Below are 57,671 nucleotides of genomic sequence, written 5' to 3'. Positions count from 1 at the left end.
CTCCGACTCGTCGGTCAGCCAGGCGACCTGGATCACGCGGCGCTCGCCCTCGTGCGGCAGATGGCCGTGGAACGAGTTGTCGGCGCGGCCGAACACCACGAAAGTGCCGTAGACCGGCCGCACTTCGGGTACGACCAGATCGTCGATGTCGTCGATGCGGTTCAGGAAGCGCAGGCAGCCCTCGCTGGTCGCCGGCCAGGAGCGGTTGAGATAAAGCAGGGCGGTCGCGATCTTCGAGCGGCTGTCGGTGTGGATCGTGCCGTGCCGGCGGTTGAGATGGCGGCAGATCGTGACCAGGCTGGGGCGGTGCCCGAGCCCTTCGATGCCGAGCGCGCGGCCGATCCGGTCGGCGAATTCGGGCGCGGTGAGCTCCTCGATCAGCCGGTTGACCGCCGGTCCGCAGTCGTCGGGCTCCCACGGGAAGAAGCCTGCCGACCGGTAGCGCGGGAAGTCCCGATCGAGCGCGTCGGCGGCAGCGGCCGGCAGCTGATCCTCGGCGATCAGAAACGCGAATGGCGCATGGCGGACGAGGACGTCGGGGCGGCGCAGCCGCTCGGCGTCGAGCAGCGGCGTCGCGTCGGGGAGAGCGGTCGCAGTCATCGGCGCATTGTACGCCGCGGTGCCCCCGCTTCGATGGACAGCCGGGCAGCTCGACTCTAAAATCGCTGTTCGCCTCGATCCCCTTTTCTTGTCCGCCCACGGACTGGTTGGCACCAGCCCGGGGTCGATGCCGCACCCGATGCTTCGATCTCGCGGTGCTGACTTCCCGCATTTCTTATCGACAGGCGAACGCATGACTACTCCTGCCATCCTCGCACTAGCCGACGGCAGCCTTTTTTACGGGCTGTCGGCGGGCGCTACCGGACGTACGGTAGGCGAGGTCGTGTTCAACACGGCGATGACCGGCTACCAGGAGATCCTCACCGATCCTTCCTATGCCCGGCAGATCGTGACGCTGACCTATCCGCATATCGGCAATACCGGGTGCAACGAGGTCGACGCGGAATCCGATCGCGCCCATGCGGCCGGTCTGGTGATCCGCGATCTTCCGCTGCTGGCCAGCAACTGGCGCTCGGAAGAAACGCTGCCGGATTATCTGGTGCGCAACGGCATCGTCGCGATCGCCGGCATCGACACGCGCCGGCTGACCCGGATTCTGCGCGACAAGGGCGCGCAGAACGGCTGCATTCTCGCCGGCGCGGACGTCGACGCGGATGCGGCGATCGCTGCGGCGCGCGCATTCGGCGGACTGGACGGCGCCGATCTGGCACGCGAGGTCAGCGTCGAGCGCTCCTACGTCTGGGACGAGGGCAGCTTCGATCTGGACCGCACGGCATTCGGGCGCCCGGCGCCGCGCTGGCGCGTGGTCGCCTACGATTTCGGCGCCAAGCGCAACATCCTGCGTCTGCTGGTCGACCGCGGCTGCGAAGTGACGGTGGTGCCGGCGACGACGCCGGCGGCCGAGGTGCTCGCGCTCGATCCGCACGGCGTCTTCCTGTCCAACGGTCCGGGCGACCCGGCCGCCTGTACCTACGCGATCGACGCGGCGCGCGAGTTTCTGCGCGCGCGCATTCCGCTGTTCGGCATCTGCCTCGGCCATCAGCTGCTCGGTCTGGCGGCCGGCGCGAAGACCGTCAAGATGAAGTTCGGCCATCACGGCGCCAATCATCCGGTCATCGATCTGGACAGCGGCCGCGTGATGATCTCGAGCCAGAACCATGGTTTCGCGGTCGACGAGGCGACACTGCCGGCGAACGTCAAGGCCACGCACCGCTCGCTGTTCGACGGATCGCTGCAGGGACTGGCGTTCGTCGACGCACCCGCGTTCGGCTTCCAGGGTCATCCGGAAGCCAGCCCCGGGCCGCACGACGTCGACGGTCTGTTCGATCGATTCATCCATCAGATGGAGGCGCACGCGGCTCTCGCGGCGTAGAAGCGTGATGACGACTTTCACCATGCGCAAACGGATCCGGCTGCTCGCCGCGGCGATGCTCGCAGTGGCGGTCCCGGCGGCGATCGCGGCACCGGCCGGCAAGACACCGGCACCGGCGGCCGCGGTCGAGTACACGACGCTGGAGGATCACGTCGGCGACACCGTCGTGATCCAGACCACGCTCAACACGACGCGCAGCGGCATCCTGCGCAAGTACACCTCGGTCGTGCTGACGATCGAACTGGACAGCGGCATCGAACTGAGCGTGCCGCGCGAGACGATCCGCTCGATCAGCCTGGCCGCTCCCGGCCGCTCCCAGAACACTCCTGCTGCAGGCGACGCCGGTGCCCAAAAGAACTGACATCCGTTCCATCCTCGTCATCGGGGCCGGCCCGATCGTCATCGGTCAGGCCTGCGAGTTCGACTACTCCGGCGCTCAGGCCTGCAAGGCGCTCAAGAGCGAGGGTTACCGCGTCATCCTGGTCAACTCCAATCCGGCTACGATCATGACCGACCCGGAGACGGCCGATGCGGTCTACATCGAACCGATCAACGCCTCCACGGTCGAGGCGATCATCGCCAAGGAGAAGCCCGACGTCCTGCTGCCGACGATGGGCGGCCAGACGGCGCTCAACTGCGCGCTGGATCTGGCCGACCGCGGCGTGCTCGACCGCTACGGCGTGGAACTGATCGGCGCCTCGCGCGAGGCGATCCGGATGGCCGAGGACCGCGAACTGTTCCGCGTCGCGATGGCCGAGATCGGCCTGGATTGCCCGAAGGCCGAAGTCGCCAAGACGTTCGAGCAGGCGCTGGAGGCACAGACCAAGGTCGGCTACCCGACGATCATCCGGCCGAGCTTCACGCTCGGCGGCTCCGGCGGCGGCATCGCCTACAACCGCGAGGAGTTCGAGGACATCGTCAAGCGCGGGCTCGACCTGTCGCCGGTCCACGAGGTGCTGATCGAAGAGTCGGTGCTCGGCTGGAAGGAGTTCGAGATGGAGGTGGTCCGCGACAAGGCGGACAACTGCATCATCGTGTGCTCGATCGAGAACCTCGATCCGATGGGCGTACACACCGGCGACTCGATCACCGTCGCCCCGGCGCAGACGCTGACCGACAAGGAGTATCAGCGTCTGCGCGATGCGTCGATCGCGGTGCTGCGCAAGATCGGCGTCGACACCGGCGGCTCGAACGTGCAGTTCGGCGTCAATGCCGAGAACGGCCGCGTCGTCGTGATCGAGATGAATCCGCGTGTGTCGCGGTCCTCGGCGCTCGCCTCCAAGGCGACCGGTTTCCCGATCGCCAAGATCGCCGCCAAGCTCGCGATCGGCTACACGCTCGACGAGCTGCGCAACGACATCACGGGCGGACGCACCCCGGCCTCGTTCGAGCCGACGATCGACTACGTCGTCACCAAGATTCCGCGTTTCGCGTTCGAGAAGTTCCCGGGCGCCGATGCGCGGCTGACCACGCAGATGAAATCGGTCGGCGAGGTCATGGCGATCGGACGCACGTTCCAGGAGTCGCTGCAGAAGGCGCTGCGCGGCCTGGAGACCGGCCGCAACGGCCTCAATCCGAGCCTGGTGCCCGCCAATGCCGACGACCTGGTCCGCCTCAAGCGCGAGCTCAAGGAGCCCGGTCCCGATCGCGTGTTCTACGTCGCCGACGCGTTCCGCGCCGGCCTCTCGCTGCAGGACGTGTTCGCGCTGACGCGCATCGACCCGTGGTTCCTGGTGCAGATCGAGGATCTGGTCGCGACCGAGGCGGCGGTCAAGGCCGGCGGACTCGCCGCGGTCGACGGCGCGCGCATGTTCGCGCTCAAGCGCAAGGGTTTCTCCGACGCGCGCCTCGCCGAGCTGCTCGATACCGACGAGAACGCGGTGCGCCATCTGCGGCGCGCGTTCAACGTGCGGCCGGTCTACAAGCGCGTCGATTCGTGCGCAGCCGAGTTCGCGACGACCACCGCGTATCTGTATTCCACCTACGAGGAAGAGTGCGAGGCCGAGCCGTCCGATCGCGAGAAGATCGTCGTGCTCGGCGGCGGTCCGAACCGCATCGGCCAGGGCATCGAGTTCGACTACTGTTGCGTGCACGCCGCTCTGGCGCTGCGCGAGGACGGTTACGAGACCATCATGGTCAACTGCAATCCGGAGACCGTCTCGACCGACTATGACACCTCCGACCGTCTCTACTTCGAGCCGCTGACGCTCGAGGACGTGCTCGAGATCATCGACAAGGAAAAGCCCAAGGGCGTCATCGTGCAGTACGGCGGCCAGACCCCGCTGAAGCTGGCGCGGGCACTGGAAGCCAACGGCGCGCCGGTGATCGGCACCTCGCCCGATTCGATCGACGCGGCCGAGGACCGCGAGCGCTTCCAGAAGATGATCGAGAAGCTCGGCCTCAAGCAGCCGCCGAACCGCACAGCGCGCAACGCCGACGAGGCGCAGGCGCTGGCGCGCGAGATCGGCTATCCGCTGGTGGTCAGGCCGAGCTACGTGCTCGGCGGCCGCGCGATGGAGATCGTCCACGACGACGCCGACCTCTCGCGCTACATCCGCGACGCGGTGCGCGTGTCCAACGATTCGCCGGTGCTGCTCGACCGCTTCCTCGACCATGCCGGCGAAGTCGACGTCGACATCATCGCCGACGCCGACGGCAACGTGCTGATCGGCGGCATCATGGAGCACATCGAGGAGGCCGGCGTGCATTCGGGCGATTCCTCGTGCTCGCTGCCGCCGTACTCGCTGAGCCCCGAGCTGCAGGAGCAGCTGCGCGACCAGGTCACGCGGATGGCGCGTGAACTCGGAGTCGTCGGCCTGATGAACACGCAGTTCGCCGTGCAGGGCGATACCGTCTACGTGCTCGAGGTCAATCCGCGCGCATCGCGCACGGTGCCGTTCGTATCCAAGGCGACCGGCGTGGCGCTGGCCAAGATCGCCGCGCGCTGCATGGTCGGCCGCTCGCTGGCCGCGCAGGGCGCGACGCGCGAGGTGGTGCCCGACTACTACTCGGTCAAGGAAGCGATCTTCCCGTTCCTGAAGTTCCAGAACGTCGATCCGATCCTCGGGCCCGAGATGCGTTCGACCGGCGAGGTCATGGGCGTGGGCCGCAACTTCGGCGCGGCGTTCGCGCGTGCGCACGAGGCCGCCAACATCCAGGCGCCCAAGCCCGGCAAGGCGTTCCTGTCGGTGCGCGATGCCGACAAGGAGCGCCTGCTGCCGATCGCCGGCGATCTGCTGCGGCGCGGCTTCACGCTGGTCGCGACCGGCGGCACGCACGCGTTCCTGGCCTCGCACGGGCTGGCCTGCGACCGCATCAACAAGGTCATCGAGGGCCGCCCGCACATCGTGGATCTGATCAAGAACGGCGAGATCGTCTTCATCGTCAACACCACCGAAGGCAAGCAGGCGATCTCCGATTCGTTCTCGATCCGGCGCGAGGCGCTGCAGCAGCGCGTGACCTATTCGACGACGCTGAGCGGCGCCAAGGCCCTGCTGCACTCGCTGGACTTCCGCGACAGCCGTGCGGTACACAGTCTGCAGGAACTGCACAAGGAACTGGCATGATCAAGCGTTCACCGATGACGGCCAAGGGCGCCGAGCGCCTGCGCGCCGAGCTCGAGCGCCTCAAGTCCGTCGAGCGCCCGGCGATCATCCAGGCGATCGCCGAGGCGCGCGCGCACGGCGATCTGAAGGAGAACGCCGAGTACGCCGCTGCACGCGAGCAGCAGGGCTTCGTCGAGGGCCGCATCCAGGAACTGGAAGCCGCGCTGTCGACTGCCGAGATCATCGACCTGTCGCGCCTGAAGGGGCCGCGCATCGTGTTCGGCGCCACGGTCGGTCTGGCCGACGAGGACAGCGGCGAGGAGGTGACGTACCAGATCGTCGGCGACCTCGAATCGGACATCAAGCAGCGCATGATCTCGGTCAGCTCGCCGTTCGCGCGCGCGCTGATCGGCAAGAGCCAGGGCGAGAGCTTCGAGTTCCAGGCGCCGAACGGCACGCGGCGATACGAGATCGTCTCGGTCGACTATCGCGACTGACGCCGGCGGAGCTGCGGCGTGCCGTCAATCAGACTGCTGCTGCCGGAACTGCGGCATTGCGCGGCCTCGGCCGAGGTCGCCGGCGGCGTGCTGGCCGGATGGATCGCGCGCGGCGACGTGCGCCCGGACGCCGAGGCGGGCACCGCCGCGGCGCTTCGCAGCCTGGTCGAATGGCCGGGCACGGCACTGCCGGCGGCTGCGCTGACGCGCAGCCTCGATGCCGCCGATGCCGCGCACGGTGCCTGGCTGCGTGCCGATCCGTGTTACGTGCGTCCCGATCTCACCACGGTGCGGCTGCTCGCCAGCGGCGATCTGGGGCAGACCGCTGCCGAGACGGCGGCCCTGCTGCAGGAACTCAAGCCGCTGTTCGGCGACAGCGGCGTCCCGATCGATGCGCCGACGCCGGCGCGCTGGTATCTGGCCGGGTCGCCCGGCACCGATTTTCCGGACTGCCCGCCGCCCGAGGAGATCCTCGGCGACGACATCAAGCTGCACTGGCCGCAGGGTGCGGCCGGCAAGCGCTGGCGCCTGCTGCTCAACGAAGCGCAGGTCGTGCTGCACAACCATCCGGTCAACGCCGCACGCATCGCGCGCGGCGCGGTGCCGATCAACAGCCTGTGGTTCTGGGGCGGCGGACGCCTGCCCGGCGGCGTAAGCAGCCGATGCGCCCGCGTCATCACCGCCGATCCGGTGCTGGTCGCGCTGACACGCCTGGCCGGCGGCGCCGAGGCACCGTTCGATCCGGCCGGTCTGGAGGATGCATCGCGCGCGGCCGGATCGCGCGATCTCGGCATCGACCTGCGCAGCGCGCGGGCGGGCGTGCTCGAGCGCGACTGGCTGCAGCCGCTCGACGCACGGCTGCGGCGCGGCGATTGCGAGGCGATCGAACTGGGCTTCGTCTCCGGCCAGCGCGTGACGGTCCGCGCCTCGCACCGCAGGCGTTTCTGGCGGCGTGTGCGGCCGCTGCCGCCGTGAGGCCGCTCACGATCCGCCATCGCGCGGTGGCGATTCCACAGCGGCTGGCCGCGCTGCATCCGGTGCTCGCACGGATCTATGCCGCCCGCGGCGTCGATGATCCAGGCCACGTCGAGTACCGGCTCGCCTCGCTTGCGCCGCCGCAGGCGCTCGGCGGCATCGACGCGGCCTGCGCGCTGCTCGCGCACGCGATCGCCGAGGACCGACGCATCTGCGTCGTCGGCGATTTCGACTGCGACGGCGCGACCGGCACGGCGGTGGCGGTGCGCGGCCTGCGCCTGCTCGGCGCGCGCCGCGTCGAGTACCGCGTGCCCAACCGGTTCGTTCACGGCTACGGGCTGACGCCGGCGCTGGTCGAGACCTTCGTCGATCCGCCGCCGGACCTGATCGTAACGGTCGACAACGGCATCGCCAGCCTCGCCGGGGTCGCGCTGGCCAGGGCGCGCGGCATCCGCGTGCTGGTCACCGACCACCATCTGCCCGGCGAGCGCTTGCCGGACGCCGATGCGATCGTCAATCCAAACTTGCCGGGCGATGCGTTTCCGAGCAAGGCGCTGGCCGGTGTCGGCGTCGTGTTCTATCTGCTGATCGCCTTGCGCGCCCATCTGCGCGCAAGCGGTGGCGTCGCCGGTGCGCGCGGCGGCGAGGCGGATCTGAGCGGCCTGCTCGATCTGGTCGCGCTCGGCACCGTGGCCGATCTGGTTCCGCTCGATTACAACAACCGCCTGCTCGTCGACGCCGGCTTGCGCCGGCTGCGTGCCGGCCGCGGCTGCGCCGGCGTCTTCGCATTGCTCGAATCGGCCGGACGCAGCGCCGCCATGCTGGTGCCGGCCGATCTCGGCTTCGCGGTCGCACCGCGCGTCAATGCGGCCGGCCGCCTCGACGACATGGGGCTCGGCATCGAGTGTCTGCTGACCGACGATGCGGCGGCCGCGCGGCAGATGGCCGCGCGCCTGACCGCGATCAATGCCGAGCGTCGCGACGTGCAGGCCGGCATGCTCGAGGAGGGCGAGGCGCTGGTCGAGCGCTGGATCGATGCGCACGGACACGACGGTCTGCCGCTCGGCCTGACGTTGTTCGAGGACCACTGGCATGCCGGCGTCGTCGGTCTGGTCGCATCCAAGCTCAAGGACCGTCTGCATCGTCCGGTGGTCGCCTGCGCGCCGGTCCAGGCCGGCAGCGAGGAGGTGCGCGGGTCGGCGCGTTCGATCCGCGGCGTGCACGTGCGCGACCTGCTCGCCGAGGTCGACGCACGGCATCCGGGTCTGATCGAGCGCTTCGGCGGTCATGCCATGGCTGCCGGCCTGTCGCTGGCGCGCGGGCATGTCGCCCGCTTCGCAGCGGCCTTCGATGCGATCGTGCGCGAGCGCGCATCGCCGGAACTCTTCGAGCCGGTCGCGCTGAGCGACGGCGAACTCGGTCCGCACGAATTCACCGCGGAGCTGGCGGCGTTGCTCCGCTATGCCGGACCCTGGGGCCAGGGTTTCGCCGAGCCGGCCTTCGACGGCGAGTTCGCGGTGGCGGCATGGCGCGTGGTGGCCGAGCGGCATCTGGGGCTCAGCCTGCGGCTGCACGGCCGCGCCGAGCCGCTCAATGCGATTCACTTCCAGGGCTGGAATGGGCAGCCGCCGCCCGGGCGCGTGCGCGCGCTGTACCGACTGGTGCCCGACGACTATCGCGGCGGCGAGGCGATCCAGCTGGTCGTGGAGCACCTGCAGCCGGCGTGAACGTGATCGCTCAGGGGCCGGCCAGGCCGGTGATCGTGCCCGCGATCACCGCCGAGCCCGGCGACTCGAGCACCTGGTCGGGCGTGTCCTCACCGGCGTCCTGGCCGCCCCAGAAGCCGGCCCAGGCATTGCGGCGGATCTTGGCCGCGTACAGGGCGCGATCGGCCAGACGGATCGCGTAGGGCCATGCCGCCGCTTCTCCGCTGCGGATGCCCGAGAAGAACGGAAACGGCGCGAAGCCGACCGAAACGGTCAGCATGCGCGGCTGCCCCGGCAGCAGCTCGAAGTCGCCCGCCAGCGCCTGGCGCAGCCGCTCGGCGACCGCCGCGGCCTGATCGCGATTGAGGTCGGCGCAGGCGACGAGAAACTCCTCGCCGCCCCAGCGCGCGACGATGTCGCTGGGGCGGCACGCGGCCTTGAGACGGCTCGACAGGTCCGCCAGCACGCCGTCGCCGGCATGATGGCCGTAGTTGTCGTTGATCCGCTTGAAGTGATCGATGTCGATCAGAAACAGCACGTGGCGCACGTCGGAACGTCCGCCGGGCGCGGACAGCGCGTTGAGCTGACTGGTCGCCGTGCGCCGGTTGGGCAGGCCGGTCAGCGGGTCGATCGCGCTGAGCTCGCGCAGCAGGCGGTGCCGGCGATATTGCATCAGGCCGAATGCGATCGCCGCGATCGCCAGCAGGCTTAGCATCGCGATCGTGAAATTGCGGGTCAGGCGTGCCTTGTCCAGGCTCAGCGACTGGATCTCGCTCTGATGGCGCAGGCGCTCGAGCTCGCGATTGGCCGATGCGTCCTGCAGGCGCGCCTGCAGATCCGCGAGAATCTCCAGGCGCTGCTCCTTGAGCGCGTTCATCTGCAGCGCGTGCAGCCGGCGGGTCGAGGCGAGCACCTCGTCGGTGCGGCCGAGCGCGGATTCGGCGGCGATCTTCGCCTCGAGGGCCTGCACCTTCTCCTTCTGCGAGGAGGTGCCTTCCAGCGCCTGGAGCGCTTCCTCGGCGGTGCGCAGCGCGGCCATCTTGTCGCCGGACAGGCGCTGCACGGCCGACAGCACGGCGCGGCTCGCGGCTTCGCCTTCCGGATCGGGCAAGGCGTGCTGAGTGGCCAGTGCCTCCTGCACCAGGTCGCGCGCTTCGGCGATCCGGCCGCGCTCGGCGAGGATGCCGCCGCGTGCCGCGCGCACGCGGGCGCCGATCAGCACGTTGTTGGTCTCCTCGGCCAGCCGTTCGGCGCGCAGCAGGGTGTCCAGCGCTTCGGGCCGTCCCATCCGGATCTGGTTGATCGCCAGGTTGTAGAGCAGCGTGGCGTCCTGGCGTCCGATGCCTTCGGCGAGTGCCAGCGCGCGGCGGTAGTGCTCGTCGGCGACCTCGGGCGAATCGAGATAGTCGGCGTGGATCAGGCCGATGTTGATCAGGGTCACGATCTGCGACACGATCGCGTCGTTGCCGCCCTGCCTGGCCGCGATCTCGTTGACGCGCGCGTAGAGCTGTTCGGCCTGGTAGGTGCGGCCCGCGCTGTGCAACGTTGCGCCGGCGTGTGAAAGCGCGCGCAGCACGAACGCGGGGGGGAGGTCGGGGTGGGTGTCGACGAGCGCCTGCACCTCGTTGGCGACATCGATCGCGCGCGCGATCTGGCCGACGATCCGGGTGGCGTCGCCGAGACAGGTCAGCATCTTGATGCGCGGCTCGATCGCAAGGTCTGGATCGGCCAGAACGCCGTCGGCGAGCGCGATCGCGGTCTGCGGTTCGCGGCGGCGAAGCGCCAGGCAGCGTTCGACGGCCGCCTCGGCGGTCTGCGCCGGCGCCTCGGCCGCGCCGGTCGACGCCATTGCGAGTGCGAGCGCGAGTGCCAGTGGAAGGACCGGCCGGCAGCGGCCTGCGCGTCGCAAGATGTCGATCATCGGTCTCTTCATTCGATGCCCGGGCCCCGACGTAGGGGCGAGTCGAGTCATGCATGTTACATGCCGACCTCCGGGGCGCCGCAAGACGCCGCCGGTCGGCCAGCCGTGACGCCGGAGGTAGCCACTCTGTTAAGCTTGAGGGTCTTTGACGCGCGATTTCACCAAGCCATGATCGAACTCAATCCCATCCGCCAGCGCATCGCCGATCTGCAGGATCGACTGCTTTCGCTACGGGGGTATCTTTGACTACGAAGTCAAGCGTGAACGCCTGGAGGAAGTGACCCGCGAGCTCGAAAATCCCGACGTCTGGGATGACCCGGAGCGCGCCCAGTCGCTCGGCCGCGAACGCTCGCTGCTCGACAAGACCGTCAACGGCATCCGCGCGCTCGACGAGGGATTGAGCGGTGCGGCCGAGCTGCTCGACCTGGCTGCTGCCGAGAACGACGAGGAGACCGCGCGCGCGGTGCTCGACGACGTCGAGCGCTGCGCGGCGGGCGTCGACCGGCTCGAGTTCCAGCGCATGTTCTCCGGCCAGATGGACTCGGCCAACGCCTTCGTCGACATCCAGGCCGGCGCCGGCGGCACCGAGGCGCAGGACTGGGCCGAGATGCTGCTGCGCATGTACCTGCGCTGGGCCGAGTCGCGCGGCTGGAAGACCGAGCTGCTGGAGGTTTCGGCCGGCGAGGTCGCCGGCATCAAGAGCGCCACGTTCAGGGTCGAGGGCGAATATGCCTACGGCTGGCTCAAGACCGAGATCGGCGTGCACCGCCTGGTGCGCAAATCGCCGTTCGATTCTGACAACCGCCGGCACACCTCGTTCACGTCGGTCTTCGTGGCGCCGGAAGTCGACGACGACATCGACATCGAGATCAACCCGGCCGACCTCAGGACCGACGTCTACCGTTCATCCGGCGCCGGCGGCCAGCACGTCAACAAGACCGAGTCGGCCGTGCGCATCACGCACGTGCCCAGCGGCGTGGTCGTGGCCTGCCAGACGGAGCGCTCGCAGCACGCCAATCGCGACCGCGCGATGAAGATGCTCAAGGCCAAGCTGTACGAGATCGAGATCCAGAAGCGCAACGCCGAGAAGGATGCGCTGGAAGCGTCCAAGTCCGACATCGGCTGGGGCAGCCAGATCCGCAACTACGTGCTCGACCAGTCGCGCATCAAGGATCTGCGCACCGGCATCGAACGCTCCGACACCCAGAAGGTGCTCGACGGCGACCTCGACGAGTTCATCGAGGGCAGCCTCAAGTCCGGCCTCGAGGCCGGTGCCAAACGCGTCGATGCGTGACGCGCAGGCGGGGCAGGCGGTCCGATCTTCATCAAGCGGTGCGAAACGACAATGAACATGAGTGAGCAGCAGCATCCGGCACGGCCGGACGTGCCGGCAGCGGGTGCCGGCGAGTCTCCGGAGGTCGCCGAGAATCGACTGGTCGCCGAACGGCGCGAGAAGCTGCGCGCGCTGCGTGCGGCCGGCGTGGCGTTTCCGAACGATTTCCGCGTCGACGCCCAGGCCGCCGATCTGCAGGCCGCCTACGCCGATCGCGAGGTTTGGACCGCCGAGGCGCTGGAGGCCGAGCCGCGTCGCGTGCGCGTCGCCGGCCGCGTGCTGTTGCGGCGGATCCAGGGCAAGGTCAGCTTCGTGCAACTGCAGGACGGCAGCGGCCGCATCCAGCTGTTCATCCACCAGGGCACGCTCGGAGAGGCCGCCTACGAGGCGTTCAAGGGCGGCGACGTCGGCGACATCGTCGGTGCCGCCGGTGTTCTGATGCGGACCAAGACCGGCGAACTGTCGATCAAGGTCGACGAGCTGCGCCTGCTGACCAAGTCGCTGCGTCCGCTGCCCGACAAGTGGCACGGCCTGGCCGACATCGAGCAGCGCTACCGGCAGCGCTACGTCGACCTGATCGTGACGCCCGAGGCGCGCGATGCGTTCCGGATCCGCGCCCGGCTGATCCGCTTCATCCGCGACTATCTCGAGGCGCCGGAGCGGCATTTCGTCGAGGTCGAGACGCCGATGATGCATGCGATTCCCGGCGGCGCCACGGCGCGCCCGTTCGTGACCCATCACAACGCGCTGGATCTGGACATGTATCTGCGCGTGGCGCCCGAGCTCTATCTGAAGCGCCTGGTCGTCGGCGGCTTCGACCGCGTCTACGAGATCAACCGCAATTTCCGCAACGAGGGCGTCTCGACCCGACACAATCCCGAGTTCACGATGCTCGAGCTGTACCAGGCCTACGCCACGTATCTGGAGATCATGGATCTGACCGAAGGCCTGATCCGCGACGGCGCGCGCGACGTGCTCGGCCGTACCCGGCTGACCTGGGAAGGCAACGAGCTCGACCTCGGCGCGCCGTTCCGGCGCTGGCGCATGGAAGATGCGGTCTGCGAACTCAACCCCGAGATCGCGCGCGAAGATCTGCGCGACCGCGCGCGGATGGCCGAGCATTGCCGCCGGCTCGGCATCGCGGTCAAGCCGGACTACGGCTGGGGCCGGCTGCTGCTCGAGATCTTCGAGAAGACCGTCGAGCCGACCCTGATCCAGCCGACCTTCATCACCGCCTATCCGACCGAGGTCTCGCCGCTGGCACGCCAGAGCGATGCCGACGCCGAGGTGACCGACCGCTTCGAGCTGTTCATCAATGCCAAGGAACTGGCGAACGGCTTTTCCGAGCTGAACGACCCGGAGGATCAGGCGGCGCGTTTCCTGGCCCAGGTCCAGGCCAAGGACGCCGGCGACGACGAAGCGATGCACTTCGACGCCGACTACATCCGCGCGCTCGAGTACGGCCTGCCACCGACCGGAGGACTGGGCGTCGGCATCGACCGGCTGGCGATGCTGTTCACGGACTCGGCGTCGATCCGCGACGTGCTGCTGTTCCCGTACATGCGGCCGGCGGGCTGATGCCATACGACACGGTACGGACCGGATTTCGTGTCGGGATCGACCTATGCTAGCCTCGATCGACTCGTACGGCGGGATGCCGCAGCGGTCGTCGTCCCGAGGCGGACGATGCCCATCAGGTGCGGCATCCGCCGGCCTGGGGTCGCGGGAGGTCGCGGAGAGCTCGAGTGAATGTACTGATAGTTGACGACCAGCCATCGGCCCGCACCATGCTCCGGCATGTCGTCGAGGCGATCGGCCCGGGCATCCGGGTGTCGGACTTCGGCAGTCCGGTCGACGCGCTGCGCTGGTCGGACGCCAACCCGGCGGACCTGCTGCTGCTCGACTATCGCATGCCCGAGATGGACGGCCTGGAGTTCGCGCGGCGGTTCCGCCGCCCGATGGCGCGGCGTGACGTGCCGATCGTGCTGATCAGCGTGGTCGGCGACGAGCCGATCCGCCAGGCTGCGCTCGACGCCGGCGTGATCGACTTCATGGTCAAGCCGATCCGGCCGCGCGAGCTGCGTTCGCGCTGCAAGAATCTGCTGCAGCTGCGCCGCCAGGGCGAGTCGGTCAAGGAGCGCGCGCGTTCGCTCGAGCAGCGCGTGCTGCAGAGCCTGAGCGAGGTCGAGCAGCGCGAGCGCGAGACGCTGTTCCGGCTTGCCAAGGCGATCGAATACCGCGACTTCGGCACTGGCATCCATCTGCTGCGCATGGCGCACTACTCGGAGCTGCTGGCCGAGGAGCTCGGCATGCCGGAGGAGGATGCGCGCATCCTGACCCTCGCGGCGCCGCTGCACGACATCGGCAAGATCGGCGTGCCCGACGCGATCCTGCTCAAGCGCGGCAGCCTCACGGAGGAGGAGATGGCGGTCATGCGCAAGCACCCGCTGATCGGCTACGAGATCCTCAAGGACAGCCAGAGCCGCTTCGTCCAGATGGGCGCGCTGATCGCGCTGCGTCACCACGAACGCTGGGACGGCAGCGGCTATCCGGACGGCCTGAAGGGCGAGGCGATTCCGCTGCCGGCGCGCATCGTGGCGCTGGCCGACGTCTACGATGCCCTGACCTCGGAGCGCCCGTACAAGGCGGCCTGGTCGTCCGAGGAAGCGTTCGACTATATCAAGGCCCATCGTGGCACGCTTTTTGATCCCTCCTGTGTGGACGTCCTGTTGGCCCATCGTTCGCGGATCGTCGACATCCAGCAGTCCAAGCTGGCGCCGCACAGTCTGGGACTTTGACCGCAGCGGCCGACCCGCTGCCGCGCTGAGCCAGGCGCGTAGCGCGCAGCGGGACGAAGAGCGTCGTGCTCTTGGATGATCGGGCAGAGCCAACTCATGCAGTCAGTGCTGGAAATCGTCAAGGAGCGTCTGTCCAACCGTCCCGACAGCGAGCACGGGCAGGCTCTGGTCCGCGTCTCGATCGTCGCGCTGTGCATGATGTACCTGTTCGGCGTCGGCGCCGTATCCGGCTACGGCGACCCGGCGCTGAAGGCGGTCATGCTGATCGGCGTGCTCGACGTGCTGGCGTCGATCCTGATCCTGGCCCACATCGTGTTCCGCCCGGCGCGGTCCAACGTCCGCCGCGTCATCGGCATGCTGGTCGACTACAGCGTCATCGGCGCCAACATGCACATCATGGGCACGCAGCTGTCGCTGCTGTACGTGCTCAACATGTGGGTGACGATCGGCAACGGTCTGCGCTACGGGCCGTGGTTCCTGCTGATTTCGGTCGCGATGGGCGCGGTATCGTTCCTCGCGGTCATCCTGACCACGCCGTTCTGGCAGGCCAACGAGATCCTCGCCTGGGGTCTCCTGATCGGCCTGATCGCGATTCCGGCCTATCTGACCTCGCTGCTGCGCGCGCTGACGCGCGCGACCGAGGAGGCGCGCCGCGCCAACGAGGCCAAGAGCAGCTTCCTGGCCAATATGAGCCACGAGTTCCGCACGCCGCTGAACGGCATCGTCGGCATGTCCGATCTGCTGCTGACGACGCGCCTCACCGGCGAGCAGCGCGAGTACGCCGACGTGCTGCAGGCCTCGGCGCGATCGCTGCTGACGCTGGTCGAGGACGTGCTCGACATCTCCGCGATCGAGGCCGGCAAGCTCAAGTACAACGCGGCCGACTTCCAGGTCGACGACGTCCTGCACAGCGTGCAGCTGATGATGCAGCCGCTGGCGGGCAACAAGGGACTGCAGTTCGAGCTCGCGGTCGCCGGCGACGTCCCGGCGGCCGTGCACGGCGATCCGGGTCATCTGCGCCAGGTGTTGATCAACCTGGTATCGAACGCGGTCAAGTTCACCGAAGAGGGGCGGGTCGATCTCAACGTCAGCCGCGTCCGCGAGCAGGGCGGTGCGATCGTCGTGCGCTTCGAGGTGCGCGACACCGGCATCGGCATCGCCGAGGAGGCGCAGGCGCGCATCTTCCAGGCGTTCGAACAGGCCGAGAGCGGCCATGCGCGCCGGTTCGGCGGCACCGGGCTGGGCACGACGATCGCCAAGGCGATGACCGAGCAGATGGGCGGCACGATCGGCTTCCGCAGCGAGGCCGGCCGCGGTTCGGTGTTCTGGGTCGAGATTCCGTTCCGCCTGCCGGCGCAGGCAGATCCCTCGGCGCCGCTGCCGGCCTCGGCCGCCACCAACGTGATCTCGTTCGACGATCCGTTCGTGCGCCATCGCGCACGCGCGCGGTCGATGCGCCTGCTGATCGCCGACGATCAGCCCGCCAACGTCTCGGTGCTGCGCAAGCTGCTCGAGAAGGCCGGCCATCAGATCCATGCCGTCGACAACGGCGAGGCGGTGCTCGACGCGATCGAGACGACCGTCTACGACGCGGTCATCATCGACCTGCACATGCCCGGCGTCAGCGGCATCGACGTGATCCGCCAGTCGCGCGTCATGCATGCCGGTCGCCAGCAGATTCCGTTCATCGTGCTCAGCGCCGACGTGACCGCGCGGACGATCGCCGAGACCGAGAGCGCCGGCGCCCACGTCTTTCTCGCCAAGCCGGTCGTGGTATCGCGGCTGCTCGACGTGCTGGCCGAGATCGCGTCGGGCGCGAAGCCCGAGGACGTGCCCAAGGCGGCCGGCGCACTGCCGGCGGCGAGCGACGAGACCGTCTCGCGCGAGGTGCTCAACGATCTGGAGGAACTGCACCTCGGCTCCGGATTCGTCAGCCTGTTCGTTGACGAGTGCATGCAGGACGCGCTCAAGTGCATCGTGCAGCTGGACGCGCTGGCCGAGGAAGCGCAGTGGGACGAATACCGCGACGTCTGCCATGCGCTCAAGGGCGTGGCCGGCAATGTCGGTGCGATGCGCCTGGCGCAGGCGGCGTCCGAGGCGATGCGGCTGGCCAACTGGCAGCTCGCACGCGAGTGGAAGATGCGCAATCAGGGCATCCGGCGCCAGCTCGAGCAGGCGCAGAACGCGTTCAAGAAGATTCTGCAGGAGCGCGGACCGGCTGGCGCAGCACGGGCGACGCCCGATCCGGTATTTCCGTGAGCGGCTCCCGGCGCAGTCCGGGAGCCGGCTCGGTTTGCATCGATCAGACCGCCTGCAGCGCGGGGCGTGCCGGCTCGGCGCGTTCGGCGGCGGCCTGCGGTCGGCGCTGCTGGACGCGCACCAGGCGCTCCATCGTTCGCAGCGACTTGTCGCCGAGCTGGATGGCCGTGTCGACCCAGATTTCGGTCACGCGCATCAGTTCGTCCAGCGTCACCGGATTGCAGGTCTGGCGGACGCGGTTCATCGCGACGCGGGCGTGCGGAATGCGCTGGTTGCGCCGGATCAGCTCGTGGACGGCCTGCACGCCTTCGCCCTTCGGAACCAGGACGTCGACCACGCCCATCTGGTGCAGCTCGTCGCTGGAGTAGATGTTGCCGCTCAGGATCATCTCCTCGGCGAGCTTGGCGCTGATGCGCTGACGCAGGAACGAATAGGCGCCCATGCCGGGGAACAGGTCGAACAGCACTTCCGGGAAGCCCATGCCGACGCCGCTCTCGGCGACGATGGTCTGACAGGCGAGCGCCAGTTCGAGACCGCCGCCGAGCGCATCGCCCTGCACCAGGGCGATCGAATGGATCTTGTTGGTGGCGGCCGCCGCGTAGACGCCGTGCACGCCCTCGACGCACAGTCGCGCATAGGCCAGCAGATGGTCGCGATTGCGCTCGCGGATCAGGCGTCCGAACAGCTCGAGGTCGCCGCCGAGGTTGAATACGTCAGCGTCGGAGCCGAGCACCAGATGGGCGAGCTTGCCGTCGACGTCGCCGCCGATCAGGGTTGAGCGCTCCACGCTCTGGCGCAGATACAGATGCAGCTCCTTGAGCAGTTGCACGGAGAAGCAGGCTCGATAACCCAGTTCGTGCTGGGGCTGGTGCTTGTGCATGAAGAACCACGAGGTATTGGTGGCCTCGTCTTGCTGGGTGCGGAGCAGTTGGTAGGCGTCGGTATTGCGCGTCGTGTCGGTCATATTCATGGCTTTTGTACCTTCGGGGTAGAGCGCTTGTCGGATCGCGATTCAAGCGTGGGCAGGCGTTTGCGCTGGTTTGCACAAGCGATCGAAGGCAGTTTAGCCCGCTGTCAAGTCTTTGAATACTGACGGAGTGCGCAAAATATACGCAAACAAATCAACCATTAAGCACTCAAAAATGCGCCGGAAAGCGCCGCGCCGGAAGCGGCGGCGAGAGGCGGTCAGGCCGGCGGCAATACCGCGAGCACGGTATCGATCGTCGCCACGCAGCGCGAATCGGCGAGGACGCGCACGTGCGCGAATTGGATGTTGCGCTTGCGGCGAATGGTCGCTTCGAGCTTCAGCCGCGGCACGTCCGGCTCGACCGGCAGCAGGAATTCGGCGCCGGCGCGGACCAGACGCGGCCGGCCGCGCTGTCCGGTCGACCATGCCCACAGCGCAGTCAGCTGGCCGGCTGCTTCGATGATCAGGGTGCCCGGGAAGATCGGGTCGTTCGGGAAATGCTGGCGGTAGACCCAGTGCGTCTCGCCGAGTTCGACCTCACCCTCGATATGGGCGCCGTCCAGTCGCGTGATGCGCGAGATCTGGCGCATCTGTTCGATCGGCAGGAAGGTGGCGTCGATGTCGATCAGCGAGGTCGAGTCGGGTTCTGGCATGGCGAAGCGGGCACGGACCGGGTCGGTCCCGACGGTACGCCCGGCGAGCGCCGGGCCGACGCGTCGGACGACGCATCTGGGCCGCGAAGAGTAGCAGAAGCCGCGTTCAGGATGCCGCGCTGTCGCGCAGTTCCCGACGCAGAATCTTGCCGACGTTGGTCTTGGGCAGGCTCGATCGGAACTCGATGCTGCGCGGACGCTTGTAGCCGGTCAGATTGGCGTGACAGAAATCGCGCAGCTGCGCTTCGGTCAGCGACGGATCCTTCTTGACGACGACCAGCTTGACCGCTTCGCCGGACTTCTCGTCGGGAATGCCGACGGCGGCGACTTCGAGCACGCCCGGGTGCTGGGCGACGACGTCCTCGACCTCGTTCGGATAGACGTTGAAGCCGGACACCAGGATCATGTCCTTCTTGCGGTCGACGATGTAGAAGAAGCCGTTCTCGTCCATGCGCGCGATGTCGCCGGTGCGCAGCCAGCCGTCGGCGGCCAGCACCTTGTCGGTCTCGTCGGGACGGTTCCAGTAGCCCTTCATGACCTGCGGTCCGCGGATGCACAGCTCGCCGGTCTCGCCGGTCGGCAGGTGGCGTCCGTCGTCGTCCTGGATCGACGCGTCGGTGGACGGCACCGGCAGGCCGATCGATCCGTTGTAGTCCTTGAGGTCGATCGGGTTCATGCACGCGGCGGGCGAGGTTTCGGTCAGGCCGTAGGCCTCGACCAGGGTCACGCCGGTGACCTGCTTCCAGCGCTCGGCGACGGCCTTCTGCACGGCCATGCCGCCGCCGAGCGTCATGCGCAGGTTCGAGAAATCGACCTGGTCGAAGCCGGGCGTGTTGAGCAGGCCGTTGAACAGCGTGTTGACGCCGGTGAAGGCCGTGAAGCGCAGGTTGCGGATCTCCTTCACGAAGCCCGGCATGTCGCGCGGATTGGTGATGAGGTGGTTGAGGCCGCCCATCTTGACGAAGACCAGGTAGTTCGCGGTCAGCGCGAAGATGTGATACAGCGGCAGCGCCGTGATGATGACTTCCTCGCCCTCGCGCAGGCGCGTGCTGATCCAGCTGTAGGCCTGCAGCATGTTGGCGACGATGTTGCGATGGGTCAGCATCGCGCCCTTGGCGATGCCGGTGGTGCCGCCGGTGTACTGCAGGAACGCGATGTGGTCCGACTCGATCCGGACCGGCGCCAGTGTGCTCGCCGCGCCGCGGCGCAGCGCGTCCTTGAAGCGGATCGCGCCGGGCAGGTCGTACGCCGGCACCAGCTTCTTGACGTACTTGACGACGAGATTGGTCAGCACCGACTTCGGGAACGAGAGCATGTCGCCGAGCGCGGTCGTGATGACCTGCCGGCAGGCCGGCGTGGCGCGGATGACGTCGGCCACGGTATGCGCGAAGTTGTCGAGCACGAGGATCGCGCTCGCGCCCGAATCGCTCAGCTGGTGCTTGAGTTCGCGCGGCGTGTACAGCGGATTGACGTTGACGACGGTGAGCCCGGCGCGCAGCACGCCGAAGATCGCGACCGCGTACTGCAGCGTGTTGGGCATCATGATCGCGACGCGATCGCCCTGCGCCAGGCCGAGGTCGTTGCGCAGATACGCCGCGAAGTCGGCGCTCAGGCGGTCGAGTTCGCCGTAGGTCAGATCGCTGCCCATGCTGCGGAACGCCGGGTTGGCGGCATAGCGCCGGCAGCTGTCCTCGAGGAGCTGGGTGACCGAGCTGTACTGGTCGGGATCGATCTCGGCCGGGACGCCTTCGGGATAGTGGGCGAGCCAGGGCTTCTCGGGAGCGTTGACCATCGATGAAGAGACCTCGAAATCCGCGGGAGGGGACGCCGGTGCGGGCGCGGGCGCTCCAGCTCGGAGACCGCACCATACGCGATCGGATCGTTGCGCACGATTGCAGCATAGAGGTCGAACGCGCGGCAAGCGGCAGCGCAGCGACGCTGGCCCGATCGGCGAAGATCGCTTACCTTGATCGATCTTTGCGATCGAGGTCGACGACGATGCGTAATCGTGGCTGGGGCCGGACACCGCTCCGCTGGTGCACCGCAGCGTGGCTGATCCTCGCGCTCGCGGCCTGCTCGCGCGGCGACGACGAGACGCGGCTGCGCCAGGCGCTCGAGCGCATCGAGACCGCGGTCGAGGAGCGCCGGCCGGGCGACTTCGTCGATGTCGTCTCCGAGGACTTCACCGGCGCCGACGGCACGCTCGACCGCGCCGGCCTGCACAACCTCTTGCGTGCGCAGGTCGTGCGGCACGCGAGCATCGACGTCGTACTCGCGGCGCCGGACATCGAGATCCAGGGCGATCGCGCCACGGTCGCGGTCACCGCGACCTTGAGCGGCGGCGCCGGCGGCTGGCTGCCCGAGCGCGGTGCGGTCTATGCGATCACCAGCGGCTGGCGCCGCGAAGACGGGCAGTGGCGCTGCATCAACGCGCAGTGGCGACAGGTGCTGTAGGCGCGCCGGTCCGCTGCCGAGACGCAACGGACCGGCGCGCCGCCCCGCTCACGCCTGCGGTTTGGCGGCCAGCTGGCGCAGCACGTACGGCAGGATGCCGCCGTGCCGGAAGAACTCGCGCTCCTTCGGCGTCAGCAGCAGCACGTGCACCTGGAACTGCTTGCGCGTGCCGTCCTCGGCGGTCGCGACGATCGTCGCTTCGCGCGAGGCTCCGTCGTCGAGTCCGATCACGTCGATGGTCTCGCGGCCGGTCAGGCCGAGCGTGCGCGCGTTCTCGCCTTCGCGGAACTGGCACGGCAGCACGCCCATGCCGACCAGGTTCGAGCGATGGATGCGTTCGAAGCTCTCGGCGATCACCGCCTTGACGCCGAGCAGCAGGGTGCCCTTGGCGGCCCAGTCGCGTGAGGAGCCGGTTCCGTACTCCTTGCCGGCGAACACCACCAGCGGCGTGCCCTCGTCTTTGTAGCGCATCGCCGCGTCGTAGATCGCCAGTTGTTCGCCGGACGGCACGTGCAGCGTATAGCCGCCCTCGACGCCGTCGAGCATCAGGTTGCGGATGCGGATGTTCGCGAACGTGCCGCGGACCATGACGTCGTCGTTGCCGCGGCGCGAGCCGTAGGAGTTGAAGTCGACCGGCTGCACGCCGCGCGAGATCAGGAAGCGGCCGGCCGGGGATTCCTTCTTGATCGAGCCGGCCGGCGAGATGTGGTCGGTCGTGATCGAGTCGCCGAACAGGCCGAGCACGCGCGCGCCGTGCACGTCCTCGATGCGGCCGACCTGCATCGTCATGCCGTCGAAATACGGCGGGTTCTTGATGTAGGTCGAGTCCGGATCCCAGGCGTAGAGCTCGCCGTCGGCCGAGGCGATCGCGTTCCAGCGTTCGTCGCCCTTGAACACGTCGGCATAGCTCTTGGCGAACATCGCCGGCGTGACCGCACCGGCCACGGTGTCGGAGATGTCCTTGTTCGACGGCCAGATGTCGGCCAGGTAGACCGGGCGTCCGTCGCTGCCGATGCCGAGCGGCTCGCGGGTCAGGTCGATGTCGAGCGTGCCGGCCAGCGCATAGGCCACCACCAGCGGCGGCGAGGCCAGATAGTTCATCTTGACCTCGGGATGGACGCGGCCTTCGAAGTTGCGGTTGCCCGACAGCACCGAGGCGACGACGAGGTCGCCTTCGACGATGCCCTTGCTGACCTCGGCCGGCAACGGGCCGGAGTTGCCGATGCAGGTCGTGCAGCCGTAGCCGACCAGGTAGAAGCCCAGCGCGTCGAGGTCGGCCAGAACGCCGGTATGTTCGAGATAGTCGGTCACGACCTTCGATCCGGGTGCGAGCGAGGTCTTGACCCAGGGCTTGGTCTTCAAGCCGCGCGCGACCGCGTTGCGCGCGAGCAGGCCGGCGCCGAGCATGACGGCCGGGTTCGAGGTGTTCGTGCACGAGGTGATCGCCGCGATCACGACCGCGCCGTCCTCCAGTTCGTAGTCGACGCCATCTTTCTGGACGCGGACGCGGCCGGCGATCAGATCGTTGGCCGGATTGCCGATCGCGGTGGCGCCGCCTTCGTTCGCGAAGTCGGCCGTCTCGCTGGTCTTCTTCGGCTTGCGTCCGGCCGCCAGCGGTCCGACGTGCGTGCGGTAGTTCTGCTTGACCTCGCCGAGCAGCACGCGGTCCTGCGGCCGCTTCGGCCCGGCCAGCGACGGCTTGACGTCGGCCAGGTCCAGCTCGAGCGTGGTCGTGAATTCCGGCGTCGGCGTGCTGTCGTCGTGCCACAGGCCTTGTGCGCGGGCGTAGGCCTCGACCAGGCGTACCAGCTCCTCGCTACGGCCGGACAGCCGCAAATAGGCCAGCGCCTCGGCGTCGATCGGGAAGATGCCGCAGGTCGCGCCGTATTCGGGCGCCATGTTGCCGATCGTCGCGCGGTCGGCCAGCGCCAGATGCTTGAGGCCCGGCCCGAAGAACTCGACGAACTTGCCGACGACGCCGAGCTTGCGCAGCATCTGTGTGACGGTCAGCACCAGGTCGGTCGCGGTCGCGCCCTCGGGCAGCTTGCCCGACAGCCTGAAGCCGACCACCTGCGGGATCAGCATCGAGGAGGGCTGGCCGAGCATCGCCGCCTCCGCCTCGATGCCGCCGACGCCCCAGCCGAGCACGCCCAGGCCGTTGATCATCGTCGTGTGCGAGTCGGTGCCGAACACGGTGTCCGGGTAGGCCCACAGCTCGCCGTCCTTCTGGCCGGTCATGACCACGCGGCCGAGGTGCTCGAGATTGACCTGGTGGACGATGCCGGTGCGCGGCGGCACCACCTTGAAGTTGTCGAACGACTTCTGGCCCCAGCGCAGGAAGCCGTAACGCTCCTTGTTGCGGTCGAACTCGATCTTGACGTTGAGGTCGAGCGCGCCGGCGTTGCCGAACGCGTCGACCTGGACCGAGTGGTCGATGACCAGCTCGACCGGTGCCAGCGGATTGATCTGTTCGGGGCGGCCACCGAGACGGACCACCGCGTCACGCATCGCGGCCAGGTCGACCACGCACGGCACGCCGGTGAAGTCCTGCAGCACCACGCGTGCCGGCATGAACGCGATCTCGGTGTCCGGTTCGCGGTGCGGATCCCATTGCGCGACCGCCTCGATATGCGACGGCAGCACGCCGACGCCGTCCTCGTTGCGCAGCAGGTTCTCGAGCAGGATCTTCATCGAGTACGGCAGCCGCGCGATGTCGAAGCGCTGGCCGAGCTTGGCGAGACTCGCGTAGCGGTAACTGCGGCCGTCGACGTCGAGCGTGCTGCGGGTGGCGAAGGAATCACTCATTGGAACGTTCCTTTGGCTGGGGCGGTGCGGTCGGATGCCCGCGGTGCGCGTGAAACCGGCGCGACCAGCGGTCGATTATCCGCCGCGTGGGGTGGGCGTGCGATGAACTCTCGCATCTGCACGGTCGGAAGACCCGTGACACGCAGTATGCGGACTTGAGTATGAATTATAAAGTACGTATCATCGATGCATACTTCGAGGAGCCATGCGATGGAAGCGACGGTGGCCGAGCGCGGCCAGATCACCCTGCCCAAGGCCGTGCGCGACGCCCTCGGCCTGACCAAGGGCACCACGCTCAAGGTCGAACTCGACGGCAGCCGCATCATTCTTCGCAAGAGCGTGGACGACGCGATCTCGCGCGCGCGCGGCCGCTTCAAGCTGGACGGCTTCGCCTCGCCCGACGAGGCGCTGCGTGCGCTGCGCGATCGCGCGCCGGGCGATCCTGTCGATTCCTGATGACGGCACGATGATCGCGATCGATTCGTCGGTGCTGGTCGACCTGCTGGCCGATGGCCCGCAGGCCGATGCCGCGGAGGCCTGTCTGCGCCAGTGCCTGAGCGCCGGCCCGGTGGTCGTCTGCGACATCGTGCTGGCCGAAGTCTGCTGCGCGCTGCGCGACGGCGCCGAGGCGCTGGCCGTGCTCGAGGACATGAGCATCCGCTACCACCCGCTCGAGGCCAAGTCGGCGCTGCGCGCCGGTGAGATGCAGCGACGCTACCGCCAGCGCGGTGGCGGCGGCGTCCGTGCGATGCCCGATTTCCTGATCGGCGCCCATGCGCTGCTGCAATGCAATGGCCTGATCACGCGCGACCACGCGTTCTACCGCGACTATTTCAAGGGACTCAAGCTGATCGTGCCATCGGTCTGAGCCGCACCTGTCTTTCCCATTCCACCGCCCGATTCGGAGCCCTCATGCTGGACGCCTATCGTCAACACCTCGCCGAGCGCGCCGCGCTCGGCATTCCGCCGCTGCCGCTCTCCGCCCGCCAGACCGCCGACCTGATCGAACTGCTCAAGGCGCCTCCAGCCGGCGAGGAAGCGTTCCTGGTGGACCTGCTGAGCCATCGCGTGCCGGCTGGCGTCGACGACGCGGCCAAGGTCAAGGCCTCGTATCTCGCCGCGGTCGCGTTCGGCAGCGAGCGCTGCGCGGGAATCTCGCGCGAGCGCGCGACCGAGCTGCTCGGCACGATGCTCGGCGGCTACAACATCCATCCGCTGATCGAGCTGCTCGACGACGTGCAGGTCGGCGCGATCGCCGCCGAGGCGCTCAAGAAAACGCTGCTGATGTTCGACGCGTTCCACGACGTCAAGGACAAGGCCGACAGCGGCAATGCGAACGCGCAGGCGGTGCTGCGCAGCTGGGCCGACGCGGAATGGTTCACCAGCCGTCCGGCCGTGCCCGAGCGTCTGACGATCACCGTGTTCAAGGTGCCCGGCGAGACCAACACTGACGACCTGTCGCCGGCGCCCGACGCGACGACGCGTCCGGACATCCCGCTGCACGCGCTGGCGATGCTCAAGAACCGCCGCGACGGCGCGCCGTTCCAGCCCGAGGAAGACGGCAAGCGCGGACCGATCCAGCTGATACGCGATCTCAAGCAGAAGGGCCATCTGGTCGCCTACGTCGGCGACGTCGTCGGCACCGGCTCCAGCCGCAAGTCGGCGACCAATTCGGTGCTGTGGTGGACCGGCGAGGACATCCCGTTCATCCCGAACAAGCGCTACGGCGGCGTCTGCCTCGGCAGCAAGATCGCGCCGATCTTCTACAACACGATGGAAGACGCCGGCGCGCTGCCGATCGAGCTCGACGTGTCGAAGATGGACATGGGCGACGTGATCGAGCTGCGCCCGTACGAGGGCAAGGCGCTCAAGAACGGCGAGGTGATCGCCGAGTTCCAGGTCAAGTCCGACGTACTGTTCGACGAGGTGCGCGCCGGCGGCCGCATTCCGCTGATCATCGGCCGCGGCCTGACCGCCAAGGCGCGCGATGCGCTTGGGCTGCCGCCCTCGACGCTGTTCCGCCTGCCGCAGAACCCGGCCGACACCGGCAAGGGCTATACGCTCGCGCAGAAGATGGTCGGCCGCGCCTGCGGACTGCCGGAAGGCGAGGGCGTACGTCCCGGCACCTACTGCGAGCCGAAGATGACCTCGGTCGGTTCGCAGGACACGACCGGTCCGATGACGCGCGACGAGCTCAAGGACCTGGCCTGCCTCGGCTTCTCGGCGGACCTGGTCATGCAGTCGTTCTGCCACACGGCGGCCTACCCGAAGCCGGTCGACGTCAAGACCCATCACGAGCTGCCGGCCTTCATCTCCACGCGCGGCGGCATCTCGCTGCGCCCCGGAGATGGCGTGATCCACTCCTGGCTCAACCGCATGCTGCTGCCCGATACCGTCGGCACCGGCGGCGACAGCCATACGCGCTTTCCGATCGGCATCTCGTTCCCGGCGGGATCGGGTCTGGTCGCGTTCGCGGCCGCGACCGGCGTGATGCCGCTGGACATGCCCGAATCGGTGCTGGTGCGCTTCAAGGGCGAGCTGCAGCCGGGCGTCACGCTGCGCGACCTCGTCAATGCGATTCCGCTGTACGCGATCAAGCAGGGGCTGCTGACGGTCGCCAAGCAGGGCAAGCAGAACGTGTTCTCCGGCCGCATTCTCGAGATCGAGGGTCTGCCGAACCTCAAGGTCGAGCAGGCGTTCGAGCTGTCGGACGCCTCGGCCGAGCGTTCGGCGGCCGGCTGCACGGTGCGACTGGCCAAGGAGCCGATCATCGAGTACCTGACCAGCAACATCACGCTGCTGAAGGTCATGATCGCGCAGGGCTACCAGGACGCGCGTTCGCTGGCGCGCCGGATCAGGAAGATGGAGGCCTGGCTTGCCGATCCGCAGCTGCTCGAGCCCGATGCCGATGCCGAGTACGCCGCGGTGATCGAGATCGACCTGGCCGACGTGCACGAGCCGATCGTCGCGTGCCCGAACGATCCGGACGACGTCAAGACGCTGTCGGAGGTCGCCGGCGCCACGATCGACGAGGTGTTCATCGGCTCGTGCATGACCAACATCGGCCACTTCCGCGCGGCTTCGAAGCTGCTCGAGGGCAAGCGCGACATCCCGACCCGGCTGTGGGTCGCGCCGCCGACCAAGATGGATCAGCAGCAGCTGACCGAGGAAGGCCATTACGGCGTGCTCGGCACCGCCGGCGCGCGCATGGAGATGCCGGGCTGCTCGCTGTGCATGGGCAACCAGGCCCAGGTCCGCGAGGGCGCGACCGTGTTCTCGACCAGCACGCGCAACTTCCCGAACCGGCTCGGCCGCAATACCAACGTCTATCTCGGCTCGGCCGAGCTGGCCGCGATCTGCTCGCGCCTGGGCCGCATCCCGACGCGCGAGGAGTACATGGCCGACATCGGCGTCATCAACGCCAACGGCGATCGCATCTACCGCTACATGAACTTCGACCAGATCGCCGAGTTCAGGCAGGCTGCGGACGCGGTCGCCGCGTGACGGTCGTGTCCGCGGGCGGACCGGGATGCCGATGGCCGGCGTGAGCGCGGCCGACCGGCGCGCCGCGGTCGAACAGCTGGGCCACGGAATGGCCCAGCATCGCAGCGGCCAGCTCGGCCTGGCACAGAGTCACTACCAGCGCGCGGTCAAGCTCGATCCGGGCAATGCCGACGCCTGGCATCTGCTCGGCATCGTCGCATTGCAGGGCGGCCAGCCGCCGCTCGCGGTCAAGCATCTGCGCCAGTGCGTGAGGCTGCGGCCGGCGTTCGCCGAGGCGCACAATCATCTGGGCGTCGCGCTGCGGCGCCTGGGCCGTCATGGCGAATCGGCCGCCGCGTTCGCCGCCGCGCTGCAGGCGCGCGGCGGTTACGCCGAGGCCGCCTACAACCTCGGTCTCGCGCTCGAATCGAGCGGCGACACCGCCGGCGCCGAGCGCGCCTGGCGCGACTGCCTGGACTGGCAGCCCGGCAACGCCGACGCAGCCACCAACCTGGGCAATCTGCTGCGCCACCAGGCGCGTCTCGCCGAGGCCGAGCCGCTGCTCGAGCGCGCCTGCCGGCTGGCGCCCGAGCGTGCCCAGACCCACGCGAATCGAGCGCTGCTGCTCGGCGATCTGGGCCGTCACGTCGAGGCCGCCGCCGCGGCCGCCGAGGCGACGCGTCTGGAGCCCGACGATCCGAGATGGTGGTGCATCCGCGGCATCGCCGAGCGGCAGGCGCAGGACGGCGAGGCGGCGGTGACGTCGCTGCGGCGGGCCAGCGAGGCGGATCCGGCCGACGAGACCGCACGCTTCGAGCTCGCGATCGCACTGCAGGAGACCGGCGACGTCGATGCGTCGCGCGCCTTGTTCGCGCGTGTCCGGCCGCCGCCGGACACTGCCGAGCGGCTGCGCTGGATGCGCGCGCTGCTGCTGCCGGCGATCCCGCGCGACGAGGCCGAGATCGACGCGGCGCGCGCACGCTTCGCCGAAGGCCTCGCCGAGCTGCGGACGCGCCTGCGTCTGGATACGCCGGCGCGGCTGCGCGAGGCATACCAGGCGGTGGCCGGCTTCGTGCCGTTCCATCTGCACTACCAGCCGCGCGACAACACCGCGTTGCAGTGCGATTACGGCGATCTCGTCGCGACCGTGATGACGGCGGTCGCGCCGCAGCTGGCGGCGCCGTGCGAGTGGGCGCCGGGAGCACATGGCGGGCGCATCCGCGTCGGCGTGGTCGGCAGCCAGTTCATGCGGCATACGGTGTCGCGCTATTTCAACGACCTGATCGGCGGCCTCGATCCGGCGCGCTTCGAAGTCTCGGTCTGGCACGGCGGCATCCGCGACGCCGAGACCGAGGCGCTGGCCGCGCGCGTGCACGCGTTCGCCTACGCGCCGGGCGATCCGCTCGAAGTCGCCGCGGCGATCCGCGCGGCGCGCCTGGACGTGCTGGTGCACACCGAGATCGGCCTCGATCCGCGCAGTCAGGTGATCGCCGCGCTGCGCCTGGCGCCGCTGCAGTGCGCGCTGTACGGGCATCCGGTCGGCACCGGGCTGCCGACGATCGACGCCTTCCTGAGCGGCGAGGCGATCGAGCCGGCGGACGGCGATGCGCATTATCGCGAGCGTCTGATCCGCCTGCCGGGCCTCGGCGCGCGGCCCCGCGGCCCCGCGGCGCCGGGCGACGCGACCGGGTTCGCCGCGGCCGCCGGCGATGCGCCGCTGCTGCTGTGCCTGCAGTATCCGGTCAAGCTGGTGCCGGCGTTCGATGCGGTGCTGGCCGGGATCGTCGAGCGGACCGGTGCGCGCATCGGCTTCTTCGCGCGCGAGCCGGCGCTGATGCGCCGCTTCCGCGCGCGCGTCGACGCGGCGTTCGCGGCGCGCGGCCTCGATGCCGGGCGCCACCTGGTCGCGCTGCCGGTGCAGTCCTATGCCGACTACCTGGCCGGCGTCGCGGCGACGCCGCTGGTACTCGATACGTTCGGGTTTTCCGGCGGCGGCACCAGTCTCGATGCGCTCGGACTCGGCACGCCGGTGCTCGCCTTCGACGGCGCGATGGCGCGCGGGCGGCAGACCGCCGGCATGCTGCGCCAGCTCGGACTCGATGCGCTGATCGCGGCCGACGAGGACGCCTACGTCGAGACCGCGGTCGCGCTGTGCCAGGACCGCGAGCGGCGGCGCGAACTGGCCGAACGGATCGGCGAACGCAGCCGGCGCTTGTTCGACGACGAGGCGCCGCAGCAGGGCTTCGCCGCGTTCCTCGAGCGCGCGCCGGCCGGCCTGGGCTGAGGCGCGATCGGCCGGCTCAGCCGGCGTCGAGAGTGGCGCGGGCCAGCAGGCCGCGCGCCAGCATCGCGTACTCGCGGCGGCGGAACAGCAGGCGCCACTGGTTGCCGCCGACCTGGCGCCACAATACCGCGGCGCGGATCGCCGCCAGCAGCAAGGCGCGGATTTGCTCGACCTTGGCTTCCTGGCTGAGCTGCAGCGGATTGCCGTGGACGACGATGCGCGGCCGCAGCGTCGACAGCGTATCGGCGTAGATGCCGGCCAGGCGGCCGGTCAGCGACGGCGAGTCGATCCCGAAGTGCTCGGCCTGGCGCTGCGCCGACTCGATCGCGCGGCGCAGCGTCTCGAGCATCGCCGGCCGGCGTGACAGCTTGCGTTCGAGCCGCAGCGCGGCGACCACCAGCTGCGTCAGCTGCAGGTCGCGGTCGCCGCCTTCGATCTGCCGGATCAGCGCCTCCAGGCCGAGCCGGATGCCGGACACGCCGCCGAAGACCGCCTGCGGCGTGTCGGCATCGATGCGCAGGACGCTGGCGATGCTGGCCTGGGCGGCCTGCGCGTCGCAACGCCCGTCGACCGCCACGCCGCGCACCAGCGTACAGGCCTGGAAGACGCCCGCCAGGGCGATCACCCGCGACTCACGCATGCTCCGTTTCCTCGTTCCATTGACCGAATGGCGCATCGCTGCGCGCGATGACGGCGCCGCCGAGGCAGGTCTCGCCGTCGTAGAACACCACCGACTGGCCCGGCGTGACCGCTCGCTGCGGCTGCTCGAACTGCACGATGCAGGCGCCGTCCCCGATCCGTACGCGGCAGCGCTGATCGGGCTGGCGGTAGCGGGTCTTGGCGACGCAGTCGAACGTCGAGGCCGGCGGATCGCCGGCGATCCAGTGCGCGTCCTCGGCGGCCAGGCGCCGCGACATCAGCCAGTCGTTGGCATTGCCCTGCACCGCGTAGACCACGTTGGCCGCGACGTCCTTGCCGACCACGTACCAGGCATCGCCGCCGGCGTCGCGGCGGCCGCCGATGCCCAGGCCGCCGCGCTGGCCGAGCGTGTAGTACAGCGCGCCGCCGTGGCGGCCGACCTCGCGCCCGTCCGGCGTGCGGATCGGTCCCGGCTGGGCCGGCAGGTACTTCGACAGGAACTGGCGGAAGTCGCGTTCGCCGATGAAGCAGATCCCGGTCGAGTCCTTCTTGTCGTGGGTCGCGAAGCCGGCCTCGCGGGCGATGCCGCGCACCTCGGCCTTGGTCAGCTCGCCGACCGGAAACAGCGTCGCCGCCAGCTGTGCCTGGCCAAGTGCGTGCAGGAAATAGCTCTGGTCCTTGTCGGCGTCGCGGCCGCGCAGCAGCCGCCAGCGGCCGTCGCGGCGGTCGACGCGCGCGTAGTGGCCGGTCGCGATGCGCTCGGCGCCGAGCGCCTGCGCGTGTTCGAGAAAGGTCTTGAACTTGATCTCGCGGTTGCACAGCACGTCCGGGTTCGGCGTGCGGCCGGCGCGGTATTCGTCGAGGAAATGCGTGAAGACCTGGTCCCAGTATTCGGCGGCGAAGTTGCGCGCGTGGAACGCGATGCCGAGCTGCGCGCAGACCGCGACGGCGTCCTTGCGGTCGGCGTCGGCCCGGCACGGACCGTCGCGGTCGTCCTCTTCCCAGTTCTGCATGAACAGGCCGGCGACCGGCTCGCCGCGGCCGGCCAGCAGGGCGGCGGCGACCGACGAGTCGACGCCGCCGGAGACGCCGACGATCACCCGCGGCGCGCTCATCGATCAGGCGGCCGTGGCGCCGAGGTAGCGGATCGCGTCCAGCGGCAGGCGCCGTCCGGCGAGCCAGTCCTCGACGCTGGCCAGCACCATCGGGCTGCGCAGGCGGCCGCCGGCGGCGGCCAGCTCGTCGCGACTCATCCACAGCGCCCGCAGGATGCCGGCGTCGAGCGGACGGTCGGCCTGGTGGCGGACCGGGTCGGCGGCGAACACGAAGCGCACGAACTGGCGGTCGTTGCCGCCGCGCGTCCATTGCTGAACGCCGAGGAAGGCGGTCAGCGCGACCTCCCAGCCGGTTTCCTCGAGCGTCTCGCGCAGCGCCGCGTCGAGCAGGGATTCGTACGGATCGAGATGACCGGCCGGCTGGTTGATGACGGTCTCCCCGCGGACGTCCTCCTCGACGAGCAGGAAGCGGCCGTCGCGCGCGACCACGGTCGCCACCGTCACGTGCGGACGCCAGACGTCGATCTCCTCGTCCACCGCGAGGTTGCCGGTCGCATCGATATTCATGGCCGGCAAGTGTACTTGAACCCTGGTCGGACATCCCCGATCTGGGCGCTATACTGATTTCCAGTCGCCGCCTTTCTTCCTCATGACCGCACCGCAAGACCCCCATCGCGAACACGAGCACGACCGCAGCCTGGCGGTGGAGGAGGCGCGGCCCGAAGTCGCGCGCCCGCCGCTGTACCAGGTGCTGCTGTTGAACGACGACTACACGCCGATGGAGTTCGTCGTGGTCGTGCTCGAGAGCTTTTTCGGCATGAACCGCGAGCGTGCCACCCAGATCATGCTGCACGTCCATACGCGTGGACGCGGCGTCTGCGGCGTGTTCACGCGCGAGGTGGCCGAGACCAAGGTGACCCAGGTCAACGAGTTTTCCAGGACGCACCAGCACCCTTTGCTGTGCACTATGGAAAAAGCCTGACAGGCCCCATTTCGGGGGCTGTTGAAAGTGGAGACACCGTATATGTTCAGCAAAGACCTCGAGCTCACCATCGGCCAGTGCTACAAGGAGGCCCGCGAGCAGCGCCACGAGTTCATGACCGTGGAGCATCTCCTGCTCGCGCTGCTGGACAATCCCTCGGCGATCGCCGCGCTGCGCGCCTGCGGTGCCGACCTGCCCAAGCTGGCGCGCGACCTGCGCTCGATCATCACCGAGACCGTGCCGGTGCTGCCGGCCGGCGACGAGCGCGACACCCAGCCGACGCTCGGCTTCCAGCGCGTGCTGCAGCGCGCGGTCTACCACGCCCAGTCCTCGGGCCGTAAGGAAGTCACCGGCGCCAACGTGCTGGTCGCGATCTACGGCGAGAAGGACTCCCACGCGGTCTATTTCCTCGGCCAGCAGGACGTCAACCGCCTCGATATCGTCAACTACATCGCGCACGGCATCGCCAAGATCGGCAACGACGCCGGCCAGGCGCCGGGCACGGCCGATGCCGCCGGCAAGGAAGGCGAGGGCGGCGAAGAGCCGCGCGGCAATCCGCTCAGTGATTTCGCCAACAATCTCAACGAGTTGGCGCGCGAAGGCCGGATCGATCCGCTGATCGGGCGCAGCGAGGAGATCGAGCGCACGATCCAGGTCCTGTGCCGCCGCCGCAAGAACAATCCGCTCTATGTCGGCGAGGCCGGCGTCGGCAAGACCGCGCTCGCCGAGGGCCTGGCCAAGCGCATCGTCGAGGGCGAGGTACCCGAGATCCTCAAGGACTGCACGATCTACGCGCTCGACCTCGGCGCGCTGGTCGCCGGCACCAAGTACCGCGGCGACTTCGAGAAGCGCCTCAAGGCGGTGATCGGCCAGCTCAAGAAGGAACCCAAGGCGATCCTGTTCATCGACGAGATCCACACGATCATCGGCGCCGGCTCGGCGTCGGGCGGCACGATGGACGCGTCGAACCTGATCAAGCCGATGCTGGCCTCCGGCGAGATGCGCTGCATCGGCTCGACCACCTACCAGGAGTTCCGCGGCGTGTTCGAGAAGGACCGCGCGCTGGCGCGCCGGTTCCAGAAGATCGACGTCGTCGAGCCGACCGTGGCCGACAGCGTGGAGATCCTCAAGGGCCTGAAGTCGCGCTTCGAGGAGCACCACAACGTCCAGTACACGTCCGAGGCGCTCAAGGCCGCCGTGGACCTGTCGGTGCGCCACATCGCCGACCGGCTGCTGCCGGACAAGGCGATCGACGTCATCGACGAGGCCGGTGCGCGCCAGCGCCTGCTGCCCGAGGCCGAGCGCAGCGGCACCGTCGACGTGTCGGAGATCGAGTTCATCGTCGCGCGCATGGCGCGCATCCCGCCCAAGCAGGTGTCGGCGTCCGACCGCGACGTGCTGCGCAATCTCGACCGCAACCTCAAGATGGTCGTGTTCGGGCAGGACGCAGCGATCGACGCGCTGGCCAGTGCGATCAAGATGGCACGCTCGGGACTCGGCAATCCGGACAAGCCGATCGGCAACTTCCTGCTGGCCGGTCCGACCGGCGTCGGCAAGACCGAGGTCACCCGGCAGCTGGCGATGCAGCTGGGCGTCGAACTGATCCGCTTCGACATGTCCGAGTACATGGAAGCCCATTCGGTGTCGCGCCTGATCGGCGCGCCTCCGGGCTACGTCGGCTTCGACCAGGGCGGCCTGCTGACCGAACAGGTGGTCAAGCATCCGCACTGCGTGCTGCTGCTCGACGAGATCGAGAAGGCGCATCCGGACGTCTACAACATCCTGCTGCAGATCATGGATCGCGGCGCGCTGACCGATACCAACGGACGCGAGGCCAACTTCAAGAACGTCATCCTGGTCATGACGACGAACGCCGGCGCGCAGACCGCGGCACGCCGCACGATCGGCTTCGTCGAGCAGAACCATGCGACCGACGCCATGGAGGTGATCCGCCGCACGTTCACGCCCGAGTTCCGCAACCGTCTCGACGCGATCGTGCAGTTCGGTGCGCTGGACTTCGAGCACATCCTGCGCGTCGTCGACAAGTTCCTGATCGAGCTGGAAGCGCAGCTGCAGGACAAGCAGGTCTCGCTGTACGTCGACGCCGACGCGCGGCGCTGGCTGGCCGAGCACGGCTTCGACCCGCAGATGGGCGCGCGGCCGATGGCGCGCGTGATCCAGGAGAGCATCAAGCGGCCGCTCGCCGACGAGCTGCTGTTCGGCAAGCTCGCCGAAGGCGGCAAGGTCCGGCTCTCGGCCGTCGACGGCCAGCTCGACGTCCAGACCGAGGCGGCCGAGAAGCTGCCGGCGGTGGTCTGAGTGTGCGGGGCGCCGGCCGCGATCGCGGCCGGCGCCCCATGCAGCGTAAGCTGAGCACCGCATCGGCCGGCTGCACCGGCCGGCCGCCCACCGATATCCCCGACACAGAGCCCGCAGGTCTGCGGACCCGGGCCGGAGACCGCGCGTGAACGAGACCGAACGCAGATCGATCCTGACCCTCAGCCTGATGGCCGCCTTCGCCGACGGCGACAAGGCGCCGGCCGAGCGCGAGCAGATCCGGCGCATCGCCGACAGCCTGGCCGGCGACGGCGCGCCCGAGCTGCCGGCGCTGTACCAGGACGTGCTGCTCGGCCGCGCCTCGATGGCATCGGCCGCGCAGGCGCTGAGCAGCGACGGCGCGCGCCAGCTGGCGTTCGAGATGGCCGTGTGCGTCTGCGATGCCGACGGCGTGCAGTCCGAAGCCGAGCGCCGCTATCTGGACTCGCTGCGCGAGGCGCTCGGCCTCGGCGCCGAACCGAGCCGGCGCTACGTCGAACAGGTCGAGGCGGTCGCCGCGGCGCCGCTGCAGGCGGGCGGGCCGACGGCTTCGGTCAGCGAGGCCGAACTCGACAAGACGATCCTCGACGCCGCGATTCTCAACGGCGCACTCGAGCTGCTGCCCGAGTCGCTGGCGACGATGGCGATCCTGCCGCTGCAGATGCGCCTGGTCTATCGCGTCGGCAAGACCTACGGCTTCGAGCTCGACCGCGGCCACGTCAAGGATTTCCTCGCCACCGCCGGCGTCGGCCTGACCTCGCAGTATCTGGAGCAGGCCGGCCGCAAGCTGATCGGCGGCCTGCTCGGCGCGATCGGCGGGCGCCTGCTCGGCGGCATCGGCAAGCAGGCGATCAGTTCCGGCATGAGCTTCGCGAGCACCTATGCGCTCGGCCATGTCGCCAAGCGCTACTACGCCGGCAATCGCGTGCTGTCGGCGCAGATGCTGCGCGAGGCATTTGAGGGCATGCTCGGCGAGGCGCGCGGGCTGCAGTCGCGCTATCTGCCGCAGATGCAGCAGCGCGCACAGACGCTCGACGTCGGGCAGATCATCGATACCGTGCGCCGCGGTTGACGAGGCGCCTGCCGGCGCGGCGACGGATCGAGGCCACGGCCCGCCGCGCAGACGGCGCCGGCGAGCCGGCGGCGCGTGGTGAACGGGCGCCGCGCGGATCGCGCGTCAGGCCCGCAGAACGCGATTGCGGCCGCTGCGCTTGGCTTCGTACAGCGCCTGATCGGCGCGTGCGAGCATCGATGCGCCGGTATCGCCGCTGCGGAACGAGGTGAGCCCGATGCTGGCGGTGACCGGGATGCCGGTCGCGATCGCCTGGATCCCTTCGCGCAGGAATTCGCATTGATATTCGGCGGTGTCGTCGCCGATGTCGGGCATCAGCAGAGCGAACTCCTCGCCGCCGTAGCGCGCGCAGAAGCCCTGGCGGCCGCGTTGGCCGTGAATCACCTGGGCGACCGCGACGAGGATCTCGTCGCCGCGCGGATGGCCGTGCAGGTCGTTGACGATCTTGAAATGGTCGACGTCGATCATCGCCAGCGACAACGGGCCGTCGCGCTCGGCCTGGTCGACCGCCTTGGCGAGCGCCGCATCGAACGCGCGCCGGTTCGGCAGGCTGGTCAATGCGTCGGTGCGCGTCTGCTCGGCCAGCTGCTCGTTCTGCGCGATCAGCTGCTGCTCGTACCAGGTCCGTTCGTCCATCTGGTGCCGCAGCGCCCGGTAGGCCAGACGCAGTTCGATCAGCGCGCCGACCTGACGCGAGAGGCTGCGCAGCGCGTCGAGCTGGAACGGCTCGAGCGTGCGCGGCTGGCTGTCGATCACGCATAGCGAACCGATCGCCTCGCCGCCGCGGGCGCGTAGTGGTGCGCCGGCGTAGAAGCGGATGCCGGGCCCGCCGACGACCAGTTCGTGGTCGCGGAAGCGCGCGTCCAGCGTCGCGTCGGGCACGATCAGCAGGTCCTCCGGCGTCAGGATCGTGTGCGCGCAGAACGCCGACTGCCGCGAGGTCTCGGTGTCGTCGATGCCGACGCGCGCCTTGAACCACTGGCGCTCGGCGTCGATCAGGCTGATCGCGCCCATCGGCGTGCCGCAGATGCCGGTCGCGATCGCGACGAGGTCGTCGTAGGCGCGTTCGGGGTCGCTGTCGAGCAGTCCGGTTTGATGCAGCGCCGCCAGGCGCGCGGTTTCATCGGCCGGTACGATCATGGGCACAAGCATGGACGTCGACCGCGCAGTGTCCACTCCCAATGCGATCGTGCTGTGTTGGTCTTCACGTTCCGAAGAGGCGGGTTCCCGCACGCGCCGGCCATCGCGCCCGACGGTGCGGTGCGGTATCGCGCGAGCCGTGGGGATGCGCACGGCGCGGTTGCGGGCGGCGGTGCGCGGCGGCAAGAGACGATGCATCGATCGTGTCGCACTTGGATCGTGCCACGCGCGCCGCCGCGGATGCCGACGTCGAGGCGCAGCGCCGGCCTGCACGCGGCCGGCGCCGGTCGGCTCAGACCTCCAGCGAGGCGAGGTCGCCCTTCTCCTCGAGCCAGGACTTGCGGTCGCCCGCGCGCTTCTTGCTGAGCAGCATGTCCATCAGCGGGCGCGTGCCGTCGTCGCCGTCGCCGACGGTCAGCTGGACCAGGCGCCGCGTGTCGGGATTGATCGTCGATTCGCGCAACTGCGAGGGGTTCATCTCGCCCAGGCCCTTGAAGCGCGTGACGCTGACCGCGCCGCGGATCTTTTCGCGCTGGATCTTCTCGAGCATCGCGTCGCGCTCGCTTTCGTCGAGGCAGTAGAACATCTGCTTGCCGACGTCGACGCGGAACAGCGGCGGCATCGCGACGAAGACGTGGCCGGCGCGCACCAGCGCCGGGAAGTGGCGCAGGAACAAGGCGCACAGCAGCGTGGCGATGTGCAGGCCGTCCGAGTCGGCGTCGGCGAGGATGCAGATCTTGCCGTAGCGCAGGCCGGCCAGATCGTCCTTGCCCGGATCGCAGCCGACCGCGACGGCCAGGTCGTGGACTTCCTGCGAGGCGAGCACGCTGGTCGATTCGACTTCCCAGGTGTTGAGGATCTTGCCGCGCAGCGGCAGGATCGCCTGGAAATCCTTGTCGCGCGCCTGGCGTGCCGAGCCGCCGGCCGAATCGCCCTCGACCAGGAACAGCTCGGTCCGCGACAGGTCGCTCGACGCGCAATCGGCGAGCTTGCCGGGCAGGGCCGGACCTTGCGTGACCTTCTTGCGGACGATCTGCTTCTCGGCCTTGAGGCGCAGCGCGGCGCGCTCGATCGCGAGCTGGGCGATCCTCTCGCCGACCGCGACGTGCTGGTTCAGGTACAGCGAGAAGCCGTCGTGCGCGGCGCTCTCGACGATGCCGGCGGCGTCGCGCGAGGACAATCGCTCCTTGGTCTGGCCCGAGAACTGCGGCTCCTGCATGCGCAGCGACAGCACGAAGCTCAGCCGGTCCCAGACGTCCTCAGGCGCCAGCTTGACGCCGCGCGGCAGCAGGTTGCGGAAGTCGCAGAACTCGCGCAGCGCATTGGTCAGGCCGGTGCGCAGGCCGTTGACGTGGGTGCCGCCCTGCGCGGTCGGGATCAGGTTGACGTAGCTCTCCTGGGTCAGCTCGCCTTCCGGCAGCCAGGCCAGCGCGAAGTCGACCGCGCTCTTCTCGCGCTGCTGGTGGCCGACGTAGAGCTCCTCGGGCAGCCGCTCGGCCTCGCCGACCATCGAGCGCAGGTAGTCGCGCAGCCCGTCCTCGTAGTACCACTGCGCCTGCTCGCCGCTGGCCTCGTCGGTCAGGCGCACCTTGAGGCCGGCGCAGAGCACGGCCTTGGCGCGCAGCACGTGGCGCAACCGCGACAGCGAGATCTTCGGCGAGTCGAAGTACTTGGGGTCCGGCCAGAAGCGCACCGTCGTGCCGGTCTGCTTCTTCGGCACGCTGCCGGTCACGGTCAGCTCGCTGGCGCGCTCGCCGTCGCGAAATGCCATGTGGTGGATCTGGCCGTCGCGGCGGATCGTGACCTCCACGCGCTGCGAGAGCGCGTTGACGACCGACACGCCGACGCCGTGCAGACCGCCCGAGAACTGGTAGTTGCGGTTCGAGAACTTGCCGCCCGCATGCAGGCGGGTCAGGATCAGTTCGACGCCGGGAATGCCTTCCTCCGGATGCACGTCCACCGGCATGCCGCGGCCATCGTCGCCGACCGTGACCGAGCCGTCGGCATGCACGACCACGTCGATGCTGTGCGCGTGGCCGGCCAGCGCCTCGTCGACCGAGTTGTCGATGACTTCCTGGGCCAGATGGTTCGGCCGTGCCGTGTCGGTATACATGCCGGGCCGGCGCTTGACCGGATCCAGGCCGGACAGGACTTCGATGTCGGCGGCGTTGTAGCGGCTGCTCATGAACGGTTCGGCTGGGGCGGGGCCGGCAGGATGGGCATAGCCGGCGATGGGGTCAAGACGGCATGATCGTCCGATGGACCGGACAATACCGCGCGACTCGCTGCTCTGGCTGGTCGCGATCGCGGTCTTCATGCAGATGCTCGACACGACGATCGTCAACACCGCGCTGCCGGCGATGGCGGCCGGGCTCGGCGAGTCGCCGTTGCGCATGCAGGCGGTGGTGATCGCCTACGCGCTGACCGTGGCGATCCTGATCCCGGCGTCCGGCTGGCTGGCCGACCGGCTCGGGACGCGACGCGTCTTCATCGCCGCGATCGCGCTGTTCACGCTGGGCTCGCTGGCCTGCGCGCTGTCGCGCAATCTGACCCAGATCGTGCTTGCGCGCATCGTGCAGGGGCTCGGCGGCGCGATGCTGCTGCCGGTCGGCCGGCTCGCCGTGCTGCGCATGTTTCCGGGCGCGGGTTTCCTGCGTGCGATGAGCCTGGTGACGATGCCGGGCCTGGCCGGCCCGCTGGTCGGTCCGGCGCTCGGCGGCTGGCTGGTCGATTTCGCGTCCTGGCACTGGATCTTCCTGATCAACCTGCCGATCGGTCTGGCCGGCCTAGTCTGGGCCCTGCGCGTGATGCCGGACCTGCGCGGTGACGGCGCGCGCCGCTTCGACCTCGGCGGCTACGCGCTGCTGGCGATCGGCATGGTCGCGATCCTGCTGGCGCTGGACGGCCTGCCGCTGCGGCGCGGCGGCCTGGCCGCGCTCGGCGGATTGTTCGCCGCGGGCACCGCCGCGCTCGCACTGTACGTGCTGCGCAGCCGGCGCGTCGCCGAGCCGCTGTTCGCGCCGGCGCTGTTCGGCGTGCGCCTGTTCCGCGTCGGCGTCGCCGGCAATCTGGTGTCCAGGCTCGGCAGCAGCGGCATGCCGCTGCTGATTCCGCTGCTGCTGCAGGTCGCGCTCGGCTACCCGGCGGCGCAGGCCGGCCTGATGATGATTCCGGTCGCGGCTGCGAGCATCTTCATCAAGCGGCCCGCGGTGCGTCTGATCGGACGCTACGGCTATCGCAGGGTGCTGATCGTCAACACGCTGTGCGTGGGGTTGTCGATCGCCAGCTTCGGCTTGATCGGGCCGCAGCCGCCGCCGTGGCTGCTGGTCGTGCAGTTCTCGGTGTTCGGCGCGTTCAATTCGCTGCAGTTCACCGCGATGAACACGGTGGCGCTGCGCGATCTCCAAGGCGGTCTGGCCAGCAGCGGCAACAGCGTGCTGTCGATGGTGATGATGCTGTCGATGAGCTTCGGCGTGGCGATCGCCGGGGGTCTGCTCGCCGCGTTCACCGGGCCACGCGCGCTGCTCGGACCGCTGCCGGTGCTGACCGGCTTCCAGATCACCTTCGTCTGCCTCGGCGTGCTGAGCCTGCTGTCGGCGCTGATCTTCTGGCGGCTGGAGGAGCCGGCGGACGCTGCCGCTGCGGCCGCATCGGCCGAAGAGGGCGCGGTTCCGACGCGCTGACCTCGCGCGACCGGCGCCTGCGAGCGTGCTGCTAGGTGCGGGCGATCGCCTCGGGCCGTTTGGCGCCGGCGAAGCGGCGTGCCCAGTAGCGTTCCTCGAGACTGTCCACGCGCACCACCTTGCCGGCCGACGGCGCATGGATGAAGCGGCCCTCGGCCACATAGATGCCGACGTGCGAGATGCGCCGACCGGCGGTGCGGAAGAACACCAGGTCGCCGGCCTGCATCTGGCTGCGGTCGATCGTGTCGCCGATGCGGAACTGCGCGGCCGAGCCGATCGGCAGCTCGATGCCGAGCGCGTGCTGGAAGACGTAGCGGACGAAGCCGCTGCAGTCGAAGCCGGTCTTGGGGTTGGTGCCGCCGCGGCGGTAGCGGATGTTGCGCAGATCCTTGGCCAGGGCGATCAGCAGGTGGCCCGGATCGGGGCGTGCGGCCGCGGTCTGATTCTCGGCAGGCATCGCGGCGGATGCGGATTCCGCGGCCGGCAGCGCGAGCGAAGTGGTGGTCGGCGTGCCGAGCCAGGCGTCGAGGCCGATCGGGCCGGTCCAGTCGAGCGATGCGGCGTGCAGATCGGCGGCGAGGAGCAGGGCCAGGCCCAGGCTCAGGCCATGAACACGTCGCAGTCGCGCGGGGTGCTTTCGCATCGGGCGGGGCTCGGCAGGGTGAAGTCGAAAGGCCACCCTTGCGGCGCGACCGGCGGCGACGTTAGCAAAGCCCGCCGGGCCTGTTGTTCATGCTCCGTTAAATGTACCGCCGGGTTCTGCGCAGCGGCCGGCAGGCGACGCGGCGTCGTGCCGCAGGCCGCCGCGACCGCCGGCAGAGCGGCGCGCGCCGTCAATGCTCGCGACGCGCTGAGCGAGTCGGTAGAATAGCGTTTTCCTGCGGATTGCTTTCCATGACTCCCCTGATCTTCGTGACCGGAGGCGTGGTGTCCTCGCTTGGCAAGGGCATCGCGGCCGCGTCACTGGCTGCCATCCTCGAGGCGCGCGGTCTGCGCGTGACGATGATGAAGCTCGATCCCTACATCAACGTCGATCCGGGCACGATGAGCCCGTTCCAGCACGGCGAGGTGTACGTCACCGACGATGGCGCCGAGACCGACCTCGACCTCGGTCACTACGAGCGCTTCATCCATACGCGGCTGACCGGCAAGAACTCGATCACGACCGGCAAGATCTACGAGAGCGTGATCGCCAAGGAGCGGCGCGGCGACTATCTCGGCGCGACCGTGCAGGTGATCCCGCACATCACCGACGAGATCAAGCACCGCATCTACGAAGCCACCAGCGGCTTCGACGTGGCCCTGGTCGAGATCGGCGGCACCGTCGGCGACATCGAGTCGCTGCCGTTCCTCGAGGCGATCCGCCAGATCCGCAGCGAGCACGGCCAGGAAATGTCGATGTTCATGCATCTGACCCTGGTGCCGTTCATCAAGGCCGCCGGCGAGATCAAGACCAAGCCGACCCAACATTCGGTCAAGGAGCTGCGCTCGATCGGCATCCAGCCCGACGTCCTGCTGTGCCGCTGCGAGCAGCCGCTGCCGCAGTCGGACCGGCGCAAGATCGCGCTGTTCACGAACGTGCCCGAGAAGGCCGTCATCAGCGCGATCGACGTCGACGTGATCTACAGCCTGCCGCTGTGGCTGCACCAGCAGGGCCTGGACGACATCGTCCTGGACCGGCTCAACTTCAAGGCACGGCCGGCCGACCTGTCCGAATGGCAGCGCGCGGTCGAGGCGATCGAGCACCCGCGCGACGAGGTCACGATCGCGATCGTCGGCAAGTACGTCGAGCACAAGGACGCCTACAAGTCGCTCGGCGAGGCGCTGCGTCACGGCGGCATCAAGCAGCGCACGCGCGTCAACCTGCGCTGGGTCGAGTCCGAGGACGTCGAGCGCCGCAGCGACGAGGTGCTCGGCGGCGTCGACGCGATCCTGGTCCCGGGCGGCTTCGGCAAGCGCGGCTTCGAAGGCAAGATCGCCGCGGCGCGCTACGCGCGCGAGAATCGCGTGCCGTATTTCGGCATCTGCTACGGCATGCACGCGGCCGTGGTCGATTTCGCGCGCCACATCGCCGGGCTGGAGGCCGCCAACTCGAGCGAGAACGACCAGAGCTGCCGCGACCCGGTGATCGCGCTGATCACCGAGTGGACGACCAGCAGCGGCGAGGTCGAGAAGCGCGACGAGTCCTCCGATCTCGGCGGCACGATGCGCCTGGGCGCGCAGGAATGCCGGCTCAAGGCCGGCACGCTGGCGCGCGAGCTCTACGGCAAGGACGTCGTGCGCGAGCGCCATCGCCATCGCTACGAGTTCAACAACCGCTATCGCCAGCGCTTCGAGGATCTCGGCCTGGTGATCTCGGGCAAGTCGATGGACGACCTGCTGGTCGAGATGATCGAGCTGGCCGACCATCCCTGGTACATCGGCTGCCAGGCGCATCCGGAATTCACGTCCACGCCGCGCGACGGCCACCCGCTGTTCATCGGCTTCATTCGCGCCGCGCGCGAGTACCGCGCGGTGCGCACCGCCGAGCGCTTCGCGCAGGCCGGATCGGAGAACCTGGCGTGAAGCTCTGCGACTTCGAGGTCGGCCTCGACCGGCCGCTGTTCCTGATCGCCGGGCCCTGCGTGATCGAGTCCGAGCAGCTCGCGCTCGACACCGCCGGCCAGCTCAAGGACATCACCGGCCGGCTCGGCATCCCCTTCATCTACAAGTCGAGCTTCGACAAGGCCAACCGCACCTCGATCAGCGGCCATCGCGGTCCCGGCATCGAGGAGGGATTGCGCATCCTGTCCGAGGTCAAGCGCCAGATCGGTGTGCCGGTGCTGACCGACGTGCACGAGTACACGCCGATGGAGGAGGTCGCCGAGGTCGTCGACGTGCTGCAGACGCCGGCGTTCCTGTGCCGCCAGACCGACTTCATCCTCAAGGCCTGCAGCGTCGGCCGCCCGGTCAACATCAAGAAGGGCCAGTTCCTGTCGCCGTGGGAGATGAAGCACGTCGTCGACAAGGCCAGGTCGACCGGCAATCCGCAGATCATGGTCTGCGAGCGCGGCGCGAGCTTCGGCTACAACAACCTTGTCTCGGACATGCGCTCGCTCAGCGTGATGCGCGAGACCGGCTGCCCGGTCGTGTTCGATGCGACCCATTCGGTGCAGCTCCCGGGCGGTGCCGGCGGCAAGTCCGGCGGCCAGCGCGAGTTCGTGCCGGTGCTGGCGCGCGCCGCCGTCGCGGTCGGCATCGCCGGCATCTTCATGGAAACCCATCCGGACCCGGACCAGGCGCTCAGCGACGGGCCCAATGCCTGGCCGCTCGGCAAGATGGAAGATCTGCTGGAGTCGCTGGTCGAACTCGACGGTGTCGCGAAGCGCGTGCTCGCTCGTTCCGAGTGAACTAACATCGTCGCGAGGCTAATGGAGCCCTCTGAGTTGGAGACACTCATGATCGGGGAATGGGGACGGCCATTGTTGACGCTCTTGTTCGCTGGAGCGAGTCTGGCTGCGGGCGCGGTGCATGCTCAGCAGATATTGAGGCCCGAGCCGCCGCCGGGGCACGTCGCCGGAATGTTCGGCGATGCAATGACGACGTGGAAGGGAGAACTGGGTGTCCTCTCTGCCTCGACCCCAGGCTTGGTTTCGATCTACACGCGGTCTGGTGGCGCGTGGCATGCGGTCCAGCATATGCCGGCGGAGCCGCGATTCTCGATGTATCGGCTCGCGATGGGTGAGACGTGGCTGGCGATAGCGACGCGCGACATTGGCGCGACGGGCTGGCCCAATTATGTCGACATGTACCGTCGCACCGCCGCTGGTTGGTCGTTTGCCCAGCGGCTTAACTCTCCGGCACCGTCGTTCAACGGCTATGTGCGCAATCTCGTGGTGTCCGATTCGTCGATCGCGATCAGTCTCGGTGAGTGGAGTGCCAACGATGTAATGGTGCGCAGCCGCGTCTATACATATACCTTGGAGGGGGAGCTCTGGGGCGAGGCGCGTGAATTGGTTCCCCCGTTCGATGCACCCCTGTTCGGCGAGGTGATGGCCGCCAACGCACACATGCTTGTCGTCGGTGACCCGACGTTCTTTTCCGGCGGGACGCGATTTGCAATATCGACATTCGTTCGCGAGAACGACGAGTGGCGGTTCGCCTCCAGCTTGGGGGCCTCGATTCCCGACGGCTACGCATTCGGGCGGGCGATGGCCCTGTGCGGTTCGCGTCTCGTTGTGTCGACGACCGGTCGGACCAGCGGCGCCTCGCCACCGGTGCAAGGTTACGTTACGGTCTATCACGGCGGTCCGGAGTCGTGGGTCGCGGACGGTGCGCCGATCGTCACGATCGGCGGCCCCGATCCCACCTTCGGCAGTTCACTCGCATGCAGCGAGTCGACACTGGCAATACGCAGCACACGCACGAAGGGCGCCTACGCCTTGTCGTTCGACGGCGACCGCCAGGTCCGACAGTACATCGTGACGGACCCGGAAGCGTCGAGCGGTGGGTTTGAAGTGGCAGTCGCGGGTGGCGATCTCTTCATCGGCGATCCTCACGGCCCCTGGCTCTCCGGCGCGCCGCAAAATGACGGTGCGGTCTACGTCTATCCGGGCGTGGGTGAGTTCATTCTCATTCAAGGTTTCGACTGAGCTTTCTTCACTAATTGGGCCTTCTTTCGATGCAGATATCCAAGATCCACGCCCGCGAAATCCTCGACTCGCGCGGCAATCCGACGCTCGAAGCCGAGGTCACGCTGACCGACGGTTCGCTCGGCCGCGCCGCAGTGCCGTCCGGGGCCTCGACCGGCTCGCGCGAGGCGGTCGAGCTGCGCGACGGCGACAAGGCGCGCTATCTCGGCAAGGGCGTGCGCAACGCGGTCGCCAACGTCAACACGACGATCGCCGAGGCGCTCGCCGGTTTCGATGCGGCCGACCAGCGTGGGCTCGACGGGAAGCTGATCGCGCTCGACGGCACGCCGAACAAGGGCCGCCTCGGCGCCAATGCGTTGCTCGGCGTCTCGCTGGCCAATGCGCATGCGGTCGCCGCCTCGCGGCGGCTGCCGCTGTGGAAGCATCTGGCCGGCGACCGCGCCGCGCGGCTGCCGGTGCCGATGATGAACATCGTCAACGGCGGCGCGCATGCCGACAACAACGTCGACATGCAGGAATTCATGGTGCTGCCGGTCGGCTTGCCGAGCTTCGCCGAAGCGCTGCGCGCCGGCACCGAGATCTTCCATGCGCTCAAGTCGGTGCTGAAGGGGCGTGGACTCTCGACCGCGGTCGGCGACGAAGGCGGTTTCGCGCCGAACCTGCGCTCGAACGAGGAAGCGGTCGAAACGATCCTCGAGGCGATCGGCCAGGCCGGCTATGCGGTCGGTCGGGACATCTGGCTCGGCCTCGACGTGGCCAGTTCGGAGTTCTACAAGGACGGCGCCTACCACCTCGAGGGCGAGGGCAAGGTGCTCTCGTCCGAACAGTTCGCCGATTTCCTGGCCGGCTGGACCCGGCAGTACCCGATCGTCACGATCGAGGACGGCATGGCCGAGGGCGACTGGGACGGCTGGAAGCTCCTGACCGAGAAGATCGGCCGCACCGTGCAGCTGGTCGGCGACGACCTGTTCGTGACCAATACGGCGATCCTCAAGGAAGGCATCGACCGCCACATCGCCAATGCGATCCTGATCAAGGTCAACCAGATCGGCACGCTGACCGAGACGCTCGACGCGATCGCGATGGCCGACGCGGCGAAGTACGCCGCGGTGGTCTCGCACCGCTCCGGCGAGACCGAGGACACGACGATCGCGGACCTGTCGGTCGCGACGACCGCGACCCAGATCAAGACCGGCTCGCTGTGCCGCTCCGATCGCGTCGCCAAGTACAACCAGCTGCTGCGGATCGAGGAGGCGCTCGGCTCGGCCGCGCGCTACGCCGGCCGCGAGGCGTTCCCGAACCTGCCGGACTTCCGCTGACACGCCGTCGTGCTGCGCTACGTCGCCCTCCTGCTGTTGATCGTGCTGATCGCGCTGCAGGTCAAGCTGTGGACCGGGCAGGGCGGCATGCGCGACATCTGGACGCTGGAGGCGCGCATCGCCGAGCAGACCGCCGAGAACGAAAGGCTCAGGGTGCGCAACGACGCGCTGGCCGCCGACGTCGAGGACTTGAAGCACGGCGACGCCGCGGTCGAGGAGCGCGCGCGCTCGGAGCTCGGCCTGATCAAGCCCGGCGAGACGTTCTATCACGTGGTGGAACCGGCCAAGCCCGGCGAGCGCAAGTAGGCCGATGGACGTGATCCCCTCGTGCTGGTGCGTCGTGGTCGCCGCCGGCCGCGGCCTGCGCTTCGGCGGCGAACTGCCCAAGCAATACGTGCCGATCGGCGGCCGGCCGCTGCTGGCCTGGACGCTCGAGCGTCTGGCCGCGCATCGGCGCATCGCCGGTCTGGTCGTCGTGCTGGCGGCTGGCGATCCGCACTGGCCGGCCATCGACAAGCCGGCCGGCAAGCCGCTGCTCGTCGCGAGCGGCGGGCGTACCCGTGCCGATTCGGTGCTGGCCGGGCTCGAGGCCTTGCCGGCGACGGTGGCGCCTGCGGATTTCGTGCTGGTCCACGATGCGGCGCGCCCCTGCGTGCGCGCCGACGACATCGAGCGCCTGATCGCGCTCGGCGTGCCGGCTGGTGGTGCCCTGCTGGCGGCGCCGCTGCGCGATACGCTCAAGCGCGCCGACGCGGCGCAGCGCGTCGACGTCACCGAGCCGCGCGAATCGCGCTGGCGTGCACTGACGCCGCAGCTGTTCGCACGCGGCGCGCTGGCGGCGGCACTGGGGTCGGCGCGTGCGGACGGCATCGAGGTCACCGACGAGGCGATGGCGATGGAGCGCTGCGGCCTGCGGCCGCTGCTGGTCGAGGGCGCCGACGACAACATCAAGGTGACGACGCCGGCCGATCAAGCGCTGGCCGAGTTCCTGCTGCGGCGCCTGACAGCCGATGCCGCGGCGTCCTGAACACCGGAGACTGCCCACATGCGGATCGGCCAGGGTTTCGACGTTCACGCCTTCGGCGCCGGCGACCACGTGATGCTCGGCGGCGTGCGCATTCCGCACACGCACGGCCTCGTCGCGCACTCGGACGGCGACGTGGTGATCCATGCGCTGTGCGACGCGGTGCTCGGCGCGCTGGCGCTCGGCGACATCGGCCGCCATTTCCCGCCGACCGATCCACGCTGGAAGGACGTCGGCAGCCGCCATTTCCTGCTGCACTGCGCGGCGCTGATGATCGAGCGCGGCTATGCGATCGCCAATGCCGACGTCACCGTGATCGGCGAAAGGCCGAAGGTCGGTCCGCATGCGGCGGCGATGCGCGAGCATCTCGCGGCCGACCTCGGTTGCGCGGTCGGCGACGTCAGCGTCAAGGCGACCACGACCGAGCAGCTCGGCTTCACCGGGCGCGGCGAGGGCATCGCCGCGCTGGCGGTCGTGCTGCTCGAGCGGCGCCGGCCGGCCGCGATGGTCGAGCCGGCCGGCGATCCGCTGCGCGAACTCGTCGCGCGACTCGATCCGGAGACCTGATGGAACGCCTTCCGTACGCGCATGGCGGTCCGCTGCTGCGCGGCCTGCTGCGCGCCGAGCCGGCCGATTTCATCGTCGAGGAACTGCTCGGCTTCGAGCCGGCCGGCGCCGGCGAGCACGTCTTCGTGCAGATCGAGAAGGTCCAGGCCAATACCGACTGGGTCGCGCAGAAGCTCGGTGCCTTTGCCGGCGTCGCCGCGGTCGGTGTCGGCTATGCCGGCCTCAAGGACCGGCACGCGGTGACGCGGCAGTGGATCTCGCTGCATTTGCCGGGGCGCGCCGATCCGGACTGGGCCGCGTTCGAGGTGCCCGGCGTGCGCGTGCTGCAGGCGCTGCGCCACGACCGCAAGCTCAAGCGCGGCGCGCACCGCGGCAACCGGTTCCGGATCCGGCTGCGCGCGGTCGGTGGTGAGGTCGATGCGGTCGCGATGCGCCTCGCGGCGATCGCGGCCGACGGCGTGCCGAACTACTTCGGCGAGCAGCGTTTCGGTCGCGACGGCGACAATCTCGTCCTCGCGCGCCAGCTGTTCGCCGGGCAGCGCCTGCCGCGCCATCTGCGTGGCCATGCGCTGTCGGCGGCGCGCTCGCTGCTGTTCAACCGCGTGCTCGCCGCGCGCGTCGACGCCGGCAGCTGGAACCAGGCGCTGGCCGGCGAGGTGTGGATGCTCGACGGCTCGCATGCGATCTTCGGTCCGCTGCCGTTCGACGAGACGCTGGCCGCACGTCTGGCCGCACGCGATATCCACCCGACCGGTCCGATGTGGGGGCGTGGCGCGCTGCGCAGCGAGGACGCGGTGCGCGCGCTCGAGGCGGCGGTCGCCGCCGCGGAACCGGAACTGGCCGAAGGCCTCGTCGGCGCCGGGCTCGATCAGGAGCGCCGTGCGCTGCGCCTCGGCGTCGCCGACCTGAACTGGGAATGGGAGGACGAGACGACGCTGACGCTTGCGTTCGCGCTCGAATCGGGTGCCTACGCGACGACCGTGCTGCGCGAGCTCACCGACTGGGGTTCCGGTCAGGCGTCGGCCGGCACCTGATAGGCGATGCGCACGATCTCGTAGTGCGCCGGACTGGACGGCAGCTGCACCTCGAACGCGTCGCCTTCGCGCTTGCCGAGCGCCGCGCGCGCGAGCGGCGAATCGAGACTGATCCAGCCGCGCTGCGGATCGGTCTCGTCGGGTCCGACGATGCGGTACAGCCGGCCCCGGCCGGCCTCGTCCTCCAGCTCGATCCACGCGCCGAAATAGACCACGCCGGTGTCGGCCGGCGCCGCATCGACCACCTTCAGCGATTCGAGCCGCTTGGTCAGGTAGCGCAGGCGGCGGTCGATCTCGCCGAGCTGCTTCTTGCGATACGTGTATTCGGCGTTCTCGGAACGGTCGCCCTCGGCCGCGGCGGCCGCCAGCGCGGCGACCACCTCCGGCCGCCGCACACGCCAGAGCGTGTCGAGCTCGTCGCGCAGACGGCGATGGCCGTCGGCGGTGATCATCGCCGTCGATGGCGCGGCGGCCGGACGCCAGCGGCTCATGGTACCGCCGCCGATGTCATCGCTGCGTGCATCATCCCGCTCAGCGCTTCATGATCGAGCCGAGCACGCCGCGCAGGATCTTCGAGCCGTTCGCACCGCCGATCTGGCGGCCGATCTGGCCGGCGACGTTGCGTGCGGCGGTCTTGGTCATCGTTTCGAGGATGCCCTGGCGACGCTTGGTGCCGAATACGGCGTCCTTGACTGCGTCCATCCAGCCGCGTTCCTGCGCCGCCGCGCCGCCGCCCTTGCCGGGCGCCGCATCGGGCTCGCGCGTCGCGGCGGTCGCCTCGGCACGCTTGGCCAGCAGTTCGAACGCCGACTCGCGGTCGAGCGCGGTGTCGTACTTGCCGCCGACCGGCGAGCGCGAGCGCACCGTCGCGCGTTCGTTCGCGTCGATCGTGCCGATGCGGCAGCCCGGCGAGGCGATGAACGCGCGCTCGACCGGGCTCGGCACGCCGCCGGCGTGCAGCGTCGAGACCAGGGCCTCGCCGACGCCGAGCTGGGTGATCGCCTCGGCGACCTTGATCTTCGGATTCGGCGGGAACGTCTCGGCCGCGGCCTTGACCGCCTTCTGGTCGCGCGGCGTGAACGCGCGCAGCGCGTGCTGCACGCGGTTGCCGAGCTGGCCGAGGATCACCGGCGGCACGTCGTCGGGGTTCTGCGAGCAGAAGTAGACGCCGACGCCCTTGGAGCGGATCAGCCGCACGACCTGCTCGATCCGCTGCACCAGCGAGGCCGGCGCGTCGTCGAACAGCAGATGCGCCTCGTCGAAGAAGAACACCAGCTTGGGCTGGTCGAGGTCGCCGGCTTCGGGCAGCTTTTCGAACAGCTCCGAGAGCAGCCACAGCAGGAACGTCGAGTACAGCTTCGGCTTGAGGATCAGCTGGTCGGCCGCGAGGATGTTGACGATGCCGCGGCCGCTCATGTCCTGACGCATGAAATCGGCCAGTTCCAGGGCCGGTTCGCCGAAGAAGCCGTCGCCGCCGGCTTGCTCGAGCGACAGCAGCGCGCGCTGGATCGCGGCGATCGAGGCCGTGCTGATCAGGCCGTAGCGCTGCGAGATCGCCTTGGCGTTCTCGGCCGCGTAGGTCAGGATCGCACGCAGATCCTTGAGGTCGAGCAGCAGCAGGCCCTCGTCGTCGGCAGCCTTGAAGATCACCTCGAGCACGCCCGACTGCGTGTCGTTGAGCTCGAGCAGGCGCGCCAGCAGGGTCGGTCCCATCTCCGAGACCGTCGCGCGCACCGGATGGCCGAGCGCGCCGTAGATGTCCCAGAATACGACCGGATTGGCGTTGGCGCTCCATTCGAAGCCGAACCTGTCGAGGCGCGCCTTGAGCTTGTCGTTCATCGCGCCGGCCTGGCACAGACCCGCCAGGTCGCCCTTGACGTCGGCCAGGAACACCGGCACGCCGAGCTTGCTGAAACCTTCGGCCAGCAGCATCAGCGTGACCGACTTGCCGGTGCCGGTCGCGCCGGCGATCAGACCGTGGCGATTCGCGTACGGCGTCTCGAGGAACACCTCGGCGTCGCCTTTGCCGATCAGTATCTGGCTCACTGCATGTCCTCGGATGGCCGGTTCGGCACTGCGGGGCGATTGTATGCGGGCGCTGCCGGGCGCGCGACGGGCGCGAGGCGCGGATCCGGCACGCCGGTGCCGCTCGGCGCCGGCATCGGCATCGGCATCGGCATCGGCATCGGCATCGGCATCGGCATCGGCGCGGCGCGGCGCGGCGCGGCGGCGCGACCGCATCGCGGCGGCCAACGCGGTTGCCCGCTCCGGCCGCTCCCGGTAACGTGCGGCGATCACTTGCCGGAATCCGCCCATGATCCTGCCGATTCGCCTTTCGATGATCGCGGCCCTGGTCGCGCTCGCCGCCGGCTGCGCCGGCACGCCGTCTCGCACCGGCAGCAGCGTGCCGGGCAAGGTCAACGAGCCGGGCGTCGACGCGCTGTATGCGCGGCTCGAAGCCGATGCGCGCCGCTACGAGACCGGTCTGGCGGCGGCGCGCACCGGCGAGGTCGAGCGCGCGCGCACCGAGACGCTGGCCGCGCTCGACGATCTGCGCGCGGCCAGCGCGCAGTGCAGCCGCACGCCCGGCTGCGAACGCGACCGCTTCGATTCCACGTTCGACCGCCTGCTACGCCTGCATGTGGACGGCCTCGTCGACGCCGAGCCGATCGCCGACGGCGCGACGCCGGGCGAGCCGACCGAGGAAGCCGGCGAGTCCTCGCCGGTCACGGCCGCGCTGCCGGAGCTGGAGCGCTCGATCACGCTGCTGAAGGGACGCGAGCTGGCCGAGGTCATCGCCGTCAACAGCACCGTCAAGGGCGCGATCGAGCAGTGGCTGACCCAGTACCGTCCGAACCTGATCGCGACCTACGTCAACTACCAGTACATGCGCTATCGGATGTGGCCCGAGTACCACAAGGCCGGCCTGCCCGAGGCGGTGCTGTTCGGCATCATGGCCAAGGAGTCCGGCGGCAAGGTGCATGCGGTCTCGCGCTCGGGCGCCTCCGGGCCGCTGCAGTTCATGTACGCGACCGGCCTGCGCTTCGGCATGACGACCGTCGACGGCTTCGACCAGCGCTTCGATCCGGGCCTGTCGGCGCGCGCCAACGCCGCCTACGTCAACGAGCAGTTGGCCGCGCTCAACAACAACCTCGAGCTGGTGCTGGCCGCCTACAACGGCGGCGAGGGGCGCATGCGCCGGCTTGCCGGCGGCCGCCCGGACGCGAGCTTCTGGGATCCCAAGCTCTACGCGACGCTGCCGAGCGAAACCCGCGACTACGTGCCGATGGTGCTGGCCGCGGCCTGGCTGTTCCTGCATCCGGAGCGCTACAACCTGACGTTCCCGCAGATCGACGGCCGGCCCGGCGAGATCGTGCTCGCGCAGCCGACCTCGATCAACGAGCTGACCGTGTGCTTCGGCCAGGCCGGCGGTGCGACCGACGGCTGGTTCCGCACGCTGCGCAACCTCAATCCGCGCTACGACCCGCAGCAGCGCCAGCCGGCCGGCACGCGGCTGGAGGTGCCGGCGCAGCTCGAGGCGGCCTATGCCGAGTCCTGCGCCGGCGGCCGCTGGCGCACGCTGGCCGGCGAGCTGCGCGATGCGGCCGTGCCGGCCCGCGCGCTGGCCTCCACGGCGCGCGAGACCAGCCGCGATGGTGGCCCGCGCCAGCGCGCCTACACGGTCCGCAAGGGCGATACGCTGGCCGCGATCGCGCGGCGCACCGGCTGCGGCACGCCGGTCGACATCGCGCGCGCCAACGGCATCCGCGCCCCGCGATACGCGATCAAGCCCGGCCAGACGCTCAAGCTGACCGGCTGCTCGAACCGCTGAGCGCACTGACGCGGCCGCGTGCGGGCACGCTCGGCCCGGGCCGCCGCTGCGTCGGAAGAACGGCAGGCGCCGCGAACGGATGGCGCCGGCGGCCCGCGCGCGGAATCGACGGGACCGATGGATGCCGCGAGCAGCCGGACGCGCCGTCAGCTGCAGTCAGGCGCTGCGCGAAAGGTTGGCGAGGCGACCGCGACCGGACCGTCGGGCGCCGGCGGCGTCAGGCGACCTTGGCGCTGGCGCCGAACCACTGATCCAGTTCGGCCGGCGGTACCGTTTCCTTGAGCGCACGCAGCGCGCGCACGATCAGACGGTGCACGTCCTGCTGCCGCTCGAACGGCGAATCCTTGGTCTCGTGGTAGGCGACGGTCAGCCACAGCGCGATGCCGCGCATGCGCACCTGCGGATTGTCCGAGCGCATGCGTTCCAGGCCGATCTCGGTGCCGGCGCCCCAGGGCCGGTATTTCTCCTCGGCCGGCGTCGCGTACAGATGCGGGAACTCGCTCTTGCTGGCGGCCGTGAACTCGCGCATCGTCAGCGCGGCCAGCTGCTTGCGGGCGTTCGGCGTCAGCTCGTCGATGGCCTTGCCGACCTCGCGGAACTGGCGGCGAAGCTGGGTGGCGCGGCTGAGGGCGATGATGCGGATCACGAGGCGCATGGGAACTCCCGGTCTGCGGGCCGGACATACCCCTGCGGCCCGCCGGCATTCTAGCCGGGCAGCGCGGCGCGTGCCTGTTGAGCCAGTCACAAAATGTCAGCAATGGTCACAATGTGACGAGCGGGCCGCAGGCGCCGCGGCGCGCCCGCTGAAACGGCGTCAGGCGAAGCGGCGCCTCAGGCGAAGCGGCCGATCGGCTGGCCGACCTTGACCGGTGCGTGCGGCAGCAGCGCGTCCGCGAACGCCGGGCCCGGCGGCAGCAGCACGATCACGGTCGAGCCCATGTTGAACCGGCCCAGTTCGGCGCCGCGCGCCAGGTGGATGCCGCGGCCGCGCCAGTCGCGCCGGATCGGCCGCGACGCGTACGGCGGGATCTCGAGCCCGCCCCAGACCGTGCTGACGCTCGATACCAGCATCGCGCCGACCAGGACCACCGTGAACGGGCCCTGCGCGCCGTCGAAATGGCAGACCAGACGCTCGTTGCGCGCGAACAGGCGCGCAATGCCGGCGACCGCGAACGGCGCGACGCTGAACAGGCGGCCCGGGATGTGGACGGTCTCGCGCAGCGTGCCGGCCCACGGCATGTGGACGCGGTGGTAGTCGCGCGGCGCGAGATAGATCGTCGCGAAGCGCCCGTCCCGGAACGGCGCGCCGGTCAGCGCGTCGCCGAGCAGCTCGTCGGTGCTGTAGCTGTGCCCCTTGGCCTGGAAGATGTGGCCGTCGGCGATTGCGCCGACCTGGCTGACGCGGCCGTCGGCCGGGCACAGGACTTCGCAGGGATCGGTGTCGAAGCGGCGTGCGCCGGGCTTGAGCGCACGCGTGAAGAACGCGTTGAAGTGCGGATACGCCGCGGCGTCGGATTGCTCGGCCTCGTCGAGGTTCACCTGGTAGCGGCGCGTGATCTGGCCGATCAGGAAGTTCTTCCAAGGCGTCCATTCCCAGCGCGTGGCCCAGTACACGAGCCGCGACAGCAGGCGGTGCGGCAGCAGATGCTGCGCAAGCAGGGGCAGGTTCATCGGACGTGGTCCATCAGCGTCCGCAAGTCCGCCGCGACCGCCTCGGCCACGAACGGCGGCCGGAACAGACCGGCGACGTGGCCTTCCGGCGTCACGATGACGGCCGAGGCGCTGTGGTCGACCGAGTAGGTGCCGTTCTCAAGCGGACCGCGCGCGTAGATCATGCCAAGGCCGCGCGTCAGCCGCGTCAGCTCCTCGTCGCTGCCGGTGGCGGCGACGAAATCCGGATCGAAGAACGCGACGTAGCGGCCGAGGATCTCCGGCGTGTCGCGCGCCGGATCCACCGAGATGAAGTCGAAGCGCGCGCGATCGGCCAGTCCCTGGGCCTTCAGGCGCTGCCAGACGTCCTTGAACGTCGCCATCGTGGTCGGACAGACGTCCGGGCAGTGCGTAAAGCCGAAGAACACCACCGTCCAGCGGCCGCGCCAGTCGGCCGGCGTCAGCGGCGCGCCGTTGGCCTGGTGCAGCGTGAAATCCGGCACCTGGCGCGGCTGCGGGTAGAGCAGGGCGTTGCGCATCGGTGGCAGGTCGGGACCGGACGAGCGGCCGAGCCAGCGGTCGCCGGCCCACAGGCCGAGCGCGGCGGCCACCGCGGCGAGTACGATCAGCAGCGAGACGGAGATCCGTCCGGAACACGGGTATGGGGTCATCGCCAAATTATAGCGGGGCCTACCGCCTATACTGTGCGACCTTCCATCGCATCTCTTTTCGTCAATGACCGCCGAACTCGCGACGATCGTCGATTTCATCCGCTACGGGGCCAGCCGCTTCGGCGCCGCCGGACTGACCTTCGGCCACAGTTACGACAATGCGCTGGACGAGGCCACCCATCTGGTGCTGCACGTGCTGCACCTGCCGCCGGACCTGTCGCCGGCCTACGGCCAGGCCAGGCTGACCGCCGATGAGCGCCGTGACGTGCTCGCGCTGATCGAACGGCGCATCGTCGAGCGTACGCCGGTGGCGTATCTGACCGGCGAGGCCTGGTTCGCCGATCTGAAGTTCAAGTCCGATCCGCGCGCGCTGGTGCCGCGCTCGCCGATCGCCGAGATGATCCGCCGCGGCTTCTCGCCGTGGCTCGACGACCGCGAAGTAGGACGCGCGCTGGACCTGTGCACCGGCTCGGGCTGCATCGGCATCGCGATGGCGGTGCACCATCCGGACTGGGCGGTCGACCTGGTCGACATCAGCCGCGACGCGCTGGCGCTGGCCGGCGAGAACATCGCATTCCACCACGTCGGGCCGCGCGTGCGCGCGCTGCACTCGGATCTGTTCGCCGGCATCGCCGGCGAGCGCTACGACCTGATCGTCAGCAATCCGCCGTACGTGACGTGCCAGGAATTCGCCGAGCTGCCGGCCGAGTACGCGCACGAGCCGGAGCTGGGCCTCACCGCCGGCGAAGACGGCCTCGATTTCGCGCTGCGCATCCTCGCCGAGGCGGCCGATCATCTGACCGAGGACGGCGTGCTGATCGTCGAGGTCGGCGAGAGCGAGCACGCGCTGGTCGCGCTGCTGCCGGAGCTGCCGTTCAACTGGATCGAGTTCGACGTCGGCGCGATGGGCGTATTCCTGATCGACCGCGCCGACCTGGTCGAACATGCCGAGGCGATCGCCGCGGCGGCAGCCGCGCGGCGCTGACGATGGCCGGCAACACCTTCGGCACGCTGTTCGCGGTGACCACGTTCGGCGAGAGCCATGGTCCGGCGATCGGCTGCGTCGTCGACGGTTGCCCGCCCGGGCTGCCGCTGGCGCCGGAGGATTTCCGTCAGGACCTGGACCGGCGCGCGACCGGCCGCTCGCGCCACACCTCGCAGCGCCGCGAGGCCGACCAGATCGAGATCCTGTCCGGCGTCTACGAGGGCCGCACCACCGGCACGCCGATCGGCCTGCTGATCCGCAATACCGATGCGCGCTCCAAGGACTACCGCGAGCTGAGCGACACGTTCCGCCCCGGTCACGCCGACTACACCTACTGGCACAAGTACGGCATCCGCGATCCGCGCGGCGGCGGCCGTTCCTCGGCACGCGAGACGACGATGCGCGTCGCCGCCGGCGTGATCGCCAAGAAATGGCTCGCGCTTGCGCACGGCATCCGCATCCGCGGCCATCTCGCGCAGCTCGGCGAGCTGGTGCCGCAGCATTTCGACGCCGGCGCGATCGAGGACAACCCGTTCTTCTGGCCCGATCCGTCGATGATCGACGCGCTCGAACGCTACGTCGACGCCTTGCGCAAGGCCGGCGACTCGGTCGGCGCGCGCGTCACCGTCGTCGCCGAAGGCGTGCCGGTCGGCTGGGGCGAGCCGATCTACGGCAAGCTCGACGCCGAGCTCGCCTCGGCGCTGATGTCGATCAATGCGGTCAAGGGCGTCGAGATCGGCGCCGGTTTCGCCGCCGTCGCGCAGAAGGGTACCGAACACCGCGACGAGATCACGCCCGAAGGTTTCGTGTCGAACCACGCCGGCGGCATCCTCGGCGGCATCGCGACCGGCCAGCCGGTCGTCGCCTCGATCGCGTTCAAGCCGACGTCGAGCATCCTGGTGCCCGGCCGCAGCGTGAACCTCGCCGGCGAGCCGGTCCAGGTGCGCACGATCGGCCGCCACGACCCCTGCGTCGGCATCCGCGCCACGCCGATCGCCGAAGCGATGGTCGCGCTGGTGCTGATCGACCAGGCGCTGCGGCATCGTGCGCAATGCGGCGACGTCGCGCCGCGGACGCCGCGCGTGCCGGCATGACCGCCGCGCGCCCGCGCGTCTACGTCGCGCAGCCGCTGTTCGCCGACGTGCTGGCGCCGCTCGCGGCGCAGGCCGAGCTGATCGTCGAGCCGGTCGAGGGCCAGCGCGACGCTGCCGCGCTGGCCGCCGGGCTGCGCCAGGCCGACGCGGCGATCGTCACGATCGCCGAGCGCGTCGATGCGGCCGCGATCGCCGGCGCACAGCGGCTGCGCATCGTCGCCAACGTCGGCGTCGGCTACGACAATCTCGACCTCGCCGCGCTGCGTGCCGCCGGCATCGCGGCGACCAATACGCCCGACGTGCTGACCGATACCGTCGCCGATTTCGCGTTCGCGCTGCTGCTCAGCGCCGCCCGCCGCATGAC

The 57,671-nt window shown here is 69.3% G+C and carries 47 protein-coding genes and 1 pseudogene (1 of these 48 running past the window's edge); 31 read left to right on the top strand and 17 right to left on the bottom strand.

Annotation, left to right across the window (positions count from 1 at the left end):
- A protein-coding gene (locus VMR06_RS15250) for a 2OG-Fe(II) oxygenase (protein ID WP_325377835.1) crosses the window boundary here: on the bottom strand, positions 1-600 show its 5' portion. 114 nt of this gene lie to the left of the window's left edge; only the first 600 of its 714 coding nucleotides appear in the window; the start codon lies at positions 598-600; the stop codon falls past the left edge of the window.
- A 193-nt stretch (positions 601-793) separates the two neighbouring features.
- Here VMR06_RS15250 and carA point away from each other — a divergent pair, with 193 nt between their 5' ends.
- From carA to recJ, 6 genes are read left to right on the top strand one after another with little or no spacing between them, the layout of a single operon-like run.
- On the top strand, positions 794-1,933 hold the full coding sequence (gene carA / locus VMR06_RS15245; protein WP_325377833.1) for a glutamine-hydrolyzing carbamoyl-phosphate synthase small subunit: 1,140 nt from the start codon (positions 794-796) through the stop codon (positions 1,931-1,933).
- Positions 1,934-1,955: 22 nt separating this feature from the next.
- Positions 1,956-2,294, top strand: a complete 339-nt coding sequence (locus tag VMR06_RS15240) for a hypothetical protein (RefSeq protein ID WP_325377831.1) — start codon at positions 1,956-1,958, stop codon at positions 2,292-2,294.
- Positions 2,278-5,499 carry a carbamoyl-phosphate synthase large subunit gene (carB, locus tag VMR06_RS15235; RefSeq protein ID WP_325377829.1) on the top strand — a complete coding sequence of 1,074 codons (3,222 nt, stop codon included), beginning with the start codon at positions 2,278-2,280 and terminating at the stop codon, positions 5,497-5,499. Before VMR06_RS15240 ends, carB begins: the two co-directional genes overlap by 17 nt.
- Complete coding sequence (gene greA / locus VMR06_RS15230; protein WP_325377827.1) at positions 5,496-5,975, top strand: transcription elongation factor GreA; 480 nt, start codon at positions 5,496-5,498, stop codon at positions 5,973-5,975. Before carB ends, greA begins: the two co-directional genes overlap by 4 nt.
- 18 nt (positions 5,976-5,993) lie before the next feature.
- Positions 5,994-6,950: a phosphoglycerate mutase gene (locus VMR06_RS15225; RefSeq protein WP_325377825.1), complete on the top strand. Its 957-nt coding sequence runs from the start codon at positions 5,994-5,996 to the stop codon at positions 6,948-6,950.
- The gene (gene recJ, locus VMR06_RS15220; RefSeq protein WP_414648156.1) at positions 6,947-8,677 is read left to right on the top strand and encodes a single-stranded-DNA-specific exonuclease RecJ; all 1,731 of its coding nucleotides are present in this window, start codon (positions 6,947-6,949) and stop codon (positions 8,675-8,677) included. Before VMR06_RS15225 ends, recJ begins: the two co-directional genes overlap by 4 nt.
- A gap of 10 nt (positions 8,678-8,687) precedes the next feature.
- Here the strand turns inward: recJ and VMR06_RS15215 are convergent, their stop codons facing one another.
- Positions 8,688-10,505 carry a tetratricopeptide repeat-containing diguanylate cyclase gene (locus VMR06_RS15215; RefSeq protein ID WP_325377822.1) on the bottom strand — a complete coding sequence of 606 codons (1,818 nt, stop codon included), beginning with the start codon at positions 10,503-10,505 and terminating at the stop codon, positions 8,688-8,690.
- 240 nt (positions 10,506-10,745) lie between these two features.
- Here VMR06_RS15215 and prfB point away from each other — a divergent pair.
- The 4 genes from prfB (at position 10,746) to VMR06_RS15195 (ending at position 16,967) form a co-directional block, all read left to right on the top strand.
- Positions 10,746-11,871, top strand: a protein-coding gene (prfB, locus tag VMR06_RS15210) for a peptide chain release factor 2 (RefSeq protein WP_325377820.1) whose coding sequence is annotated in 2 segments (ribosomal slippage) — positions 10,746-10,820 and positions 10,822-11,871 — 1,125 coding nt in all. Because the reading frame shifts where the segments join, the coding sequence is not laid out codon by codon here.
- Between the two features lie 57 nt (positions 11,872-11,928).
- Positions 11,929-13,488 carry a lysine--tRNA ligase gene (gene lysS, locus VMR06_RS15205; protein ID WP_325377817.1) on the top strand — a complete coding sequence of 520 codons (1,560 nt, stop codon included), beginning with the start codon at positions 11,929-11,931 and terminating at the stop codon, positions 13,486-13,488.
- 119 nt (positions 13,489-13,607) lie between these two features.
- The gene (locus VMR06_RS15200; protein WP_414648155.1) at positions 13,608-14,708 is read left to right on the top strand and encodes an HD domain-containing phosphohydrolase; all 1,101 of its coding nucleotides are present in this window, start codon (positions 13,608-13,610) and stop codon (positions 14,706-14,708) included.
- Between the two features lie 96 nt (positions 14,709-14,804).
- The gene (locus VMR06_RS15195) at positions 14,805-16,967 is read left to right on the top strand and encodes an ATP-binding protein (protein WP_325377813.1); all 2,163 of its coding nucleotides are present in this window, start codon (positions 14,805-14,807) and stop codon (positions 16,965-16,967) included.
- 43 nt (positions 16,968-17,010) lie between these two features.
- Here VMR06_RS15195 and VMR06_RS15190 read toward each other — a convergent pair whose 3' ends face one another.
- The 3 genes from VMR06_RS15190 to VMR06_RS15180 all read right to left on the bottom strand — a co-directional run bounded on the left by VMR06_RS15190 (position 17,011) and on the right by VMR06_RS15180 (position 20,379).
- On the bottom strand, positions 17,011-17,937 hold the full coding sequence (locus tag VMR06_RS15190; RefSeq protein ID WP_325377811.1) for a crotonase/enoyl-CoA hydratase family protein: 927 nt from the start codon (positions 17,935-17,937) through the stop codon (positions 17,011-17,013).
- 215 nt (positions 17,938-18,152) lie between these two features.
- Entirely contained in the window at positions 18,153-18,587 is a 435-nt protein-coding gene (locus tag VMR06_RS15185) for a hypothetical protein (RefSeq protein WP_325377809.1), read from the bottom strand.
- A 106-nt stretch (positions 18,588-18,693) separates the two neighbouring features.
- On the bottom strand, positions 18,694-20,379 hold the full coding sequence (locus VMR06_RS15180) for a long-chain-fatty-acid--CoA ligase (RefSeq protein ID WP_325377807.1): 1,686 nt from the start codon (positions 20,377-20,379) through the stop codon (positions 18,694-18,696).
- Between the two features lie 206 nt (positions 20,380-20,585).
- Between VMR06_RS15180 and VMR06_RS15175 the strand changes: the two genes are divergently transcribed.
- Positions 20,586-21,041: a nuclear transport factor 2 family protein gene (locus tag VMR06_RS15175; protein ID WP_325377805.1), complete on the top strand. Its 456-nt coding sequence runs from the start codon at positions 20,586-20,588 to the stop codon at positions 21,039-21,041.
- A 48-nt stretch (positions 21,042-21,089) separates the two neighbouring features.
- Here VMR06_RS15175 and acnA read toward each other — a convergent pair whose 3' ends face one another.
- Complete coding sequence (acnA, locus tag VMR06_RS15170; RefSeq protein ID WP_325377803.1) at positions 21,090-23,846, bottom strand: aconitate hydratase AcnA; 2,757 nt, start codon at positions 23,844-23,846, stop codon at positions 21,090-21,092.
- Positions 23,847-24,056: 210 nt separating this feature from the next.
- Between acnA and VMR06_RS15165 the strand changes: the two genes are divergently transcribed.
- Genes VMR06_RS15165 through VMR06_RS15150 form a run of 4 tightly spaced genes read left to right on the top strand, consistent with a single transcriptional unit; the run spans position 24,057 to position 29,613 of the window.
- Positions 24,057-24,302: an AbrB/MazE/SpoVT family DNA-binding domain-containing protein gene (locus VMR06_RS15165; protein ID WP_325377801.1), complete on the top strand. Its 246-nt coding sequence runs from the start codon at positions 24,057-24,059 to the stop codon at positions 24,300-24,302.
- A gap of 10 nt (positions 24,303-24,312) precedes the next feature.
- A complete protein-coding gene (locus VMR06_RS15160) occupies positions 24,313-24,714 on the top strand; it encodes a type II toxin-antitoxin system VapC family toxin (protein ID WP_325377799.1) in 402 nt (133 codons plus the stop codon).
- A 44-nt stretch (positions 24,715-24,758) separates the two neighbouring features.
- Positions 24,759-27,350: a bifunctional aconitate hydratase 2/2-methylisocitrate dehydratase gene (gene acnB / locus VMR06_RS15155; protein WP_325377797.1), complete on the top strand. Its 2,592-nt coding sequence runs from the start codon at positions 24,759-24,761 to the stop codon at positions 27,348-27,350.
- A 40-nt stretch (positions 27,351-27,390) separates the two neighbouring features.
- Positions 27,391-29,613 carry a tetratricopeptide repeat protein gene (locus VMR06_RS15150; protein WP_325377794.1) on the top strand — a complete coding sequence of 741 codons (2,223 nt, stop codon included), beginning with the start codon at positions 27,391-27,393 and terminating at the stop codon, positions 29,611-29,613.
- Between the two features lie 16 nt (positions 29,614-29,629).
- Here the strand turns inward: VMR06_RS15150 and hflD are convergent, their stop codons facing one another.
- From hflD to VMR06_RS15135, 3 genes are read right to left on the bottom strand one after another with little or no spacing between them, the layout of a single operon-like run.
- Complete coding sequence (gene hflD / locus VMR06_RS15145; RefSeq protein ID WP_325377792.1) at positions 29,630-30,253, bottom strand: high frequency lysogenization protein HflD; 624 nt, start codon at positions 30,251-30,253, stop codon at positions 29,630-29,632.
- Positions 30,246-31,367 carry a tRNA 2-thiouridine(34) synthase MnmA gene (gene mnmA / locus VMR06_RS15140; RefSeq protein WP_325377788.1) on the bottom strand — a complete coding sequence of 374 codons (1,122 nt, stop codon included), beginning with the start codon at positions 31,365-31,367 and terminating at the stop codon, positions 30,246-30,248. Before mnmA ends, hflD begins: the two co-directional genes overlap by 8 nt.
- A gap of 3 nt (positions 31,368-31,370) precedes the next feature.
- Positions 31,371-31,874, bottom strand: a complete 504-nt coding sequence (locus VMR06_RS15135; protein WP_325377786.1) for an NUDIX hydrolase — start codon at positions 31,872-31,874, stop codon at positions 31,371-31,373.
- Between the two features lie 82 nt (positions 31,875-31,956).
- Here VMR06_RS15135 and clpS point away from each other — a divergent pair, with 82 nt between their 5' ends.
- From clpS to VMR06_RS15120, 3 genes are all read left to right on the top strand, one after another.
- Positions 31,957-32,289, top strand: a complete 333-nt coding sequence (gene clpS / locus VMR06_RS15130; RefSeq protein ID WP_325377784.1) for an ATP-dependent Clp protease adapter ClpS — start codon at positions 31,957-31,959, stop codon at positions 32,287-32,289.
- A 42-nt stretch (positions 32,290-32,331) separates the two neighbouring features.
- The gene (gene clpA, locus VMR06_RS15125; protein WP_325377782.1) at positions 32,332-34,608 is read left to right on the top strand and encodes an ATP-dependent Clp protease ATP-binding subunit ClpA; all 2,277 of its coding nucleotides are present in this window, start codon (positions 32,332-32,334) and stop codon (positions 34,606-34,608) included.
- A 61-nt stretch (positions 34,609-34,669) separates the two neighbouring features.
- The gene (locus VMR06_RS15120; RefSeq protein ID WP_325378160.1) at positions 34,670-35,677 is read left to right on the top strand and encodes a YcjF family protein; all 1,008 of its coding nucleotides are present in this window, start codon (positions 34,670-34,672) and stop codon (positions 35,675-35,677) included.
- A gap of 105 nt (positions 35,678-35,782) precedes the next feature.
- Here VMR06_RS15120 and VMR06_RS15115 read toward each other — a convergent pair whose 3' ends face one another.
- Both VMR06_RS15115 and parE read right to left on the bottom strand, forming a co-directional pair.
- A complete protein-coding gene (locus tag VMR06_RS15115) occupies positions 35,783-36,817 on the bottom strand; it encodes a GGDEF domain-containing protein (RefSeq protein ID WP_414648153.1) in 1,035 nt (344 codons plus the stop codon).
- 292 nt (positions 36,818-37,109) lie between these two features.
- On the bottom strand, positions 37,110-39,002 hold the full coding sequence (gene parE / locus VMR06_RS15110) for a DNA topoisomerase IV subunit B (protein WP_325377778.1): 1,893 nt from the start codon (positions 39,000-39,002) through the stop codon (positions 37,110-37,112).
- 73 nt (positions 39,003-39,075) lie between these two features.
- Here parE and mdtD point away from each other — a divergent pair, with 73 nt between their 5' ends.
- Entirely contained in the window at positions 39,076-40,500 is a 1,425-nt protein-coding gene (gene mdtD / locus VMR06_RS15105) for a multidrug transporter subunit MdtD (RefSeq protein WP_325377776.1), read from the top strand.
- A 31-nt stretch (positions 40,501-40,531) separates the two neighbouring features.
- Here mdtD and VMR06_RS15100 read toward each other — a convergent pair whose 3' ends face one another.
- The gene (locus tag VMR06_RS15100; protein WP_325377774.1) at positions 40,532-41,143 is read right to left on the bottom strand and encodes a C40 family peptidase; all 612 of its coding nucleotides are present in this window, start codon (positions 41,141-41,143) and stop codon (positions 40,532-40,534) included.
- A gap of 251 nt (positions 41,144-41,394) precedes the next feature.
- On the opposite strand from VMR06_RS15100, the gene VMR06_RS15095 reads away from it, so the two are divergent.
- Genes VMR06_RS15095 through truD form a run of 8 tightly spaced genes read left to right on the top strand, consistent with a single transcriptional unit; the run spans position 41,395 to position 49,075 of the window.
- Complete coding sequence (locus VMR06_RS15095; protein ID WP_325377772.1) at positions 41,395-43,065, top strand: CTP synthase; 1,671 nt, start codon at positions 41,395-41,397, stop codon at positions 43,063-43,065.
- Positions 43,062-43,889: a 3-deoxy-8-phosphooctulonate synthase gene (gene kdsA, locus VMR06_RS15090; protein ID WP_325377770.1), complete on the top strand. Its 828-nt coding sequence runs from the start codon at positions 43,062-43,064 to the stop codon at positions 43,887-43,889. Before VMR06_RS15095 ends, kdsA begins: the two co-directional genes overlap by 4 nt.
- Positions 43,890-43,937: 48 nt before the next feature.
- A complete protein-coding gene (locus VMR06_RS15085) occupies positions 43,938-45,131 on the top strand; it encodes a hypothetical protein (protein WP_325377768.1) in 1,194 nt (397 codons plus the stop codon).
- 29 nt (positions 45,132-45,160) lie between these two features.
- On the top strand, positions 45,161-46,450 hold the full coding sequence (eno, locus tag VMR06_RS15080; protein ID WP_325377766.1) for a phosphopyruvate hydratase: 1,290 nt from the start codon (positions 45,161-45,163) through the stop codon (positions 46,448-46,450).
- 9 nt (positions 46,451-46,459) lie between these two features.
- On the top strand, positions 46,460-46,756 hold the full coding sequence (gene ftsB, locus VMR06_RS15075) for a cell division protein FtsB (RefSeq protein ID WP_325377764.1): 297 nt from the start codon (positions 46,460-46,462) through the stop codon (positions 46,754-46,756).
- Positions 46,757-46,766: 10 nt separating this feature from the next.
- Positions 46,767-47,477: a 2-C-methyl-D-erythritol 4-phosphate cytidylyltransferase gene (ispD, locus tag VMR06_RS15070; protein ID WP_325378158.1), complete on the top strand. Its 711-nt coding sequence runs from the start codon at positions 46,767-46,769 to the stop codon at positions 47,475-47,477.
- A gap of 18 nt (positions 47,478-47,495) precedes the next feature.
- Positions 47,496-48,041 (top strand): 2-C-methyl-D-erythritol 2,4-cyclodiphosphate synthase, encoded by a 546-nt coding sequence (ispF, locus tag VMR06_RS15065; RefSeq protein ID WP_325377762.1) that lies wholly within the window; start codon positions 47,496-47,498, stop codon positions 48,039-48,041.
- Positions 48,041-49,075, top strand: a complete 1,035-nt coding sequence (truD, locus tag VMR06_RS15060) for a tRNA pseudouridine(13) synthase TruD (protein ID WP_325377761.1) — start codon at positions 48,041-48,043, stop codon at positions 49,073-49,075. Before ispF ends, truD begins: the two co-directional genes overlap by 1 nt.
- Here truD and greB read toward each other — a convergent pair.
- Complete coding sequence (gene greB / locus VMR06_RS15055; protein ID WP_325377759.1) at positions 49,054-49,566, bottom strand: transcription elongation factor GreB; 513 nt, start codon at positions 49,564-49,566, stop codon at positions 49,054-49,056. The genes truD and greB overlap by 22 nt on opposite strands.
- Positions 49,567-49,606: 40 nt before the next feature.
- The gene (locus VMR06_RS15050; protein ID WP_325377757.1) at positions 49,607-51,121 is read right to left on the bottom strand and encodes a helicase HerA-like domain-containing protein; all 1,515 of its coding nucleotides are present in this window, start codon (positions 51,119-51,121) and stop codon (positions 49,607-49,609) included.
- Between the two features lie 268 nt (positions 51,122-51,389).
- On the opposite strand from VMR06_RS15050, the gene VMR06_RS15045 reads away from it, so the two are divergent.
- A complete protein-coding gene (locus VMR06_RS15045; protein ID WP_325377755.1) occupies positions 51,390-52,907 on the top strand; it encodes a transglycosylase SLT domain-containing protein in 1,518 nt (505 codons plus the stop codon).
- Positions 52,908-53,124: 217 nt separating this feature from the next.
- On the opposite strand, the gene VMR06_RS15040 is transcribed toward VMR06_RS15045, so the two are convergent.
- The 3 genes from VMR06_RS15040 to VMR06_RS15030 all read right to left on the bottom strand — a co-directional run bounded on the left by VMR06_RS15040 (position 53,125) and on the right by VMR06_RS15030 (position 55,228).
- Complete coding sequence (locus VMR06_RS15040) at positions 53,125-53,562, bottom strand: hypothetical protein (protein ID WP_325377753.1); 438 nt, start codon at positions 53,560-53,562, stop codon at positions 53,125-53,127.
- 176 nt (positions 53,563-53,738) lie between these two features.
- Positions 53,739-54,578 (bottom strand): archaetidylserine decarboxylase, encoded by an 840-nt coding sequence (gene asd, locus VMR06_RS15035; protein WP_325377751.1) that lies wholly within the window; start codon positions 54,576-54,578, stop codon positions 53,739-53,741.
- The gene (locus VMR06_RS15030) at positions 54,575-55,228 is read right to left on the bottom strand and encodes an SCO family protein (RefSeq protein WP_325377749.1); all 654 of its coding nucleotides are present in this window, start codon (positions 55,226-55,228) and stop codon (positions 54,575-54,577) included. Before VMR06_RS15030 ends, asd begins: the two co-directional genes overlap by 4 nt.
- Before the next feature lie 64 nt (positions 55,229-55,292).
- On the opposite strand from VMR06_RS15030, the gene prmB reads away from it, so the two are divergent.
- The 3 genes and pseudogenes from prmB to VMR06_RS15015 all read left to right on the top strand — a co-directional run.
- Positions 55,293-56,213 (top strand): 50S ribosomal protein L3 N(5)-glutamine methyltransferase, encoded by a 921-nt coding sequence (gene prmB / locus VMR06_RS15025; protein ID WP_325377748.1) that lies wholly within the window; start codon positions 55,293-55,295, stop codon positions 56,211-56,213.
- A 2-nt stretch (positions 56,214-56,215) separates the two neighbouring features.
- Positions 56,216-57,307, top strand: coding sequence for a chorismate synthase (gene aroC / locus VMR06_RS15020; RefSeq protein WP_325377746.1), 1,092 nt, complete (start codon positions 56,216-56,218; stop codon positions 57,305-57,307).
- Positions 57,304-57,671, top strand: a pseudogene (locus tag VMR06_RS15015) (D-glycerate dehydrogenase); the annotation flags it as partial. The gene aroC and the pseudogene VMR06_RS15015, both read left to right, overlap by 4 nt.

This window comes from Dokdonella sp. (assembly GCF_035511235.1).
Taxonomy (GTDB): domain Bacteria; phylum Pseudomonadota; class Gammaproteobacteria; order Xanthomonadales; family Rhodanobacteraceae; genus Dokdonella.
Note: the sequence above shows the minus strand (reverse complement) of the source record. Positions and strands in the feature narration are given on the sequence as shown.

Bases quoted from the DNA above. Each gene is read 5' to 3' on its own strand.
- carA (WP_325377833.1), top strand. From the start codon at position 794: ATGACTACTCCTGCCATCCTCGCACTAGCCGACGGCAGCCTTTTTTAC.
- VMR06_RS15240 (WP_325377831.1), top strand. From the start codon at position 1,956: ATGCGCAAACGGATCCGGCTGCTCGCCGCGGCGATGCTCGCAGTGGCG.
- greA (WP_325377827.1), top strand. From the start codon at position 5,496: ATGATCAAGCGTTCACCGATGACGGCCAAGGGCGCCGAGCGCCTGCGC.
- VMR06_RS15215 (WP_325377822.1), bottom strand. From the start codon at position 10,505: ATGGCGTCGACCGGCGCGGCCGAGGCGCCGGCGCAGACCGCCGAGGCG.
- lysS (WP_325377817.1), top strand. From the start codon at position 11,929: ATGAGTGAGCAGCAGCATCCGGCACGGCCGGACGTGCCGGCAGCGGGT.
- VMR06_RS15195 (WP_325377813.1), top strand. From the start codon at position 14,805: ATGCAGTCAGTGCTGGAAATCGTCAAGGAGCGTCTGTCCAACCGTCCC.
- VMR06_RS15190 (WP_325377811.1), bottom strand. From the start codon at position 17,937: ATGAATATGACCGACACGACGCGCAATACCGACGCCTACCAACTGCTC.
- VMR06_RS15185 (WP_325377809.1), bottom strand. From the start codon at position 18,587: ATGCCAGAACCCGACTCGACCTCGCTGATCGACATCGACGCCACCTTC.
- VMR06_RS15180 (WP_325377807.1), bottom strand. From the start codon at position 20,379: ATGGTCAACGCTCCCGAGAAGCCCTGGCTCGCCCACTATCCCGAAGGC.
- VMR06_RS15175 (WP_325377805.1), top strand. From the start codon at position 20,586: ATGCGTAATCGTGGCTGGGGCCGGACACCGCTCCGCTGGTGCACCGCA.
- acnA (WP_325377803.1), bottom strand. From the start codon at position 23,846: ATGAGTGATTCCTTCGCCACCCGCAGCACGCTCGACGTCGACGGCCGC.
- VMR06_RS15165 (WP_325377801.1), top strand. From the start codon at position 24,057: ATGGAAGCGACGGTGGCCGAGCGCGGCCAGATCACCCTGCCCAAGGCC.
- VMR06_RS15160 (WP_325377799.1), top strand. From the start codon at position 24,313: ATGATCGCGATCGATTCGTCGGTGCTGGTCGACCTGCTGGCCGATGGC.
- acnB (WP_325377797.1), top strand. From the start codon at position 24,759: ATGCTGGACGCCTATCGTCAACACCTCGCCGAGCGCGCCGCGCTCGGC.
- hflD (WP_325377792.1), bottom strand. From the start codon at position 30,253: ATGCGTGAGTCGCGGGTGATCGCCCTGGCGGGCGTCTTCCAGGCCTGT.
- mnmA (WP_325377788.1), bottom strand. From the start codon at position 31,367: ATGAGCGCGCCGCGGGTGATCGTCGGCGTCTCCGGCGGCGTCGACTCG.
- VMR06_RS15135 (WP_325377786.1), bottom strand. From the start codon at position 31,874: ATGAATATCGATGCGACCGGCAACCTCGCGGTGGACGAGGAGATCGAC.
- clpS (WP_325377784.1), top strand. From the start codon at position 31,957: ATGACCGCACCGCAAGACCCCCATCGCGAACACGAGCACGACCGCAGC.
- clpA (WP_325377782.1), top strand. From the start codon at position 32,332: ATGTTCAGCAAAGACCTCGAGCTCACCATCGGCCAGTGCTACAAGGAG.
- VMR06_RS15115 (WP_414648153.1), bottom strand. From the start codon at position 36,817: ATGATCGTACCGGCCGATGAAACCGCGCGCCTGGCGGCGCTGCATCAA.
- parE (WP_325377778.1), bottom strand. From the start codon at position 39,002: ATGAGCAGCCGCTACAACGCCGCCGACATCGAAGTCCTGTCCGGCCTG.
- mdtD (WP_325377776.1), top strand. From the start codon at position 39,076: ATGGACCGGACAATACCGCGCGACTCGCTGCTCTGGCTGGTCGCGATC.
- VMR06_RS15100 (WP_325377774.1), bottom strand. From the start codon at position 41,143: ATGCGAAAGCACCCCGCGCGACTGCGACGTGTTCATGGCCTGAGCCTG.
- VMR06_RS15095 (WP_325377772.1), top strand. From the start codon at position 41,395: ATGACTCCCCTGATCTTCGTGACCGGAGGCGTGGTGTCCTCGCTTGGC.
- VMR06_RS15085 (WP_325377768.1), top strand. From the start codon at position 43,938: ATGATCGGGGAATGGGGACGGCCATTGTTGACGCTCTTGTTCGCTGGA.
- eno (WP_325377766.1), top strand. From the start codon at position 45,161: ATGCAGATATCCAAGATCCACGCCCGCGAAATCCTCGACTCGCGCGGC.
- ispF (WP_325377762.1), top strand. From the start codon at position 47,496: ATGCGGATCGGCCAGGGTTTCGACGTTCACGCCTTCGGCGCCGGCGAC.
- truD (WP_325377761.1), top strand. From the start codon at position 48,041: ATGGAACGCCTTCCGTACGCGCATGGCGGTCCGCTGCTGCGCGGCCTG.
- greB (WP_325377759.1), bottom strand. From the start codon at position 49,566: ATGAGCCGCTGGCGTCCGGCCGCCGCGCCATCGACGGCGATGATCACC.
- VMR06_RS15045 (WP_325377755.1), top strand. From the start codon at position 51,390: ATGATCCTGCCGATTCGCCTTTCGATGATCGCGGCCCTGGTCGCGCTC.
- VMR06_RS15040 (WP_325377753.1), bottom strand. From the start codon at position 53,562: ATGCGCCTCGTGATCCGCATCATCGCCCTCAGCCGCGCCACCCAGCTT.
- asd (WP_325377751.1), bottom strand. From the start codon at position 54,578: ATGAACCTGCCCCTGCTTGCGCAGCATCTGCTGCCGCACCGCCTGCTG.
- VMR06_RS15030 (WP_325377749.1), bottom strand. From the start codon at position 55,228: ATGACCCCATACCCGTGTTCCGGACGGATCTCCGTCTCGCTGCTGATC.
- prmB (WP_325377748.1), top strand. From the start codon at position 55,293: ATGACCGCCGAACTCGCGACGATCGTCGATTTCATCCGCTACGGGGCC.
- aroC (WP_325377746.1), top strand. From the start codon at position 56,216: ATGGCCGGCAACACCTTCGGCACGCTGTTCGCGGTGACCACGTTCGGC.